Source organism: Lactobacillus sp. OTU4228 (assembly GCF_001006945.1).
Lineage (GTDB): Bacteria > Bacillota > Bacilli > Lactobacillales > Lactobacillaceae > Lactobacillus > Lactobacillus amylovorus.
This window is the reverse complement of the sequence record NZ_CDLD01000039.1, coordinates 1-57,671: the sequence shown is the minus strand read 5'-3', so window position 1 is coordinate 57,671 and position 57,671 is coordinate 1. Positions and strand designations below refer to the sequence as shown.

The following is a 57,671-nucleotide window of genomic DNA, read 5'->3' as shown; positions in this document are numbered from 1 at the left end:
GGCGATGGAGTCTTTAAACTATCATCCAAATTCTATCGCGCAGGCTTTAGTCAATAATCGTTCTAACGTGGTTAAGTTCGTTACACTAGAAGATATCGATACAACAGAACCTTATTACATGAACCTGCTATTCGGCTTTGCCCGTGGTTTGAACTCCAAGCAATATGCGATGCAACTGGTAACGGATCCTGATCAGATTGAAAAGGGCCGTGCCGATGGCTATTTGATTACTGGTGCGCGTAACAAAAACTATGACATGTTTGATAAGCTGGATAAGCCATTTGTTTTATTTGGTGAAAATCACCGCGGCTATGATTTCGTTGATAGCGATAATCAAATGGCAGAAAAAATGGCCACGCAGTATGCCTTAGATCGCCTGTATAAGCACATTATTTTTATCGGGATCGATATTAAGGAACCTTTTGAATACTCACGTGAAGCCGGCTATATTAACACGCTGCAGCAACACCAATTAATTCCGCAGATTTATCGTGTGGCCAACCACAGTCACGTGGCAGAAAAAGTTGTTCGTGAACACTTTAAGGAGTTCAAAAAGGATACCTGTTTTATCTGTGCTAGTGACCGTATTGCAATTGGTGTTGTGCGGACATTGCAGAGCCAAGGCGCACGAATTCCAGAAGATTTTGGTGTAATCGGCTTTGATGGCGTCTTCTTGGACCAAGTTTCAAATCCTAAATTGACCACGATTAAGCAGCCAATTTTTGAAATGGGCGAAATGCTGGCCAAGATGCTTTTGCAAAAGATCGCCCAATCAGGTTCACCCCAAGGCGAGATTATGTTTAAGCCTAAATTAGTTAGACGACAAACAACTAGATAGATGGAAATGCACATTTGACACAAGTCGTGTGCATTTTTTGATTTGAAAAATCTTTTCATATCGCAAATGAAAGCGCTATACTTAAAACTAAGAGATAAGTTATAGAGAATCAATTCGGAAACAGAGGTCAGGTTATGAAAAAAGTTTTAGCAATTAATTCAGGTAGTTCATCTTTTAAATACAAGTTATTTTCTTTTCCAGATGAAAGAGTAATCGCTTCAGGTATGGCTGATCGTGTAGGAATGGAAAATGCGGTATTTAAGATTAAACTTAGCAATGGTAAAGAGTACATCAAAAACACAGCAATTCCTAACCAAGCTGCAGCCGTTAAATTATTAATGGATGATTTGAAGAAATTCAATGTAGTTAAAGACTTAAAAGAATTTGCTGGTGTAGGCCACAGAGTCGTTAACGGTGGTGAAATCTTCAAGGATTCAGCCCTGATTGACCAAAAGAAACTCCAACAAATCTTTGACTTGGGTGACTTGGCACCATTGCACAATATCCCTGAAGCTACAGGTATCAAGGCTTTCATGGAAACTATTCCTAGCGTGCCACAAGTAGCTGTATTTGATACTTCATATCATACAAGTCTTGACCCAATTCATTACCTTTATTCAATTCCTTATAAGTATTACAAAGAAGACAGCATCCGTAAGTATGGTGCACACGGTATTTCAGTTGAATATGTAGCTCGCCGTGCTGCCAGAATGATGGGCAAGAACCCTAACATCGTTAAGTTAATTGTTTGTCACTTGGGTTCAGGTGCTTCAGTTACTGCAGTTAAAAACGGCAAGTCCTTCGATACTTCAATGGGCTTCAGTCCTTTGACTGGTGTAACAATGGGTACGCGTAGCGGTGACTTTGACCCATCTGCTTTGCAACAATTGATGCATAAAACAGGTATGTCAATTGATGATGCCGTTGATATGCTTAACCATGAATCTGGTTTGCTTGGTATCTCAGGCATTTCATCTGACATGCGTGACTTGATCGAAAGCAAGGAAAAGAGAGCTAAGCTTGCTCGTCGTATCTTTATTAACCGTGTTGTTCGTTATGTTGGTGCATATGCCGCAGAAATGGACGGCGTTGACGGTATTGTGTTTACTGCCGGTGTTGGTGAACACGATTCAGGCGTTCGTGCTGGTGTAATGTCATACTTGAAGTACTTAGGTTTAAAACCAGACTACAAGGCTAACAGAACTAACGGTGAGAAGTTTATTTCAATGCCGGATTCAAAGGTAAAGGCTTTGGTTGTGCCAACAAACGAAGAGTTGATGATTGCTCGCGAAGTCATCCGTTTGACACGTTAACAAAAAATATTGCTAGACAATGAGTGCATCCCCAAACAGGGATGCACTTTTTTGATACCGCTAACATATCACTATGTGTTGAAAACGGTTTCTTCAATCAACTAAAATATGTATGGAGGAAAAATTATGGCACATTGGTACGATCACGCAATTATTTATCAAATTTATCCTAAGTCTTTCCAAGATAGCAACGATGACGGTATCGGCGATCTTAACGGTATTCGCAAACGTATCCCATATTTAAAGAATTTGGGCATCAACGCAGTGTGGCTGAATCCTATTTTCGTTTCGCCTCAAGTAGACAACGGTTATGATGTCTCAAATTACTTTGCTATCGATCCTCACATGGGGACGATGGAAGACATGGAGAACTTAATTAAGGACTTACACAAAGCAGGCATCCATCTCATCATGGACTTCGTTTTGAACCACACTTCAGATCAACATCCTTGGTTCCAAGATGCAATTAAGAATCCAGATAGCCTGTATCGTGATTACTATATTTTCGCTGGGCACGACAATAAGCGTCCTAACAACTGGGGATCATTCTTTGGTGGCAGCGTATGGGAACCAGATCCAGCTGGAACCGGTCAATCATATTTCCACTTGTTTGACAAGCGCATGCCAGACCTTAACTGGAAGAACCCTGAAGTACGTCACGCAATGCTTGAAGTGGCTGAATTCTGGCTTAAGAAGGGGATTGATGGTTTACGTCTTGATGCCTTTATTCACATCGGCAAGGCTGATTTAAGACAAAACTATCCTACTGTTGATGGCAATACCGAGCCAGTTGTCGCAGAGCCGTTCTTTGCCAACTTACCACAAGTGCAAGAGTGGATGAGACCATTCTGTGAACAAATCAAGCAAGATTATCCTGATGCATTGCTGTTAGGTGAAGCTGCCAGTGCAAGTGTCAACTTGGCCGTTGATTATACTTCAAAACGTAATCATTTAATGGATAGCGTAATCACATTCCGCTACTTCACTGAAGATGATTCAAATGTCGACAAGCGTTTTTCAGCCCAATACCAACCTAAAGATCTTGATATGACAGCCTTTAAGCAAAACCAAGTTGTTTGGCAACAAACTTTAGCTGGTGTATCTCAACCAACTTTGTACTGGAATAACCATGATATGGCTAGAATTGCGACTAGAGTTGCTAAGACACAAACGCAGGCTAAGAGTTTGGCTATGTTGATGTATTTGCAACGCGGAATTCCAGTTATCTATTACGGTGAAGAGCTTGGCTTGAAGAACCTGCACTTTGATAACGTTGATCAATTTGAAGATCAAACTGTTGGCCCTTGGCTTAAGGATGCAGAAAAAGTCATCGGCAAAGACAAGGCTTTAGCCATGGTTAGCGACACGCATAAATTGCCAGCTCGTGGTCCAATGCCATGGAATGACACTAAGAATCACGGCTTTACCGAAGGAACACCATGGATAAACGGAACTAGTCAAAATGATGCTACGGTAGCTAGCGAAGTTAACGCCGATGGCAGCATGTTTACTTTCTATAAAGATATGTTGGAACTTAAGAGAGAAGCTTTGTTCCAAGACGGCACTTACTACATGATCTCAACTGATAAAAACAGTTACGTATATCAAAGAGACTTAAACGATGAAAGTGCCATCGTAGCTGTTTCATTAAGTGATAAAAAGACGAAGATCAAGCTTCCTGCTGGCTATACTACAGAAGTTTTGAAAGCCGGAGAATACAAATTAACTGACGGAGTATTAACCTTGATGCCTTATGCAGGCGTTGTGTTGAAAAAGGAGAATTAAAATATGCAATTAGCTGCTTTAAAGCACCGAAGTGAGAGTGAAGATAGTTTTGTAATTGATCCTAAGCACGTTCGCGTTCGTTTTCACAGTGCAAAGGGCGATGTTGAAAAGGTAATTGTTCACTACTGCGATAACTATTTGCCACTGAAATACGCAAAAACGATTGAAATGGATAAAATCGGCGAAGGACAAGTAGAAGATCACTGGGGTGCTACGCTTGAAGCACCATTTCACCGTTTAAAGTACACCTTCGAGGTTATTGGTAAAGATGGTACCAGCGTAGTTTACGGTGATCGTGCTATCAGCAGCGACATCGAAGCCGCAGTTAATAAAGACGGATCATACTTTAAGATTCCATATTGTCATGAAATCGATATGGTTAAAACACCTGAATGGGTTAAGCATACCGTTTGGTATCAAATCTTCCCTGAACGTTTTGCTAACGGCGACAAGTCTAACGACCCAAAGAATGTAAAGCCATGGAACCCATCCGATCATCCTGGCCGTGAAGACTACTACGGCGGTGACTTACAAGGTGTGCTTGACCACTTAGACTACCTTAAGAAGTTGGGCGTTAACGGCTTGTACTTCTGTCCTATTTTTAAGGCTGGTTCAAACCACAAGTACGACACAATCGACTACTTACAAGTTGACCCAGAATTCGGTGATAAAGATTTGTTTGCCAAGGTGGTTAATGAAGCTCACGCTCGCGGCATGAAGGTTATGCTTGACGCGGTATTCAACCACTTGGGTGACAAGTCAATGCAATGGCAAGATGTAGTCAAGAATGGCCCAAGTTCACGTTTTGCTAACTGGTTCCACATTAATAAGTATCCAGTTGAACCATATCATGATCCATTGAAGGGTGAAGGTGACCCACAATTTGATACCTTTGCTTTTGAAAAGCACATGCCAAAATTGAACACTGCTAATCCAGAAGTGCAAGATTTCTTGCTTGAAATCGCAACCTACTGGGTAAAATACTTTGATATTGATGCATGGCGCCTTGATGTGGCTAACGAAGTAGACCACCACTTCTGGAAGAAATTCCACAAGGCAGTTACCGACATTAAGCCAGACTTCTATGTTGTAGGTGAAATTTGGCACTCAGCACGTCCATGGCTTAACGGCGATGAATTCACTGGCGTTATGAACTACCCTTACACTTTGCAGATCGAAGATCACTTCTTTAAGAACAAGTTGACTGCTACGCAATTGACTAGAAGATTGACCGACCAATTGATGAAGTACAGGGATGAAACCAATGCCGGCATGATGAACATGCTTGATTCGCACGACACAGCCAGAATTTTAACTGTGGCTAATGGTGATCAAGACTTGGCATTACAAGCTCTTGCTTTTGAATTTATGCAAAAGGGTAGTCCATGTATTTACTACGGTACTGAAATGGGCATGTCCGGCGGCAACGATCCAGATTGTCGTAAGCCAATGGACTGGTCAAAAGAAGATGGCCCAGTATGGCAAAGAGTTCACAGCTTGATTGAATTCCGTTTAAAGCATGATGAAACCTTTGGTAAAGGCCAAATTAAGTTATACGTAACAGAAGATGGCTTAATTGAAGTCGATCGAGCAGGCAAAGAACAGATTCATGCCTACTTTAATACCACAAAAAAGAATGTAAAAATTTCTTGTGAAAATGCATTTAGTCAAAATTATGAAAATGGCGAATTAGCTCCAAAGGGCTTTGTAGTCGAGGTTCGTTAAAAGTTACTTTTAATAAGCAATCTAAAAGAAGGTAGATTAAGTTCTGCCTTCTTTTTTGATTAATTAATTCTGATACCGGTAACATGCGTTTTGATATTGTAAACCGCTTTCAATTCAAGGATAATGAAAGCGTAAACAAAAGAGCACATCAATAATTTGCGGGAGATATGTAATTTATGAAACGAATTTTTGAAATTGACCCTTGGAAGGTAATTACCCATAACTTCGATCCAAAAGATAAAAGATTGCAAGAAAGTATGACTGCAATCGGTAATGACTACATGGGTATGAGAGGAAACTTTGAAGAAGGTTACTCAGGTGACAGTCTTCAAGGTACATACTTAGCTGGTGTTTGGTTCCCAGACAAAACTGTAGTTGGTTGGTGGAAGAACGGTTATCCAAAATACTTTGGTAAGACCCCTAACGCACCAAGCTTTATCGGAATTGGAATTACAGTAAATGGTGAAAAGGTCGACTTAGCTAAAGTAAAATTTGACGATTTTGAATTAGCACTCGATATGCACCAAGGCCTTCTTACAAGAAGCTTTGTTTATGAAGGCAAGGACGTTAAAGTAAAATTTGAATTTGAACGTTTCCTTCACATCATTCAAAAAGAAGCTGCTTTGATCAAAGTTAAAGCGACTGTACTTGAAGGTCACGCAAAGATTGATTTTGATTCAACTTTAGACGGTACTGTTGTTAACGAAGACAGTAACTACGGTGATCGCTTCTGGATTCCACTTGGCGAAGACAAGGATGAAAAGAGCATCCAAGTTAAAACTAAGGCAAATCCTTATGACGTTCCACAATTCACTGTTTTGCTTAAAGAAAGCTTACGTCATAACGGTGAAACGGTTAACGGCGACGTTACTACTGAAGATGCAAAATTAAGCGAAAAGTTTTCAGTAGACTTAAACGAAAACGAAAGTTACGAACTTGAAAAAGATGTCATTGTTGTAACTAGCCGTGACGTTGAAGACAAGGATCAAGCTGCTGTAGCTGACAACTTAATGAAGAAACTTCAAGCAAAGAGCTTCGATGAAAACTTAGCAGATCATACCGAAGCTTGGAAGAAGCGCTGGGAAACCAGTGATGTTGAAATTGCCGGCGATGATGCAGCTCAACAAGGTATTCGTTTCAATATTTGTCAATTATTCATGACTTATTACGGCGAAGACAAGCGCTTGAACGTTGGTCCTAAAGGCTTTACCGGTGAAAAGTACGGTGGTGCTACTTACTGGGACACTGAAGCTTACATCGTTCCAATGTACTTAGCCGTAACCAAGCCAAGCGTTACAAGAGCACTTCTTCAATATCGTCACGATCAATTGCCAGGTGCTTACCATAACGCTAAGGAACAAGGTTTGCCAGGTGCATTATTCCCAATGGTTACCTTCAACGGTATTGAATGTCACAACGAATGGGAAATCACCTTTGAAGAAATCCACAGAAATGCGGACATTCCTCACGCAATTGCTATGTACACTGATTACACTGGCGACGACAGCTACGTTAAGAACGAAGGTATGGACGTCTTAGTTGGTACCGCAAGATTCTGGGCAGCTAGAGTTCACTGGTCAAAGTGGCGTAACAAGTACGTAATGCACGGTGTAACGGGTCCAAACGAATACGAAAACAACGTCAACAACAACTGGTTCACCAACACTATGGCAAGATGGCTCCTTAAATATACTTTGGAACGCTTGCCACTTGCCACTAAGGAAGCTCAAGAAAGAGTTCACGTAACTGATGAAGAAAAAGCTAAATGGCAAGACATTGTAGACAAGATGTACTTACCAGAAGATAAGGAACGCGGCATCTTCTTACAACAAGATGACTTCTTAGACAAGGACATTCGTCCAGTTAGCGAAATCGAAGATCAACGCCCAATTAACCAACACTGGTCATGGGACAAGATCTTAAGATCACCATTCATCAAGCAAGCCGATGTTTTACAAGGTATCTACTTCTTGAACGATGAATACACGATGGAACAAAAGGAAAAGAACTTCGACTTCTACGAACCATTAACAGTTCACGAAAGTTCACTTTCACCATGTATTCACTCAATCTTAGCTGCTGAACTTGGCAAGCAAAAGAAGGCTGTTGAGCTTTACCAAAGAACTGCTCGTCTTGACCTTGATAACTACAACAACGATACCGTTGATGGTTTGCACATCACTTCAATGAGTGGTTCATGGCTTGCAATTGTTCAAGGCTTCGCAGGTATGCGTTACGACCACGATCAATTGAAGTTCAACCCATTTGTTCCTGAAGGCTGGGATCACTACAGCTTTAAGATTAACTACCGCGGTCGTTTGATCGAAGTTTATGTTGATCATGAAGGAACTAAGCTTACTTTGCTTAAGGGCGAAGACATTGATGTCTTAGTCCATGATAAGAAAGTTACTCTTAAAGAAGGTGAAACTACAAATGCTTAAAGGATTGTTATTCGATTTAGATGGTGTTTTAACCAACTCAGCTAAGTTTCACCTTACAGCTTGGAACAATTTAGCTAAGGAATTAGGCATTACCTTAACGGATGCTCAACTTGATAGCTTACGTGGTATTTCAAGAATGGATTCACTTAACTTGATCTTGAAATACGGCGGTCAAGAAGACAAATACACTGAAGCAGAAAAAGAAAAATTCGCTGCAGAAAAGAACGCTAAGTTTGTTGAACAAGTTGAAACAATGACGCCAAAGGACATCTTGCCTGGTATTCCTGAATTATTAGCAGATGCCAAGAAGCAAAACTTAAAGATGGTAATTGCTTCTGCTTCAAAGAATGCACCTAAGATTTTAACTAGATTAGGCATCATGGATGAATTTGATGGAATCGTTGATCCAGCAACTCTTCACCATGGTAAGCCAGATCCAGAAATTTATATCAAGGCGCAAGAAATTGCTGGTTTAAAGGCAAACGAAGTGATCAGCTTCGAAGATGCTAAGGCCGGTGTTGAAGCAATTAAGGCTGCTCATCAATTTGCAGTCGGCATTGGCGATAAAGAGCTTTTAAAGGAAGCTGACTACATCGTTCCAACAACTGCTGATCTTAAGCTTAGTGAAATTGAAAAAGTTTTTGAAGAAAAAGAATAAAAGTTAGAGAGTAGGGGAAACAATGGTTGAGGTTGATTTAAACCATATTTACAAGAAATACGAAGGAAACGATAAGTATTCTGTAAATGACTTTGACTTACATATTAAAGATAAGGAGTTCATCGTTTTCGTTGGACCGTCTGGTTGTGGTAAGTCAACTACATTAAGAATGGTTGCTGGTTTGGAAGACATCAGTAAAGGTACTTTGGAAATTGATCACAAGGTAATGAACGATGTCGCTCCAAAGGATAGACACATTGCTATGGTTTTCCAGAACTACGCTTTGTATCCACATATGACCATTTACGACAACATGGCCTTCGGACTTAAGTTGCGTCACACACCTAAGGATGTCATTGACAAGAAGGTTAAAGATGCAGCTAAGATGCTTGGCCTAGAAGAATACTTGGACAAGAAACCAGGTGCTTTGTCAGGTGGTCAAAGACAGCGTGTTGCATTAGGACGTGCGATCGTTCGTGCCGCACCTATCTTCTTAATGGACGAACCTTTATCAAACCTTGATGCTAAACTTCGTGTAACAATGCGTACCGAAATTGCCAAGCTTCACCAAGAATTGGGTACTACAACTATTTACGTTACCCACGACCAGACTGAAGCTATGACCTTGGCTGACAGAGTTGTTGTTATGTCTGTTGGTCATGTTGAACAAATCGGTTCACCACTTGAGGTTTACAACAAGCCAGTTAACATGTTCGTTGCTGGATTCATTGGTTCCCCTCAAATGAACTTCTTCAATGTTCACTACAAGGACGGCCGTATTTCAGACGGTAAAGGTTTGAACATCGGTATCCCTGAAGGTAAAGCAAAGATGCTCAACGAAAAGGGCTACAACGATAAAGATTTGGTCTTCGGTATTCGTCCAGAAGACATCCACTCAGAAGAAGCGTTTATGGAAACTTGGCCAGACTCAGTAATTGAATCAAAGGTTGTTGTTTCAGAACTTTTGGGTGCAACCATCCAACTTCACCAAGAAGTCGATGGTACTGAATTTACTGCTATTGTAAATTCACGTGATTATCACAAGCCAGGTGACATGGTCAAGATGGGTTTCGATGTTAACAAGGCTCACTTCTTTGACAAGGACACCACAAAGGCTATCGTTAACTAATTTAATTTATTAAAGCTTACAACCATATGTAGCAAAGGCTACTGTTGTTAAGAAATTGTTTATTGTTTTGATTTTTTAGGAGGAAAAAGTCATGAAGTTTTGGAAGAAAATGGCTTTAGGTAGTACTGCTGTTTTAGCTGCTATGTCACTTGCAGCTTGTTCAAACGGCTCATCAAATTCATCAAGTAGTAGTAGCAGCTCAAACAAGAGTGCTAATTTGACCCTTTGGGTAGATACTGAACAAGTTCCTTACTACAAGCAAATTGCTAAGGACTTTACTAAGAAGAACAAGAACATTAAGGTTCGTGTTGTTCAAAGTCCTAACGGTTCAGCTAACGCTAAGACTGATGTTGGTAAGGACCCATCAAAGGCTGCCGATGTATTTGAAGTTCCTAACGACCAATTAGGTCAAATGGCTGAAGCTGGTTACATTAACCCACTTTCACCTTCAGCAACTAAAGACATTAAGGCTAACTACATTAGCGTTGCATCAAAGGGTGTAACTTGGAAGAACAAGATTTACGCATTCCCATACGCACAACAAGCTCAAACTATTTACTACAACAAGTCTAAGCTTTCTGCAGATGACGTTAAGGATTGGAAGACTTTAACCTCTAAGGGTGTTGTAGCTACTGACTTTACTAACGCATACGTAATGTGGCCAGTAATGTTCTCAGCAGGTACAAAACTTTACGGTGACAACGGTGAAGACCTTAAGGGTTCAACTATGAACTCACAAAACGGTGTAAACGCATTGAAGTGGTACGCAGCTCAAAAGAACAACAAGGGCGTAATGCAAACTTCAAACGCTTTGAACCAATTGAAGAAGGGTAACGCACAAGCTATTCTTGATGGTCCATGGAACGCAGCTAACATTAAGAAGATCTTAGGCAAGAACTTCGCAGTTGCTAAGTATCCTAAGATTGACGTTGGTGGTAAGAAAGTACAAATGGAAGCATTCCTTGGTATCGAAGGCTTCGCAGTTAACTCACACACCAAGAATGCTAAGGCTGCTTCAGATTTAGCTGCTTACATCACTAACAAGAAAGCTCAATTAATTGCCCACAAGGAAGCTGGTCAAATTCCTGTACTTAAGGCTGCTGTAAACTCAAGCGCTGTTAAGACTGACCCAGTTGCTGAAGCTGTAATTGAAATGGCTAAGCCAGGTAACTCAGTATTGCAACCAATGCTTCCACAAATGGCAACATTCTGGAACGAAGCAGCTCCACTTATCAGTGGTACTTACGACGGCAAGATCAAGCCAGCACAATACAAAGCAAAGCTTGCTAAATTGCAAAAAGATATTTCAAAGAAATAATTTAAATCAAATATTTCTTAAAGCATAAGCAAAGGTTGGCAAAAAATTCCAACCTTTTTGCCTAAGAAGGGGAGAAGTTATGTTTCTAAAGAAAAAGCATGTAGCTCCTAAAGCAACATATCGCGAAGTATGGTCTAAAGGCGATGCTGCTACCAAATTATCATTCTTTATAATGGGTAGTAACGCCTTATCCAACAAGCAATGGGCAAAAGGGCTCGTATTTCTGATTTCAGAAATCGTATTCATTGCTTGGTTCGTACTTAGCGGTGTTCCAACTTTAAACTCGTTAGCTACATTAGGTACTGATAAAACAAAAAAAGTTGTCTATGATGCCGCGCAAGGTGTTTATGTCACCAAGCAACCTTCAAACTCAGTTTTGATTTTGCTGTTCGGTGTTTTGGCTATCATGTTATGTATTGCAATGATTGCTCTTTACATCGCCAACTTAAAATCAACTAGACACAACTACGTTTTGAAGCGTGATGGTGAACATATCGCAACTAACGTTGAAGAACTTAAGAGTTTGCTCGACACTCGTTTGCACGCAACCTTAATGTTTATTCCATTACTTGGTATTCTGTTCTTCACGGTTTTGCCAACGGTTTTCATGATCTCGATGGCTTTTACCAACTATGATCGTCAACACCCAATTGCCTTCTCTTGGACCGGGTTCCAAGCGTTCGGTAATGTGCTTAGTGGTGACCTTGCTGGTACTTTCTTCCCAGTATTAGGCTGGACTTTAATTTGGGCTGTAGCTGCTACTGCTACTACCTTCTTCTTCGGAGTACTGCTTGCCTTATTGATCGAATCAAAGGGTATTAAGTACAAGGCATTCTGGAGAACTATCTTCGTAATTATTTGGGCTGTCCCACAATTCGTATCACTTTTGATGATGGCTCAATTCTTGGACTACCAAGGTGCTTTGAACAACATCTTGATGAACTTGCACTGGATTAGTTCGCCAATTCACTTTATTGACAACCAAGCTTCTCCATTAGTTGCAAGATTAACCGTTATTATCGTTAACATGTGGATTGGTATCCCAGTTTCAATGTTAGTTTCAACTGCGATTATCCAAAACTTACCACAGGATCAAATTGAAGCTGCCAAGATTGACGGTGCTAACGCAGTACAAATCTTCAGATCAATCACTTTCCCACAAATCTTATTTGTTATGGCACCTTCACTTATTCAACAATTCATTGGTAACATCAACAACTTCAACGTTATCTTCTTGCTGACTGGTGGTGCACCAATGAACAGTAAATATAACGGCGCCGGATCGACTGACTTGCTGGTAACGTGGCTATATAACTTGACCTTCGGGCAAGAGCAACGTTATAACGCATCAGCGGTACTAGGTATCTTAATCTTCATTATTAGTGCGGTCGTCTCGCTGATAGCCTACAGACACACTAATGCTTACAAGGAGGGCTAGACATGAAGTCATATACAAATCAAAGACGGCTCTCATTAATCTTTCGGTATATCCTCTTAGCACTTTTAGCAATTATCTGGATTTTACCAATTGTGTGGATCGTCTTAGCAAGTTTCTCATATAACGATACTGGATTTGTTTCGACCTTCTGGCCAGAACAATTCACGTTGCAGAACTATATTGGAATTTTTACGAACCCACAATATCCATTTGGTAACTGGATTATTAACACATTGATTGTTTCTCTTGCATCAATGATCGTTTCAACATTCTTGACTATTTCAGTTGCTTACGTTCTGTCACGTCTTCGTTTTAGATTTAGAAAACCTTTCTTGCAAATTGCTTTGGTTCTTGGGATGTTCCCAGGCTTCATGTCAATGATCGCTTTGTACTACATCTTAAAGGGTCTTAACATGTTAAACCTCTTTGGCTTATTCTTGGTTTACGTTGGTGGTGCCGGCCTTGGCTTCTACGTTGCTAAAGGATTCTTCGATACTATTCCTAGATCAATCGACGAAGCTGCCGAAATCGACGGTGCTACTAAATGGCAAGTATTCATCCACATTGGTTTACCACTTTCAAAGCCAATGATTGTTTACACTGCTTTGACTGCTTTCATTGCTCCATGGACAGACTTCATTTTCTCAGGTATTATTCTTTCAACCTCAGGAAATGCTAAAACTTACACGGTTGCTTATGGTTTGTACAACATGGTGCACACAGCCAAAGGTAATGCGACTGCATACTTCGCACAATTCGTTGCAGGGTGTGTAATCATCGCTATCCCTATCACTATCTTGTTCGTATTCATGCAGAAATTCTACGTTAACGGTATTACTGCAGGTGCTGATAAAGGTTAATCAAAAATTTGCTTATGCTAAAAAATGTCTTGCTTCGGCAAGGCATTTTTTGTTTGCTTTTAAAGGCGAAGTTATACAATCAACTTAAGATGATTAACATAACTAGAATTAGGAAGTGACGAAATGAAGATTGGGGAAGCGTTAAGACAAGAAAGACTGCGATTGAATCTTAGTCAAAGTCAGATGGCTGGGGATGTATTGACTAAGTCATTTTATGCAATAAGAAAAGAAAGCTAGGAGGAGAAACAAAGAATACCGCCTCATCTATTGATGAGGGGATGAATTTGTTTCTCCTCCTTTTTGCTTTTAATGATATAATATAAATAAGCTAAAAAGCTTATGCTATATGTGTTTAGGAGAGATTTAATGGTAAAAGAATATCATACTTCTTCTAGTGTCTCGATCTTGATTTATCATCTTGTTTGGGTAACCAAATACCGCAAAAAAGTGTTAGATCAAGAATGCCGTGAACTGCTAGATCAGAAAATAAGAGAAATCCTCGCTGATAATTCCTGTCAAGTTGAAGCGCTAACGGTGATGCCTAACCACGTTCATTTGGAAGTAGTCATGCCCCCGTGGATGTCGGTTACAGTTTTGATTAAGAAGCTAAAAGGCACGACCGCTAGATGGCTCTTTAAAGAAAAGCCGGAACTCAGAGAAAGCCTGTACCATCATCATTTATGGTCGCCATCATATTTTGCAAGAACTGTTGGCAACTGTTCAGAAGAAACCATCAAGCAATATGTAGAAACTCAATGGGAGCGCCCATTTAAGTAGATTAGAAAGGAGAAGATAATCCATGCGTCAAAAGTCAAACCCAGCCCTTGATGAAGTCAAGTACGGTGTAGCACAAATCAGAATGTATCCGACTACTGCACAAAAGACTTACTTTTGGCGCTTGTTTGGTGCTAACCGTTGGTTATGGAATCAAATTAAAGACATGACCGACAAGCGGTATCAAAATAATAAGAAATTATTATTCCCATCAACTGCTTCCTTAAAAAAGCTCTTGCCAAGACTAAAGCAGGAATATCCTTGGCTAAAAAAAGCAAACTCCACATCTCTGCAGGCAACAGTTGAATATTACTGCAATGCCCAAGAAGCCTTCTTCAAGCAGACACCGGTTGGCAGAAAGCCACCTAAATTTAAAGGACGGCATTTCTACCGCCAAAGTGCCACTTTAAAGAATGTCCCTTCTAAGCGCAAAGATGGCAGTCTGCTCTACCCGATTCAGACAGTGAATAAATACTGCCTCAGAATTGGAACGAGAAAGCCAATATTTGTAGAAACCAGTTCACTTAATCGACTAAAGCATAAGGTGATTAAGCGGATGATGGTCGTCTATCGCGCTGATCTTGACCGTTTCTATTTAAGCTTTGTCGTAGCTGATCAGAAGGAAGAATTACCACAATACCAAGCCAAGACGCAAAAGACCGGCAAGATGATCGGCATTGATGTCGGCTTAGGCAATGAATGGCTAGTAACCAGTGATAATCACCGTTGGAGCGTACCGCAAACTTTTGAAGCAGAAAAAGCTAAAAATTTGCGCCAAAGCCATTGTGATCGTAACCGGACTGCAGTTGAGAAGCGAGTGGCACGTTTCAATCAAAAACACAAAGAGACTAAGATTGATAAGTACGACTTTGCCAACTGGCAAAAGCTTAGAAAGACTAAAAGCAAGTATCAAGTAAAGATTAACAATATTCGCCTAGACTACATCCAGCAAGCAACTACTTGGCTTGTTAAGCACTATGATGTAATTGCCATTGAAGATTTGAAAACCAAGAATCTTCTAGGCAATCACAAATTAGCGCGTAATATTGCCAATGCAGGTTGGAGCATGTTTAGACGAATGCTGGCATATAAGTGCAAGTGGTACGGCAAGAAGCTGATTGTTGTCCCACCGCAATATACTAGCCGGATTTGTTCAGACTGCGGACAAAAAAATCCTGCTTTTGCGCATATGAAAACACGCGACTGGCTAAGCGTAAGAGAATGGACTTGTCCGTTTTGTCGTGCCGAGCATGATCGCGATGTTAACGCAGCTAAGAATATCCTAGCCAGAGCAGTTTGCTAGACTGCTGTAAATAATTAGTGGGTATGGAACTAGACCCTGCTAAAAAGCCCGACCGCTATCACGTTGTAGGTATTAAAAAACTACAGTCGGCTATGAAAGTAGCCCACATTTTCGAGTGAACGTGGCAAGTCTAGGTGTTCGCAAGATCTCTAAAAAGAGACCACCCATCTATCTGATGGGTGGTAGTTCATTTTGAGAATAGAGCAGTGTAGGTATAAAAAAGGCTAAGTTGTCTTTATGTCATTATTCCTTAATATGCAAAACTTTTCAAAAATAATAAAATATCTACAATTGCTTTTGGACTATTCCAATTATTGTGAGATCTAACGTGTTAGAATTAAAACGTAAAAATAGAAACAGTTTTATAAGGACACAAAAATGACTGACATTAAAATTATACAAGGTGATATTACTAAGATGAAGGCTGATGCAATAGTGAATGCAGCCAATAATTCACTTCTTGGTGGAGGTGGTGTTGATGGTGCGATTCATGCGGCTGCCGGCCCTCATTTGCTTGAAGAATGTATGACTTTGCATGGTTGTCATACAGGGGATGCAAAGATCACCTTAGGCTATGATCTGCCAGCTAAGCACGTAATTCATACAGTTGGTCCAGTGTATTCAGGTAAGTCTAGTGATTGTGATATGCTAAGGGCTTGCTATCGTAATTCTTTAGACTTAGCTAAAAAAGCAGATTTGCATAGCATTATTTTCCCAGCTATTTCAACTGGTGTATTTGGCTTTCCTGCTAAGATAGCAGCCGAGATTGCCTATGATACGATTGCTGAATGGCAGAAAGAAAACTCAAAATATAAAATGCAAGTTGCCCTTTGTGCGTATGATGATAGGATGTATCAGTTATACAAGCAAGTTGCGGCATAAGAAAAAGACTGTTTAGTCTGAAGAAGAACTAAACAGTCTTATTTTTTTATTATTTGTTTCTATAAGAAATTCCCCAGGCAAAGACTAACACTAAAATGAAGTTAATTAATAGCGTAAATCCAGTTACCCAGAAAACAGTCGCATAATTAGAGAAGCCAGAAATGGTGGAACCCATCATTGATCCAAGGACAGCCCCAACAGCTTGGAAGGACTGGTTATAGCTGAAAATCCGGCCAAAGCTCTCAGATGGAGTATTAAGGGTTAATACTGTTTGAGCAGCGGGCAACATCCCTGCACTGGCAATCCCTAAGATAAAACGTAGAAATGCTAATACCCATGGAGAATTTGTCAATGCCATTGGTACGAACAATACAGCTCCAATGATTAAACCTAAACGTAACACACGTAACGGCCCGATTTCGTCCATCTTGTGGCCAATCTTAGAAGCGGCGATCAATGTACCTAACCCTGGAGTAGCTGCAACTACACCCGCTACAAAAGCTACGTCACCACTACCATGCATCATTGATTTAACATAGAGTGAAACAATCGGATCGATAGACATAGTGGAAGATTGAACGATCATTGTAGTGATAAACATGATAATAATCAGTTTCAAATGAGGCAAACTCTTCATGATTTCGCCCATTGGCTTCATCTTTTCACGAGAGATTGGCGTAAAGTCTTCGTGAACCAAGAATGTTGTACCCAAAAATACAATGAACATCAGGACACCAGTAATGAAGAAAGGAATCCGATAGCCCCAGGCACCGCCTAATAAATTGCCGAAAAAGCTAGATAAGGCACCACCCAGAAGTGGCCCAACCAAGTTGCCAGCAGTACCAGCCGTCATCATCTGGCTCATTACCCAGCCACTTTTTTGATGTGGCGTTTCACTAGCCATTAATGCTGTTGCGTTATTGATATAACCTGAAAAAGAGCCCTGAATAAAACGCATAACGACGATATAAAGGGCGTTAGGAGCAAAACCAGTCAAGGTAATAGTAATTGCCATCACGCCAGAGGCACGCATGCACATTAACTTTCTGCCTTTACGGTCAGCTAAACTGCCCCAATAAGGAGAAACAATTGCCTGGGCAATAAAGGTCATGGCAAAAGCTAGACCTGAGTAAAGGTTGATTTGTAATTTAGAATAATTGCCCAAATCTGAAATAAATAGAGAAACAAAAGGCATGGTCATTGAGTAACCCATACCGGTAATAAAACAGCCTAGCCATAGGGTATAAAAGGCCTTATGCCAGCCGGCAGGAAAGGCACTAGATTTTGCAGTAGTCAAAAAGTCATCTCTTTCAAGCTAAAAATAAATGTTAATCAATAATATTAATTTTAGCACATGCAAAAAGCTAAAATTTCCCTCAAATTCTTATATAAAGCGTAACTATTGCAATTATAATGTGCTACGATAGTGATTCGAGGAAGGAGTTGTCAAAAGATGGCACATATGTCACGGCGAGAATACCGGATGAAAAAAGAGCATAGCCAAGCAGGTGCTGATCAATCCCGGATTAATTATTCAAGAAGCAAAGTAAATAGCCGAGAAAAATTTAGAAGTAGGAAAATTAGCAATCCGCAACCAATTGATCATGCTAATGTTGCTCGTGCATCTAGAGAAAATATCTCTAGAGAGAATTATCATCACGTTAAGCTAAACTTTTGGACGATTTTCTCGGACCGTCCTTATGTTTCCGTAGCGATCATCGTTTTAGCCCTATTCTTCATTATGATTAAAATGTGGTGGGGTCTAGCTGCTTTATTCGTACTTGTCATCATTGGAATTTTTATTATCGGACGCAGTCATCACCCAAATCGTGTACTGAGTCTAGAATTCCATATGAAGGCTTCTAGAAAATTGAGCATGCTACGTGCCTTTGAACTTGGTGGTTCAATGGTTATGTTTTTGGCAACTTATATGAAGCAGGTTGTAACGGTCGACTTCTCATCGGCAGGATCAACCGATAGCTTCCAAATCGTCCAAGGCGTGCTTTCAAATAACGGTGGCTACTACGGTCAACAAGGTTCATATTTCTTAAGCTTGCTTAACACTATCACGGGCGGTCAGCTTTGGAGCTCATATCGTTACGCAACTAACAGTGCACAAATGATGAGTAGTAGTTCTGGGCGCTGGATCATTATTTGGATCATGCTTTTAATGATTGCGCCAGCTATCTGTGTTTTGGCTCAATTCTTTAAAGAGCCATATTCAAGAAATGCCACTTTGATTACGTCATTAATTACAACGATCAGTTTTGTTCTAACGCCAGTTTTGATGCGTAGATGGGTTGTCGGTTATGCCATGGAAAATCAAATGACCAGAGCAGCCGCTAATAATGCGGTACACATCGGAACAATGGCTTATGTCGGTATGGCTTGCTCAATCATGGTGTTGGTCATTGCAATTTATCGGTTTGTAAAACAAGATAATTTTGAATAAGGAAAAAACTTTAATTTAGTGTTAGATGAGGATTTGATGGAATCCTCATCTAGCACTTTTATTTTGTCTAAAATAATCAGCTTACGAATTCATAGATTTATGATCCACCATTTAGTCTAGGAAAATAAAAATACTACTAAAACTTGAATTAATAAAATCGAATTTTAGTAGTATTTTAAATATGAGAACATTTCATAATTTTTTAGTTGGCACAGATAAATGTGTTACGACAGGTAGAACTATCTTCAAATTCTTCCTTTTTTTTCATAGTTTCTGGATCAATTTCTGTGGTCAAGACTTGCAAATCTAATAAAGCTTCCATAGTAATACTTCCTTATAAAATAGCTATTTTAAAAAATGCTAAAGCAGGATACAGAGATCCTGAAAATACGGAAATTCAGAAAATGGTCAAAATAATATTGCTAATTTTGCGAAACTATCAATAGTTAAACTCCAAGAGCATTTTAGTAATGGTGAGGTTGTTTCATATCCTGATATTACAATTAAATCAGGCGAAAAAATTCTTTTATCAGGTGACAGTGGTACAGGAAAAAGCACATTATTTAAGTTAATATTAGGGGAATTAAAACCTACCGAAGGAAAAATCATTTTTAAAGATAAAAATGGTCAGCAAATTCATCCTGATTTAGCTAAAATTGGATATATTCCTCAAGATCCTACGCTTTTTCCAGGAACAATTAAGGAAAATATTACAATGTTTAATAATAAGTTAGATGGTGAAACTGAAGGAGTTGCTAAAAAATGCAATTAGGTACAGACCTAAAAAAATGCCTAATGGCATAAATACATACATTAATTTGGATCAATTGAATCTATCGGGTGGTCAAAGACAAAAAATTGTTTTAGCAAGGACTAAGGTCTATGGTAGTAAGTTACTATTAATTGATGAAGGAACATCAGCTATTGATGAAAAAGCTACTTTGAAAATTTTAAAGAATATTTTACAAGGCCCTGAAGCAATTGTCTTTATTGCACATAATTGGTCGAAGGAATTACATGATCTTTTTGATAGAGAGATTTATTTACAAGATAATAAATAATGTTATACCTATTGTGGGATGGAGGTGAATCTTCATCCCACAAATTTTTGCCCCAAATAAGATTTAAACGCAACAAAAAAACAGCTTAGTCAATTGGACTAAACTGTTTTTTCTTTTATTTTTCTGGGAATTAAGTAGTGAATAATGAACCTTTATTTTTAATACCAGTTGTGAGCTAACCAAAACTTCTTGGCATTTACCCATGAACCGTAACGGCCGTAAACGTAGTTGTCAGCAGTACGTTCTTGGTTCTTTGGTGATAAGTCGCCACGTAAGTAACTGATATTTAATTGGTACTTACCGTAACAAACACCGTTTCTAGCAGTGTAGCTACCACCTGATTCGCGCATTGCGATCCAGTTCTTAGCAGCCTTTTCTTTCTTTGAAAGCTTTCTGGTTGCGGCTTGTACAGTTTGATTGCCTGAGTTGGTAGAAAAAGTTTCGGCAACTGCGACACATGCAAAGGCAAGTGCTAATGCAGCTAAGATTTTTACTAAAGTAGATTTAACGTGTTTATTCAATTTATTCATTCCTTATTTAAAACTTAAAAAAATTATTTATTTCTTAATGACTATGATTATATAGTACAAGGTCAATGTGACAGCAGTGTTACAAAATGACAACGTCACTCTTACAATCAAGAATAATTAGCCTTTTTTAAACGTTTACGTCCTTAGTTTGGTAAAATTTAAGGGAAATATGTATTATTTAGGAGGTCAAAATGGCTGTAAAACGTTTTTATGAAATTTTTCACCCAGAACATTACGATTTGCGCATCAATGTAAACCGTAAGAATAAAGAGATTAACGGTACTTCTACTATTACTGGTGACGTAATTGAAAACCCAGTATTCATTAATCAAAAGTTTATGACCATCGACAGCGTTAAGGTTGATGGCAAGGACGTTGATTTTGAAGTAGTTGAAAAAGACGAAGCAATCAAGATTGAAACTGGCGTAACTGGCAGAGCCGTAATCGAAATTGCTTATAGCGCACCACTTACCGACACTATGATGGGTATTTACCCTTCATACTACGAATTAGAAGGCAAGAAGAAGCAAATTATCGGTACGCAATTTGAAACTACTTTTGCTCGTCAAGCATTTCCATGTGTTGATGAACCAGAAGCTAAGGCTACCTTCACCCTTGCCCTTAAGTGGGATGAAGAAGACGGCGAAGTTGCACTTGCCAACATGCCAGAAGTTGAAGTTGACCAAGATGGCTACCACCACTTTGAAGAAACTGTTCGTATGTCAAGCTACCTTGTCGCATTTGCCTTTGGTGACTTACAATCAAAGACTACTCACACTAAGGATGGCGTTTTGATTGGTGTTTACGCAACTAAGGCTCACAAACCTAAGGAATTGGACTTTGGCCTAGATATTGCTAAACGCGCAATTGAATTTTACGAAGACTTTTACCAAACTAAGTACCCACTTCCACAATCATTACAACTTGCTTTGCCAGACTTCAGTGCTGGTGCCATGGAAAACTGGGGTCTTGTAACTTACCGTGAAGCTTACTTATTGCTTGACCCAGACAACACTAGTCTTGAAATGAAGAAGCTTGTTGCCACTGTTATTACTCACGAATTGGCTCACCAATGGTTCGGTGACTTGGTAACCATGAAGTGGTGGGACAACTTATGGCTTAACGAAAGTTTCGCTAACATGATGGAATACTTGTCAGTTGACGCTTTGGAACCTGACTGGCACATCTGGGAAATGTTCCAAACTAGTGAAGCTGCTGCCGCATTATCACGTGATGCTACAGACGGTGTTCAACCAATTCAAATGGAAATTAACGACCCAGCTGATATTGACTCTGTCTTTGACGGTGCCATCGTTTACGCTAAGGGTTCAAGAATGTTAGTCATGGTTCGTTCACTTCTTGGCGACGATGCTTTGAGAAAGGGCCTTAAGTACTACTTCGATCACCACAAGTTTGGCAATGCCACTGGTGATGATCTTTGGGATGCACTTTCAACTGCTACTGATCTTGATATCGGTAAGATTATGCACTCATGGCTTAAGCAACCAGGTTACCCTGTAGTTAACGCATTTATCGATGAAGATGGTCACTTGAAGCTTACTCAAAAGCAATTCTTCGTTGGCGAAGGTGAAGACAAGGGTAGACAATGGCAAATTCCATTGAACGCAAACTTCGACGCTCCTAAGATTATGTCTGAAAAAGAATTAGACTTAGGTAACTACAAGGTTATCCGTGAAGAAGCAGGTCACCCACTTAGACTTAACATTGGCAACAACTCACACTTCATCGTTAAGTACGACAAGACTTTGCTTGATGATATATTGTCAGAGGTTGACGAACTTGAACCAATTGATAAGTTGCAATTATTGCAAGACCTTAGACTTTTGGCAGAAGGTAAGCAAATTTCATACGCTTCAATCGTGCCACTTCTTACTAAGTTTGCAGATTCTAAGTCAAGCTTGGTAATCAACGCATTGTACACTACTGCTGCTAAATTGCGTCAATTCGTTGAACCAGATTCTGCCGCAGAAAAGAACTTGAAGAAGCTTTACGATCTCTTATCTAAGGATCAAGTTGCTCGCTTAGGCTGGAAGGTTAAGGCTGGCGAAAGCGATGAAGATATTCAAATTCGTCCATATGAATTAGCTGCTAGTCTTTACGCAGAAAATGCTGACTCAATTAAGGCAGCTCATAAGATCTTCACTGAAAATGAAGACAATTTGGAAGCAATGAATGCTGATGTTCGTCCATATGTTTTGATCAATGAAGTTAAGAACTATGGCAGTCACGACTTAGTTGCTAAGTTGATCAAGGAATACCAAAGAACTGCAGATGCTTCATACAAGGCTGACTTACGTGCAGCTGTAACCAGCACCATTGACAAGGCTGAAGTTAACTCAATCGTTGACAAGTTTGAAGATGCTGACGTCATTAAGCCACAAGACCTTCGTGGTTGGTACCGTGGACTTCTTGCAAACCACCATGGTCAACAAGCTGCTTGGGACTGGATCAGAGAAGATTGGGACTGGCTTGATAAGACTGTTGGTGGCGACATGGAATTCGCTACATTTATCACAGTTACTACCGGTGTCTTCCATACTCCTGAAAGACTTAAGGAATTCAAGGAATTCTTTGAACCTAAGGTAAATATTCCACTTCTTAGTCGTGAAATTAAGATGGACATTAAGGTCATCGAAGGCAAGGTTAACTTGATCGAAGACGAAAAAGATGCTGTAAACAGTGCAGTTGCTAAGGCAATTGACTAAAAAATAAATAGCTAAAGAAATAAGGATCCACTATGTAAGAAGTGAATCCTTATTTTTCGTGGTATAATATCTTTTATTGCTTACCTTAGATAAGAGGGGAGTTTTTCTTTGGGTAAACGAGATTCAGATACAGCATTTTTCGGACAACCAAAGGGTTTGTCCACTTTATTCTTCACTGAAATGTGGGAGCGTTTCAGTTACTACGGCATGCGTGCCATCTTACTTTTCTACATGTATTACGCAGTTACCAAGGGTGGTCTTGGTATGGACCAAACTACCGCTGCTTCAATCATGTCAATTTATGGTTCGCTTGTTTATTTATCTACCTTAGTTGGTGGTTGGCTCTCAGATAGAGTATGGGGTTCAAGAAAGACCGTCTTTTATGGTGGTGTCTTGATTATGCTCGGTCACATTGTTTTGGCTTTGCCAGCTGGTGTTAGTGCATTGTATGCCTCAATCGCTTTGATCGTGGTTGGTACGGGTTTGCTTAAACCTAACGTATCTTCAATGGTTGGTGGTCTTTACTCTGTAGAAGATCGTCGTCGAGACGCTGGTTTTAGTATTTTTGTTTTTGGTATTAATATTGGTTCATTCCTTGCACCACTCCTTGTACCATGGGCAGCACAAGGCTTCGGCTTTAACGTGTTTGGCACCGAATGGAACTTCCATGCCGGCTTTTCACTTGCCGCTATTGGTATGTTCTTGGGTTTAGTGCAATACACTCTTGGTGGTAGAAAATATCTTTCAACTGATAGTTTGACGCCAAATGACCCAATTGATAATGGCGATTTGCTCAACATTATTAAATGGGTAGTTATTGGTATTGTCGCAATCGCTATTGTATTAGCTGCAATGGCTGGTGTAGGTCAATTAAACGTTAATAACGTTATTACTTTGCTTACTATTTTGGCTATTGCGTTGCCAATCTACTACTTCGTCATGATGCTCCGGAGCCCTAAGGTTACTAAGATTGAACGTTCACGTGTTAAAGCTTATATTCCATTATTCTTCGCCGCAGCTATTTTCTGGGGAATAGAAGAATCCGGTTCAGTTGTTTTAGCACTTTTTGCGGAACAAAGAACTGTGCTTCATGTTGGCAGCTGGCACTTTGCGGCAGCTAACTTTCAGTCACTTAACCCATTGTTTATTATGATCTTGACGCCAGTATTCGTTTGGCTTTGGGAACACTGGAAAAAGCAACCAAGTGCACCAGGTAAATTCGCTGCAGGTCTTGTATTTGCAGGCCTTTCATACATGTGGATGGCTTTGCCAGGGATGCTCTTTGGTACCAGTGGCAGAGTTAGTCCATTATGGCTTGTCGGTTCATGGTTCTTGGTTGAAATTGCGGAAATGCTGATTTCACCAATTGGCTTGTCAATTACGACTAAGCTTGCGCCAAATGCTTTCCGTTCACAAATGATGAGTATGTGGTTCATGGCTGATGCAACCGGTCAGGCAGTTAACGCCCAAATTGTTAAATTCTATTCTTCTGGTACTGAAGTTCAATACTTCTTGGCTGTTGGTATAGTGAGTGCAATCTTCGGCATTATTATGTTTGCTTTAGTTAAAAAAATTAACGTCTTAATGGAAGGCGTACACTAGTTGAAAAATAATCCTACTGAAAAAGTAGAAAATTAATTGAGCGAATATCGCCTATAAAACGTTGATATCATTCATTGGTGTGGCTATTTTATCAATGGGAACCACGTTTTTGCGTGGTGGTCTAGATTCATTTACTGCCGTGAACACCGGTATTTCTAACAAATTAGGAATCGGACTTGGTGTTTACCAATTAGCAGTAAACTTGGTGATTTTCATTTTTATTTTGTGGCTGGACCGTAAGCAAATCGGAATCGGTACTATCTTAAACATGGTTCTGGTCGGATTTGAAATTCAATGGTTTACTACGATTTACCACCAATTATTTGGCTACCGAACTACGTTCTTGATTGTGGCAGCTGACACCTTGATCGGTTTGATTTTGTTCACACTGGGGTGCATCGCTTTACATGGCACCGGACCTTGGTGCGGCACCATATGATGCTATTGCACCAATTATCACGCAAAGAACGAAGTTATCTTACCGAACTGCTAGAATCACACAAGAAGTTTTATTCATGGTTGCTGCCGTTATGCTTTTGTCGCACATTGGTAAGCGTACTTATCACACTATCTATAACGCGTTGCAAACGACTGAAACGATGCGTAACAACATGTCTGAATACTCAACTTCTGATTTAAGAAGTCAGTTGAAGATTGTTCGCCACAACATGGCCAACTCTAAGGAAATGTATGATTCATTCGTTGAACAAGAAAGGCTCTTGCAAGATGAGTTGAATAAGAGAATAGCTAAGGCTAAAAACAAGTAAATAAACCTAATAAATAAGGCTCTACGAAAGTAGGACCTTTTTTATTTGCAAGAGTAAACTTTTAAATTTCTTAACGTTCTTATGCTTTAAGGAAGATTTTCTTAAACTGATCATTAATTTATCCGCATAATTTATTCAAATCCTCCGAGTATTCTATAGACAATTAAAATTTAAGAAAAAAGGAGAGATGTAAATGAGAAAAATGATATTTATTGCTAACGGTAATCAAAGAAGAAAAAGGCAATTAAACTAGTAAATTCTAATTTAGCATGATAACAAATTCTTAAATTACACACCCAATCCCCTTGAAACGAAAAGATTCCTGAAACTCGGTTACGAATTTCGGGGATCTTTTTATTGCTTTAAAATCTGTGCAAAGCGACTACGTAGACAACCAAAATCACACCCAAGATTAAGAAAATAATTGCAAGAGTGCGTTGCCATTTGGCTTCGTTTGTACTGTTTTTATTATTTTTCTTAGCATTGTTTTGCTTTTCGTTTAAGTATCTAAAGTATGAAATTGCCGCTACAAACAGGCAAAGAATTCCAATTATTAACATAAGAGTCCTCTCAAAAATCTGTATCTTTTTTATCTAATTTTACGCAAAAAAATAAAACTCTTCAAATTCGAAAAGCCTTATTTTTAATAAACAATTACTGGTTCATTAGTTATGACGTTGTCCCAAACGCTTCTGATTTCTGCAGGACGAATGTTAACACAACCGTGTGAACCACCTTGTAAGTAAGCTGTCTTGCTCCAGTCGGTTCTCCAACTAGCATCATGCAAGCCACAACCACTTAAGGTAAATGGCATCCAGTATTGAACCTTTGATGCGTATTTAGAACCGTCATCGTTAAATCCGCGGAGCACACTTGGTGATTGCTTGTACATGATGTACCAAACACCCTTGGGAGTTTGGCTGCCTTTACCACCTTTAAGAGTACCAGTAACGACATCATTCAAGTGAACTGCCACGCGGCCCTTGCGGACAATCCATAATTCTTGGTTCTTGATAGAAACTACAACGTAGTTATTGCCGATACCGTTGTTGCTCTTGCCATAGCCGTGAGCATAAGTACTGAAGCCTTCGCCGTAGATGTATTTACTACCATCAACAGTAGCATCGCCGTTCATAAAGGCTTTTTCTACAGCTGTAGTGGCTTTCTTTACATAAACGCCCCAGCCGTAGCTTTCGTTAGTAGTGGTAATGGTTTTACCATCAACTTTATTGCCAACGGGAACTGCAATCTTGTAAGTTTTTTTAAGCGTCTTAACTTGGTTATTGATTTCTTTTAACTTCTTAGTTAAGCCCTTAACGTCAGTAAATTGATATTTGCCATCCTTATAAGTAATTTCACGAATCAAATCAGCGGCATTTAGCTTGAAGCTCTTACCAGCAATGTTGTAAGTAACAGAAGCTTTTTGCATCTTTTGCAAGTTCTTCTTTGCTTCGCTTAAGTCCTTTGAGTTGTAAGTGTACTTTTTATTGTTAGGCAAGTCTGTATGTTGTTTATCGAAGTAATTTTGTACAGTTTGACTATCAATTGTTTGGATGTTGGTGTCTCGTTCAGAAACCAACTTCTTGTTTCTCAAGAAGAATACGTTGTCGGCCTTTTCGTTAATCTTGTTGGTAGCCTTGTTAACAGTTAAATTGCCAACCTTGACCCCGTAGATAGTAACGTTAGGGTTGAAGTGAGTAGTCGCAAAAGTGCGTTGCTTTTGTTCGGCTTGAACTCGCTTGTTGTGAATAAACACACCACAAATAATTGCAATTATGATAATTACGCCGATAATTATTAAATAGAGATTATTGCGGTTATTATGTTTTCTAAGTTCTCTTCTAGATTGCATATTGTTATTATCCATCTCTTGAATTTTCGAATAAGCGCTTGTTTTGACACAGTATAGCAAGTGTTACTAATATAGTAAAGTTACGTGCTTATTTTACTTTATTAACAATGTAGATAACATCATTTATTTTAGGAGGGGGAAAATATGAATAATGATCCATTAGTTTTCCAGCTAAGCGTGGCAAAGGATAAACCCCAGTCTTATCGTAAGGATAAGAAGAAAAATGTTTGTCCCTTTTGTGATGTCGCAAGCCTAACTGACATTTACAAAAAAGAGGACGACATTATTTGGCTGCACAATAAGTACCCAACTTTACGTGATACTGTTCAGACTGTTTTAATCGAGTCGAGCGACCATAACGGCGATATAAGCACCTATACTAAGGAACACAACCGTAAATTGATGCGTTTTAGTTTGGATTGCTTTGACCAAATGAACCAAGATACCAACTACGAGTCAGTGGTGTGGTACAAAAATTATGGGCCTCATTCTGGTGGCTCATTGATTCATCCCCATATGCAGATTGTTGGCTTCAAGCATGAAGATGGCTATAAGTACATTCACCCTAACAACTTTGAAGGCAAGACCCTGTTTGATGAAGATGGAGTAGAGGTCAACATCGCGGAACATCCCGTCCGAGGCTACACTGAATTAAATATTAACTTGATTGATCGTATCGGTGTTGATCTTTGGGCCGACTGGTTGCAAAGTGGTGCGAAATACCTGCTTAACGTTATGTATAATGGCAGATGCGATTCGTATAACTTATTCTTTTATCCACGTAACGATGGTGGCATTTGTGCTAAGTTTATAACGCGTTTTGAAGCGCCACCTTACTTTGTGGGTTATAAACTGTCCCAGGTAAACGATGAAATCACGCTGGATAAAGAAGCACATCGCTTTAGAAAATTTTATGATGAAGGTTCTAAGGTAGAATAAAAAAAGCATTCTCGATTGAGAATGCTTTTTCGCTAGAATTCAGTATGAATAATGTTGTCTTCAGGACGGTGAGCTTGGATCCGGAGTACGTTCCAGTCAAAGACGTCGTCTGGCTTAATCAAATTAATGGTCAATTTGCCATCTTTCATGGCAAAATCAAGTTCAGTTCTGTGCTCGATCCATTCAACGCGGTTAGGCTCTTTATCTAGGCCTTCAACTACGATCTTAGCTGGAATATCCTTCAAGAAGACATATTTCTGATAATCAGCATGGCGGTTTTCTAAAATGAAACCATCACTGACAGTTAAAGGGCTAGGCTTGCCTTCGTTAAAGGCATGACCAAATTGGTGCATCCATGAATTAATGGTATCAAGCAACTTTTGGGTAGCTTCATCGAATTTACCGTCATTAACAGGGATGTTAATAATGGTAGCTTCACCATTTTTACGATTATTAACCATCGTATCAATTACGTTAACGCTGGCTAAATCGAGGCCAGCTTGCTCGTCAGCTAAAAAGATCGTGTACTTTTCGCAGGCTTCTTTAAAAGCGGCAGGATCGCTACTCATAACGGCACGGGCACCAATGTTATGTGCAGTTTTAACTAAAAAATCGGCGTCAAAGTCACCAGTTGTTTTAAAATTTAAGACAATTGCAAAATCAGGATTCATCTTTTTGTCCTCCTTGTTAATTACTAACTTAGTTTACCGTAAAGGAATAAAAATGAAAATTATTATTGCCCCAGCAAAAATTATGAAAATCGACCGTGATTCATTTCCCGTGCAATCAAAGCCGGAGTTTTTGACTAAGACCAGAATACTAGAGCATTTTTTGAAGTCACGCACGAAAGAGCAACTAGATACTTTGTGGCATGCTAGTCAAAAGGTGACGGAACAGGGCATTCTTCAATTAAAAAATATGGACTTGGATGATCGCTTAACACCAGCAATTTTAGCCTTTTCGGGCATTCAATATCAGTACATGGCACCAGACATTTTTACCCAGCCAGCGCTTGATTATATCCAAAAGAATTTGCGCATTCTTTCCGGTTTTTACGGGATGCTCAGGCCATTTGACGGTGTTTGTCCATATCGCTTGGAATTAAACACCAAGATGATCGGCTTTCGTGACTACAGTCTCTACCACTTTTGGGGTGATGACATTGCCAATAGTTTGTTTAAAGAAGACGATATAGTAATCAATTTAGCCTCAAAGCAGTATATGCGCTTGATCAAGCCATATTTAAATGAAAAGCGTAGAATGATAACCATTGATTTTCAAGAATTAAAAAATGGTGAATGGAAAACCGTTGGTGTCCACGCTAAGATGGCGCGCGGTGAAATGGTGCGTTTTATGGCAGAAAACCAAATAAAAAATCCCGCAGATTTGCGAGATTTTCATGATTTTGAATTTCAATTTGAGCCAGAAGTTAGTTCAGATGATCATTATATTTTTAGAACTGCCTTCGATTTTAGTCAGCGCTAGAATAATGGTTTTAAAAATTGTGCGGTTAGGTCAGCTGCTTCATCTTTGTATTGACCAGTAAAGCTATGATCTGCATTTTCGATAGTATGCATTTCACTATTTGCGTAAACTTCGTCATACTTTTTAGCATACTTAGGATCAACGACTTGATCGTTAGTGCCAACAATGACTGATACCGGACCAGTGAAGCGCTCAGATACTTCGTAAATTGGCAAAACTTGTGCGGTTCTTAAGTAGAAGCCGCCTAATTTTTTATCGCCAAGAGGCACAGTTGCAGGAATGCGATCAGGATTGTAAGTTGCACCTTGTGTATCGCCCTTTAATGCATCGTCCTTAAGTTGAGCTGCAGGGGCCAAAAGCACAACCTTTTTGATAATGTCGGGATAAAGTCCAGCGAGCATTGAGGCAATTACGCCGCCTTGAGAATGACCTACTAAAAAGATATTGCGCACGTGTGGATCGGTACGGACATATTCCAAAATAGCTTGACCATCGGCAATTTCGTTGCACACAGTCATATTTTCAAATTTACCGTTGCTTTCACCATGACCATTGAAGTCAAAACGCACGCTGGCTACATTTTTGTCACGTAAGTCGTCAGCAATCTGTCTTAATAGATCAGTATTTCTATTTGCAGTGAAGCCGTGCATAAGTATAGCCATGTCATAAATTTCGCCAAAAGGCTCTTCACGATCTCCTACTAAGGTGAGACCATCTCTTTCAATTGTAATGCGGGACATAGATTTTCCCCTTTCTTCATGCTTTACATTTATTGTAAGCTTTTTAAGTTTAAAAACGGCAAAAAAAAGAGTTTAAGAAATTGTAAAGATTGGTGCAATGAGCGTAATATTTAGTTATTGAATATGGGAGGAAACAATAATGGAAATTGTATTTATCCGTCATGGTCAAACAGACGTAAATAAAGATAACCGACTTCAAGGTGCAAAAGTTGATGCGGAATTAAATGATTACGGCCACGAATATGCCAGAAAAGCAGCCAAGAATTTTGATGAAAGTGAATTTGATGTTGTTTACTCAAGCCCAATGAAGAGAGCGGTAGAAACAGCCAAGATTTTTACTAAGGGTAAAAAAGAGATCAACTTGGATGACCGCTTGCTTGAATTCGACTTCGGCGATTGGGACGGCATGAAGATGGATGAAATTGGTGAAAAATATCCGGATGTTGTCGATCCTTGGGGCAAGGTAAATCGTGACTATGTTAAATATTCTAAGAATGGCGAAAGCTATGAAGATTTTGACAAACGTTGTGGTGAATTCTTAGATGAAATGTACCGCAAATATCCTGATAAAAAGGTTTTGGTTGTAGCTCATGGCCGTTTAATCAGAATGATGGCTGCTCACTATTTGACTAACGGTGACATGGATAAAATCGATACGCCAGACAACAGCGCCTTAACTAAATTCAGCGTAAAAGGTGGCATTGCACGTTTGGTATACTACAACCGTGTGCTTGCTTAAGAGAAATAAAAAATTTCTCTTTTTTTATATGCATGTATTGACAATGTGTCACAAAGAGTTATTATATTGCATAAGTGACAATTCGTCATTAATAGGGGAAAGAGGGATAACGATGGTTAAGTCTACATTTACAAATTTACCAACTGCTAAACGTCAAAAAATTGAAGCAGTATTGCTGGAAGAATTCAGCACCTATCCTTTAGCACAAGCTAAAGTGTCACACATTGTCAAAAAAGCAGACATTGCTCGAGGAGCATTTTATAAATATTTTGATGATCTAACAGATGCATATCTTTACATGTATCACATTGCAATCGAAACGATTCATACAAATATGAGTCCTGATGAAAAATTTGATCCGGATCATTTTTATGATCGTGTAGTGAAATTCATCGATGAAACGCAATACAGCAAGTTTGAACCGATGATGAAACTGCACATGGCTCAAAATAAATATTTGATTCCGGATAACTTTAAGATTTACTCCAGACAATTGCTTAATATGAGCCCAGAGATCTGGAGTGCCATGGTCTTAAGCCATGAAGTAATTAATCTCTGCTTATCTGATCCTAAAAACAAAGAAAAGAATTTGGCTCGCTATAAAAAGAGCTTGGGAATCATTGCAAAGGGGATGGACTAGTTGTTTTTAGCGATTAAGGAAATTAAGCATGAAAAGCTTCGTTACGGATTAATTATTTTAATGATTTTCTTGATCAGTTATTTGATCTTTATGTTGTCATCTTTATCAGTGGGACTGGCAAGTGAGAATACGCAAGCCATTGGAAGTTGGGATGCACAAAAAGTAATTCTGAATAAGAATTCCAATGTCAGCATGTTCCAATCTATTCTTACCAAAAAAGATGTTAAGAATGCTAATGTAGGCAAGGATGAAGCATATGTTGGTCAATTAGGAATAGTTGTCAAAGAAAAGAATCGTGAGACTGTTTCTGCACAATTTTTAGGGGTTAAGAAAAATCAATTTATCTATCAAGACCAAAAATTAGTTTCTGGTAAGAAGGCTACTAAAAACAATCAAGTTACAGTAGATTCTAGTTTTCGAGATAAGGGTTATAAGCTGGGCGATAAAATTAGCCTAAATGGTTCAAGCAAGAAATATAAGATCGTTGGTTTCGTTCAAAATGCCAAGATCAATATTGCCCCAATTGTTTATGGCTCATTAACTACATGGAAGAAAATGCGGATGGCCGCACCAAATGTAGTTGCCTCAGCTATTATTTCACGAGATAGCAGTTATAAATATAACCATAAGAATGCTAAAACTTATCCAATTGCTAAATTCATCAATAAATTGCCAGGCTACACCGCTCAAAACACAACCTTTGAGTTGATGATTGGCTTCTTATTTGTCATTTCACTTATTATCGTTGCAGTCTTCTTGTACATTTTAACCATGCAAAAGATGCACAATTTTGCCGTTATGCGTGCGCAAGGTATTCCAAGCAAGACCTTGGTTGGGGCAACGATTAGCCAATCAATTATCTTAGTAGCTATCGGTGTCATTATCGGTTTGATTTTGATGTGGATCACTAACGCAGCTTTGCCTGCAGCAGTTCCAATAAGTTTCACGCCAATGATTATGGTTGGTGGAACAGTTGGCATGCTTGTAATGGGAATTATTGGTAGTTTGATTCCAATCAGATCTATCTTGAAAGTTGATCCAGCAAAGGCGATTGGTGAATAAAATGGCAGTAATTGAATTAAAAGACGTAAAGAAAGTTTATGGTAAAGGCGACGCGCAAGTTGTTGCTTTAAAAGATATTAACTTTAAGGCAGATAAAGGCGAAGTTGTTTTAATTATGGGACCTTCCGGTGCTGGTAAGAGTACTTTTTTGACGATTGCAGGTTCATTGCAAAAGCCAACTTCAGGCGAAGTCTTGATTAACGATGAAGATATCAGCGATTTTTCCGCCAAAAAGCGTAATGAATTGCGTTTGAACAAAATCGGTTTTGTTTTGCAAGCTTACAACCTAGTACCATTTTTGACAGTGAATGAGCAATTTACTTTAGTTGATAAGGTAAAAAAGCAAAATAATATCTCACGAGAAGAATTGCAAGATCTGCTTAAGCAATTAGGTATTACAGATTTGGTCAAGAAATACCCCAGTGAATTATCAGGTGGTCAGCAGCAACGTGCCGCTATTGCGCGTGCGCTTTACGCTAATCCAGAAATCCTGCTAGCAGATGAACCTACTGCTTCGCTTGATACGAAGAATGTCGAAGAGGTAGGACAATTGTTCAAGGATCTCGCAAAAAAGCGTGACAAGGTCGTTATGCTCGTTACACACGATCCTCGACTTGAGAAGTATGCCGATCACATCTATGAAATGATGGATGGGCAAATGACCCAGAAAAAATAGCAAAAATAAAAAGCCACATTTGTGGCTTTTTTAGTTTGGATTATAAGTTTGGATCCATCTTGAATCTAAGAGGTGAATCACCGGTTTGTTGCGTGATCAATTTGGCAATGAGCTTCTTGTAAATATCAAGTGCAGCCTTAGCCATCTTGTCGTTAGCTTCATTAACCAAGTCAGTTTGCTTAGATGAGTCAGTTTCATTAGCTAGTTTCGCATCATATTCATGACGCAAGCGCATTGTCTTTTCGCGGGCTTCAGTTTGAGCCGAGCTTAATTCGCTGCCGTATTTGCCCCAATTGCGGTCGACCAAGACGCTAGCCAGTTTGAATACCCAGTAAGCCGAGTTGGAAGAATAAGTTTCCTTGCCGTATTTATACATGGTAGGAACCTTGGTGCCTTGTGGGTAAAATGGCACATAAACACTTTGCGCACCGACACCCATTGCTAACCAATGAACCATCTTTTCACCGTTCAACTCAAGCAAGTGCGATTCTTGCGTGGTAGCAACGGAAATAGGACGGAAGGTAGCGTTGTCCTTATTCTTAGGGTTGGTTAAATCGTAAGGCGTATTTTGGTAGTGATTACACAATACGTCTTGGGCGTTGCGGATTGAGATTGGCTTGTCTGCTTTTTGAACAAATGGCAAGTCAAAACTTTCAGGCTCTTGCTTAACTGATGGAGTTAATAATTTTTGCCCAATCCAAACACGTGGTGTGTTGTAGTGGAGGTCGCTATCGTCGTGCGTACCAAAGATTTCTCTAAAGTTAAAACTTTGATTTGCTGGCCATAACTTGTTTTCTTTAACGAATTCTTGAATTTCTTTTGAGAACATGAAGTTTTTCGCATCGTTAAAGTCGATTTCTTGGATGGCTAATTGGTTAGCGACAACGGCGTATGAGTCGTCAGGGATGCGCATAGCTACCCAGTGGTGACCAGAACCGATTTCCATGTACCAAGCTTCGTCGCGATCGCCGAATAAAATACCATCGGCTTCAGCAGCACCATGTTTTTCCACAATTTTGCCTAAACGTTCAACACCTTCACGGGCAGTTTTTACGTAAGGCAAAACTACAGTAACCATAGCTTCTTCCAAAATGCCTTTTTCAGTCTCAAAAGGATCAGCAGCCAATACTCTTTCATTAGCATAAGCACTTTCGGTGGCACTCATTGCCACGTGATATTCGTTGATGCCGTCTTCTTCAAAGACACCGTACTTGTCAGTCCACTCTGGAGTTGAAGAGTAAGAAAAACGTTCTTTCGGCAAATCCATCTCAAATTTGTTATCCTTAGATTTGAAATGGTTATTTTGAATTATTTTATGTGCGTTAAAAGCAAGGTGTTTTGGCCAAGCAGTTTTGGCATCTTCGTTACGTCCAATAACAACGCTACCGGTCAAAGAAGCCTTTTTACCAATTAAAATTGAAGTACAAGATGAACGACCGATTTTAGTATTCATTTTTTACACTCTTTCTAAATTAATTTGTAATATAATTATAATGTAAAAATGAGGTTTTATATTATTTTTTGGGAAAATGAGGTTTTGATATGAACGATAAACCAGAGGATAAATCGATCGAATTAACGACAGATTACGACGCTCATACGATCAATATGAAGTTCTCAGATAATTTGAAGGACGATCGTGAGCGTGGTTACATTTTATCTGCTGCTTTCTTTTCCTTCTGCGCAGCACAAGGCTTAGATAAGCAAGCAGTTATTGAAATGGTGTCTTCACATTATGACCAATTTACCGGAGACAATGATTCATCATTATTCAGGCGACTATAAAAAATAATAAATAAAACTTGCATTTGTTATTTTTGGGATATATGATGATCATAAAAATAACAAGTGTATTGAAAAGCGCGTTGGGATAAAAATGATTGAGGTGCATTAAAATGGCAAGAAAGAAAGAAATCAGTAAAGGCAAAATTTTAGACACAGCTTATAAGATGGCAATTAAGGATGGTATTGAAGGCTTGACTGCTCGTAGCATTGCTAAGGCAGGTCACTTCTCAACCCAACCTTTGTATCTTGAATTTGACAACATGGAAGATCTTCGTAGTCAGGTACTGAAGAGAATTTCCGATGATTTAAGAGCTCACACTTTGCAACAAAAATACACTGGTGAACCTTTGATTGACCTTGACTTGTCATATATTGATTTTGCCAAGAAACATGTAAACTTGTTCCGTGCAATGTTTGTTGATGGTAAATTCGGTAGCAAAATCATTGCTGACACTTTAATGGACTTAGGCGTTGAAAAATTCAACGAACAATATCCTGATACTGATTATGATCAAGACAAGATTCACGACATTGTTGTAGCCAACTGGATCTCAACTACTGGTATGGCTGCACTTGTAGTTAACGAAATTGCAAGCTTCAACCAAAACCAAATTATCAACGTGTTAAACGCACAGATTCACGATGCTATGCTTAATGATCGTCTTAGTGAAACTCAAGAGAATACTATGTTCGCCGCAGATGACGAAGCTTCTCTTAAGGACAACTTGGCATAACAATTCGCCAATCATTAGCGCTTTTCACCCGCAAGAAGACATTTTCGATTTGAAAATGTCTTTTTCTTTTGTTAAAAAACCTATTTTGGCTTTCTTTTGAATGCATTAAGTTATAATTATTATGAAGTTATTTTCGAAAGGTGGTTTTTATGAAGGTACTAGCTTTATCTGGCTCTAATGCCGATAACTCATTTAACGAAAAATTACTTAGAGTTATCATGAAGAACCTAGATTATAAATATGATTTTGACTTTGCAACAGTTAAAGGCTTGCCAATGTTTAAAGAAGGCGTTGAAGCACCTCAAAACGTACTCGACTTGGGTAAGAAAATTGAAGATGCTGATATGATTTTGATTGGTTCCCCAGAACAACAACACTCAGTGACTAGCGCATTAAAGAGTGCTCTTGAATGGCTTTCAAGTTCTGTCCACCCCTTCCACAATAAGCCAGTAGTAATTGTTTCAACCTCACCAATGCCACAAGGTGCTGCTCGTTCACAAACTCGTTTGAAGAGCATCTTGGCTGCTCCTGGTTTTAGCGCACACGTATTCAACGGCGATGAATTTATGATGGGCTTTGCACCAAAGCAATTTGATGAAGAAGGCCATTTGACAGAAGAAGGTACGCTTAAGTTTTTGAAACACTTCTTTGACGAAGTTGATGACTGGTACGCACAACTTGTTAAGTAGGGGGCTTAGATAAATGAAATTATTAGCAATCGTTGGTACAAATGCTCCATTTTCATATAATCGTTTTTTAGCAAAATTTATTGCTAAACGTTATGCTGAAAAAGCCGATATCGAAGTAAGAGAAATTGATGACATCAAACCATTCTGTAGAACTGAAGAACCAGACGAAGCTACTAAGAAGTGGATTAAAGATATTAAAAACGCTGACGGTATCATTTTGACTACGCCAGAATACGACCACTCAATTCCTGCTGCTTTGAAGAGTGCACTTGAATGGTTAGGTTCACACGCTGGTCCTAACGTAATGAAGATGAAGCCAGCAGCAGTAGTTGGTACTTCATATGGTGTTCAAGGTTCAAGCCGTGCTCAAGAAGACGCACGTGAAATCTTGCTTTCACCAGACATGAGTGCAAATGTTTTGCCAGGTAACGAAATCTTAATCGGTGGTGCTGCTAGAAACTTTGATAAGGAAAGCGGCGACTTAACTGATGAAGCTTCTATCAAGCAATTAGATGCAATGATGGATAACTTCGTAAATTTTGTTGCACAAGCAAATAAATAATTTTGTCAGTTTGCTAACTCAATAGTAAAATTACCGAATAGGAATACTATTCGGTTTTTTTCATTAAAAAAATAAATTGTAAAGAGGTGAGAATTGATGGTAAAACCTGTTGTTTTACCGTTAGAAAAGGTACGCAATCCGCGTGATTTAGGCGGTTATGTTGGCTATCAGGGACGCAAAGTAAAAATGCATCGTTTAATTAGATCAGGAAAGATTAGCAATATCACCTCAAAAGATGAAAAGTTTTTGCTTGATTATGGTCTAACTAAGATTATCGATCTGCGTTCACCACATGAATGTGACAAGATGCCAGACAGTGAGATTCCTGGGGTAGAGCATCTCGATATCTCTATTGCTAAAGATGACAACACCAACGGCGGCAAGAAGGACTTAGATAAAGTTTTTGCAACTTACCGTAAGGATCAATATGCTGGCTTTAGAATGATGTGTGACCGTTATCGTTCACACGTTATTAAAGAGCACGCACAAAATAGTTTGCATCAAATCCTTGAAGTGCTTGCCAATACTGAAGACGGTGCCGTTTTATACCATTGTTCCGAAGGAAAAGATAGAACGGGTATTGTAACGGTGATGATCTTGTATATTTTAGGCGTCGATATGGAGACGATTAGACAAGATTATCTGTACTCGAATTACATGCTCAACGATTATCGTGCTAAGCGAGACCGTGCTATCAAAGAAAAGGGCGGTAACCTCTGCCTTCGCGCCAACATGCGTATTTTGGGCTCAGTGAGCGATGCATTTTTGGATACATCATTAATTGCAATTGAAAAAGAATTTGGTGGGATCGATAATTATCTACGAGAGAAGATTGGTTTAACGCCACAATTGCAAGATGCATTGCGTGAATTATATTTGGAAGACTAGAGAAAATGATTAAAGATTTAGCATTAGAGCAAGTAGTCGGACATCATCATGCATTAGGTACTTCAATTACATTGCAGATTTTTGGTACGCAAAAACGAGACCTATTGCAAAAATCATTTGAATTGATTGATCATTATGAGGATTTATTAACGGTTAATAGGGATGAATCTGAAGTAATGGACATCAATCATGCGGCTGGTGAACACCCAGTTCAAGTTTCAAGTCCGGTTTACGGCTTGGTCAAATTAGCGGTTGAAAAAAGCCGCGAGAACTTTGGTTTTAATGCTTTGATTGGACCTGTTGTTAAGTTATGGCACATCGGCTTCAAGGGAGCACATGTACCAAAAGACAGCGAAATCAAAGAGAGAATGCTGTTAACCGACCCATTTAAAGTTGTTTTAGATGATCAAAATCAAACCGTTTTTCTTAAGATGAAAGGTATGGAGCTTGATTTGGGCGGTATTGCCAAAGGTTGGATTGCTGATAGAATTCGTGATCTTTGGCTGGCCTATGGCGTAGAAGCCGGTATCATCAACTTAGGCGGCAATATCTTGCTTGTAGGTGATTCACCTAAGAGAGCTAATGGTCAATGGGTAATTGGGATTCAAGACCCTAAGGAGCCACGTGGCGACAATATTACCTCGGTAATGGTAGCGCAATGTTCTGCCGTTACAAGCGGTACATATGAGCGTTATTTGGTGGTTGATGGTCATAAGTACCACCACTTGATCGATCCTAGAACGGGTTATCCTGTTGAAACAGATTTGGCCGGGGTAACCACTTTTACCAAGACATCGGTTGAAGCCGAAATCGAATGTAAACGACTATTTTTCGCAGGTCATCCAATGAAAAATTGGCGTGATGATCCAGATCGAATCGGTGCGATCTTTGTTTATAACGACGAACACGTTGAATACGATAATTTTGATAAATAAAGCAAAAAAAGAGAACTAAGCTAAACTTAGTTCTCTTTTTTTGGTTATTATCCAACTGTCTTACTAATATTAAAGATATTGTTGAAGACACCGTTGGAAAGACCTGGTGTGTTGTAAATGATAAACCGCAAAAACGATGAATCAATCGTTTGCTGCATGAACCATGGGTTTTGCAAAGCGTTGAACATTGATAAGACAACGTAAACGATGAAGTAGCTGGCAACTAACGAAGCCAAAGCACCTAAAACATTGTCTAAAATGCTGCCTACGTTTGTAGCGTGCGGATTCTTGGCTGGAATCCAGTTTTTGAAGATCTTCATGATCATTTTTCCAACAAAGAAAACAAGGAAGAATGCGACGAAACGCGCGATCATTAATTCAACGTTATTCGTTGCGTTGCTTCTAATCATTTCCCCGGTAAATTGTGTGTAAAGCCAATTGCCGAGTGGATTCTGTGCGAAAATCGCTATCATGAAGACAATTGCGGAACAAATTAATCCGATAATGTATCTCGTAAAGCCGGTTTTATAACCTGTATAAGTTTTATAAGCTAAGTAAGCTAAAACTATCAAAGTAACAATCATTTTTTTAATCTCCTTGCGCCTAATTATACCCTATTTTTCAGGCTGCAAAACTTTGACGATTGCAATAAAATACTTCATAATTATAAAGACGATCTGTCTTTACTTATGGACGCATTTGGCGTTAAATTTAGAATGTGAAACAAGGTTCCACGGGTGAAAAATGAATCCTGAAAAATTTGTCTTAGAACTATCAAAACATAATTTTGAATTAACTGATAAACAAAAGCAGCAATTTAAACTTTATTTTAAAATGTTGATCGAAGTTAACGAACACGTTAACTTGACTAGAATCACTGAAGAAGACGAAGTATATCTTAAGCACTTTTATGATAGTATTACGCCTCTTTTTACTTTTGGCGCAGTTTTTAAAGATGGTGCAACGCTCTGTGATGTTGGTGCTGGTGCTGGCTTTCCTTCAATTCCGCTCAAGATTTTAAAACCAGGTCTTAAAGTAACGATTGTTGACTCTCTTCAAAAGAGACTGAATTTCTTAAAAGATTTAATTAGCGAATTAGGTTTAACCGATGTAGAGCTAGTTCATGGTCGTGCCGAAGATGTCGGCCAAAACAAGCTTTATCGTGAAAGGTTCGATATTGTGACTGCTCGTGCCGTAGCCAGAATGTCAGTTTTGAGCGAATACTGCCTGCCTTTGGTTAAGAAGGGCGGTTATTTTGTTGCCTTAAAGGGCCCTAAAGCTGAGGATGAATTAGACGATGGCAAAAAGGCGCTTGAAGTCTTAGGCGGCAAGCTCATCAAGGACGAAGAGCTTACTTTGCCAGCAAGTGAAGAAGAGAGAACTTTAGTCTTAGTTCAAAAAGTAAAGTCCACGCCGAAAAAGTATCCACGTCAAGCTGGTACGCCGCGGCGTAAACCAATACATTAATTTAGGAGGGAATATTATGTCATTATTTTCTTTTATGCGTCATGATGAAGAAGTTCCTAAAAACAAACAAATTCAAGATATTGAATTAGATAAGATTGTTCCTAACCGTTATCAACCGCGTCGTGAATTTTCAGACGATTCAATCAAGGAATTGGCTGAAACGCTTGATAAGGACGGTTTACTTCAACCAATCGTTGTTCGTGAAGACGGCGAGGATCACTATGAAATTATTGCTGGTGAACGTCGTTATCGTGCAGCTAAAAGCTTAAACTGGGAAACTATTCCAGCAATCGTCAATAACATGAATGATGATCAAGCTGCTTCACTTGCTTTAATCGAAAACTTGCAACGTGAAGACTTGAACCCAATCGATGAAGCTAAGGCCTACACTAATTTGATGAAGTTGAACGACTTGACTCAAACTGCTTTAGCTAAGGACATGGGTAAGTCACAATCATACGTTGCTAACAAGTTGCGTTTGTTAAAGCTTGACGATGATGTGCAAAAGGCTTTGATTGAAGGCAAAATTACCGCTCGTCATGGCCGTGCTTTGCTTAACTTAAGTAACGATGATCAAGAACGTGTTTTAAAGGAAATCGAAGATAAGGGCTTAAACGTAAAGCAAACTGAAGAAATTGCTAAAGACGTGGATGCCTACTTTAACCCTAAGCCTAAGGAAAAGGAAACTAAGCGTGAACGTGTTGTAAAACGTATTCCTAAGGATCTTAAGGTGCAAATCAACACCATCAAGAAGGCTGTTAAATTGGCTAAGGATTCAGGCATTAAGGTCAAGGTCAAGGAAAACAACGATCCTGATGATTACAAGATCATTATTGAATTGAAGAGAAAGTAGGAAGGATGGAAAATATGGTAAATGTAATTTCGGTTGCTAACCAAAAAGGCGGCGTAGGTAAGACTACTACTACCATTAATTTAGCAGCCTCAATTGCCGACCGTGGTTATCGCGTGTTAATTGTGGACATTGACCCACAAGGCAACGCTACCTCTGGTTTAGGAATTGAAAAATCAGAGATTGACCAGGACATTTACAATGTTTTAATTGATGAAGTTCCTATTCAAGATACAATTCATCATACTTCAACTCCTAAGTTGGACATGGTTCCAGCAACCATCAACTTATCAGGTGCTGAAACTGAACTTATCAGCATGATGGCACGTGAAACTCGCCTTAAGTCAGCACTTGATGCAGTTAGCGATAAGTATGATTTTGTCTTTATTGACTGTCCACCATCACTAGGTCAGCTTTCAATCAACGCTTTTACTGCATCAGACTCAATTTTGATTCCAGTACAAAGTGAATACTACGCTATGGAAGGTTTGAGCCAGCTTTTGAATACCATTCGTTTGGTTCAAAAGCACTTCAATAAAGACCTTGGCGTTGAAGGCGTGCTTTTAACTATGCTGGATGCCAGAACTAACTTGGGTGCCGAAGTTGTTAAGGAAGTTCAATCATACTTTAGCAAGAAGGTTTACAAGACAATTATTCCTAGAATTACCAAGTTGGCAGAAGCTCCAAGTTATGGCCAACCAATTACGGAATATGCTCCAAAGTCACGTGGTGCGAAGGTATATGATGATTTAGCAAAAGAGGTGTTGAAAGCTCATGGCAAGAGACTCAAGAAGTAAGGAGCCAAGAAAAAAGGGCGGCTTAGGTCGCGGGATTGAGGCTCTTTTTGAAGATGAACCTCAAATTGAGGAAATTGAAGAAGTCAAAGAACTCGATTTAAGCGATATTCGTCCTAATCCATATCAGCCAAGAAAGCGATTTGACGATAAGAGCTTAAGAGAATTATCCGATTCCATTAAAGAAAACGGCGTTTTTCAACCAATTATCGTGCGTAAGTCTGTTAACGGCTATGAGATTATCGCTGGTGAACGCCGCTATCGTGCTTCAAAGTTAGCTAAGAAAAAGACGATTCCAGCAATTGTCCGTAAATTCGATGAAAGTCAAATGATGGAAGTTGCAGTCTTGGAAAACTTGCAACGTGAAGACTTAACTCCACTTGAAGAAGCACAAGCTTACGAGATGCTCCAAAAGAACCTCGGCTTGACGCAAGAAGAAGTTTCTAAGCGAATGGGCAAATCTCGTCCATATATCGCCAACTACTTGCGTTTGCTTACTTTACCAAGCAAGACTAAGCGCTTGCTCCAACACGGCGATTTATCAATGGGTCAAGCTAGAACCCTTTTAGGCTTGAAGGATAAAGACAAGATTGATGCCTTGGCTAAGCGAGTAGCTAAGGAAGGGATGCCGGTTCGCAAGGTTGAAGCTTTAGTTAGCGAAATGAATGCGAAGAAGCCACAAAAGAAGACGGTTAAAAAATCCGCATTTATTCGCGCAAGCGAAAATCAACTTTCAAACAAATTTGGCTCAAGCGTTAATATTTCTGAAACGAAAAAGGGTAAGGGACATCTTTCAATCGACTTTGCTTCTGCCGATGAATTGAATAGGATTCTTGATTTGTTAGGTGTTGATTTAGATGGCTAAAGAAATTTCCTACAATTTGGCTGATACGGTTCAAATGAAGAAGCCCCATGCTTGTCAAACTAACGACTGGGAAATTTTACGCATGGGTGCGGATATTAAATTGAAGTGCATGGGATGCGGACACATGGTAATGATGCCCCGTAGCGAGTTCAACCGTAAGTTGAAGAAAGTATTAACTAAGGCTAATGACCCGGTTAATGCAAAAAAAGAACAATATGTGCCAAAAGATCGTATCGCTCGCCCAAATTTTAGATAAAATAGACAAGTAAGAAAAATATAAAATAATAGATTTTTAGAAAAAGAGGACAACAAATGTCATTAACTGCTGGTATTGTTGGTTTGCCAAACGTTGGTAAGTCAACTTTGTTTAACGCGATTACTAAGGCTGGTGCTGAAATGGCCAACTACCCATTTGCCACCATCGAACCAAACGTCGGAATGGTTGAAGTTCCTGATGAACGTTTAGCTAGAATCCAAGAATTGATTCCTGCTAAGAAGATTGTTCACACTACTTTTGAATTTACTGATATTGCCGGTTTGGTAAAGGGTGCTTCAAAGGGTGAAGGTCTTGGTAACAAGTTCCTTGAAAACATTCGTCAAACTGATGCGATTGTTCACGTAGTACGTGCTTTCGATGACGACAACATTACTTCAGTTACTGGTAAAGTTGATCCAGAAGAAGATATCAACACTATCAACTTGGAACTTGCCATCGCTGACCTTGATGCTGTTAACAAACGTATCGGCAAGGTAAAGAAGGTTGCTCAACAAGGCGATAAGGAAGCTAAGGCTGAAATGGCTGTACTTGAAAAGCTTAAGCCAGTTCTTGAAGAGGGTAACGCTGCTCGTTCAATCGATTTTAACAAGGATGAACAAAAGATTGTTAAGGGCTTGTTCCTTTTGACTGCTAAGCCAGTTATTTACGTTGCTAACATTGCTGAAAGCTCAATGGCTGATCCAGAAAGCGACAAGTACTTCCAAATCGTTAAGAAGCACGCTGAAAAGGAACATGCTGAAGCTTTGGGTATTTCTGCATCTGCCGAAGAACAAATTGCTGGTCTTGACGGCGATGAAAAGAAGGAAATGCTTGAAATGGAAGGCGTTAAGGAACCAGGTTTGGACCGTTTGATTCGTGCCGCTTACCACATTTTAGGCCTTAGAACTTTCTTCACTGCTGGTGGTCCTGAAACTCGTGCTTGGACTTTCCACGAAGGTATGAAGGCTCCTCAAGTTGCTGGTATTATTCACTCAGACTTTGAACGTGGTTTCATTCGTGCCGAAGTTGTTTCATTCGATGACTTAGACAAGCTTGAAACTATGCAAAAGGTTAAGGAAGCAGGTAAGCTTCGTCTTGAAGGTAAGGACTACGTGGTTCAAGATGGTGACATTATCGAATTCAGATTTAACGTCTAGGAGTAAGAATGACTGAAAAAGAGCAAGAAAAGAATAATTCAAATATTAACGCTGAAAAACAAGAAAAATTAAAGAAGCAGTCTGAAGTTGATGCTAAAGACGAAGAGTTGAAAAATGAAGACCCTAAGACTTTGCGTCAAAAGTTAAGTAACAAGAACCAAGACTACGTTTTCCGTTTGGAAAAGGAACTACAACGTCAAGGTTCACTTTCACATGAAGAAGCAGTCGCCATGACTGATGGTTTGCTTAGTGAAATCGTGATTGCACAACGTCATGGTCAACCTGCTAATGGTCTTTACTTAGCTTCACCAAAGATCAAGGCTGAAGAAATGCTTCACCCAGAACAAAAAACAGTAGAAACTCCATTCTGGCAACGTGCCGTTGATTGTGCACTTCTCTACTTAGCAATCTTCGTTGGTTTATTTGGTGTCATTGCCTTGTTTGAAACAAAGCAACCTCAAAACTCACAAATGGGTATTTTGACTTTAGCCAGTGTAGGTATCTTGATGGGTGTCTTCATGGTTAAGTACAACGATTGGGTAATGCCAAAGAACGGTCAACGAATCGGTTTGCCAAAATTGCTGTTAAGTGGTTTAGGAATTGCTGTCGCATTGTTCATTTGGATTTGGATCTTATCATTGCCAGCAATTCGTGTAATCAACCCAGTATTGCCAGGTGCTGTCGACATCGTAATCGCCGCAATTGCCTACGGTGCCCGTTACTTATTTAGACAACACTACCACATCACTGGTTCTTCATTTGCGTCTCGTCCACAACGCAAATAACTTGCTTCTTTAAAAAAAGAAGTACATACTAAATTAGATAACTGTAAAAAAAGATAAATGGGGAATGCCCATTTATTTTTTTATTTACAAGGATGCATAGAAATAGAAGGGTGGTTTTATATGGTCAAAACATTGAGCCAATCGATTCGACAATATAAAAAATTGTCATTGCTCTCGCCAGTCTTTGTTATTGGTGAAGTTATTATCGAAATGCTGATTCCATATTTAGTTGGTATTTTGATCGATAACGGAATTATGAAGGGCAACATGGCCTACATTAGTAAGCTAGGCTTGATTTTGTTTGTATTGACAATCATTTCATTAGCATTAGGTGCAAGTGCCAGTTATGTTTCTGCCCATGCAGCTGCTGGTTTCGCGGCTAACTTGCGTAAGGACATGTTCTATCACATGCAGGATTATTCATTCGAAAACATCGATCACTTTTCAAGTGCCAGTTTGGTTACGCGTTTGACAACTGACGTTAACAACGTGCAATTGGCTTACCAAATGTTGATCAGAATCGCTGTTAGAGCGCCAATGATGTTCATCGTTTCAATTATCATGTCTGTGATTATCAGTCCACACTTGTCACTTATTTTCTTAGTATTAGGACCAATTTTTGCAATTGCCTTAGGCTTAATTATTAGATTGGCTTACCCATATTTCCCTAAGATTTTTAGAGGATATGACCGCATGAACCAAGTGGTTCGTGAAAATGTACGTGGTATTCGTGAAGTTAAGACTTACGTTCAAGAAAAGCCACAAATCGAAAAATTTGAGAAGTCATCAGGCCTTATTTACAAATTATTCGCAACTGCTCAAAAGATTATGTCTTTAAACGCTTTAGTAGTTGCAGCCGTTTTGAATATTTCAACTTTGGCAATTTGCTGGTTTGGTGCTAGAGAAATTGTTGGCGGTAGCTTACAAACTGGTCAACTTATTTCAATGTTTACGTACTCAAACTCAGTTTTATTCAGTTTGAACATTTTGGCTATGATTACCACCCAGTTGGTTATTTCAGGTGCTAGTGGTCGTCGTATCGCTTCTGTAATCACTGAAGAACCAACTATTGAAAATCCTAAGAAGCCACTTAAGCGTTTGACTAACGGTGAAGTTATTTTCGACCACGTTAGCTTTAAGTATGAACCAGCTGATAAAACTGATGCTCTTGATGATATCAACTTGCGGATCCATCCAGGTGAAACGATTGGGATCATCGGTGAAACGGGTTCATCTAAATCAACCTTAGTTTCAATGATTCCACGTCTTTATGATGTAACGTCTGGTGCCGTTCGCGTTGCGGGACATAACGTTAAGTCATACGACTTAAAGACCTTGCGTGACAACGTTGCGATGGTCTTACAAAAGAACGTTTTGTTCACCGGTACGGTTAAGGACAACTTGAAGTGGGGTAACGAAAACGCCACTGACGAACAAGTTGTTGCGGCAGCTAAGATTGCGCATGCCGATGACTTTATTCGTGAAATGCCAGATGGCTACGATACAATGATCGAACAAGGTGGTAACAACGTTTCAGGTGGGCAAAAGCAAAGAATTACTATTGCCAGAGCCTTGTTGAAGAACCCTAAGATCTTGATCTTGGATGACTCTACTTCAGCCGTTGATACTAGCACGGAACGTGAAATTAGAACTTCTTTGGCTAAGGATATGCCAGACACAACGAAGATTATCATTTCACAGAGAATTGTTTCGATTAAGGACGCTGACCGGATCATCGTTATGAATCGCGGCAAGATTCAAGATATTGGAACGCATGAAGAATTGATGAAGACTAACGAGCTTTACAGTTCAATCGCTAAGTTCCAAGAAGAACAAGGAAAGTAGGTGAGCAATTTGGATAAAGCTTTAGAAAATAAAGATCAAGCTAATGGTCACAGAATGAAAACTTTGGGCCGCTTACTTAGGCTGATTGTGAAGACTAGTCCGTGGATGCTCACCGTTTCCATGATTATGATTGTCTTGGCAGCAGCTAGCAACGTTATCGGTTCACTGTTTATTGAGCGTTTGATCAATAACTATATCATGCCCTTAACTAAGGAAAAGGTACCTAATTATGGCCCATTGGAAATTGCCATTGCGGTAATGTTTGGTATTTATGCCATCGGTTTCCTTTCCAACTACCTCTTTAACATGTTAATGGGTGTCTTGGCACAAAAAGTACAATATCGTGTTCGTAACGAAATGTTTACGCACATGGAAAGTTTGCCAATTTCATACTTTGACCAAAATGAATTTGGTGATATCATGTCGCGTTACACCAACGATATTGATACCTTGATGCAGATGATTTCACAATCAATCCCACAATTTACTAACTCAGTCTTGAGTTTGCTATTCGTTGTATGTGCGATGTTTAGTTTGAGTTGGCAATTAACGCTCTTCTCATTCATCATCTTTGCATTATCAATTGGAATTGTACGTTTTCTTACTGTTAAGTCAGGCAACTACTTCCAAATCCAACAGAAGAAGCTTGGTCAAATTAACGGTTATAACGAAGAAATGCTTAATGGTTTGAAGGTTATTAAGGTCTTCAGCCATGAACCAGAATCAAAAGCTGGTTTTGATAAGTACAACGAAGAATTGCGTCAGGCTTCAGGTAGAGCCAACACTTATGCCACTATTCTTTTCCCAATCATGGGTAACATTGGTAACTTGCTCTACGTATTAATTGCCTTTATTGGTGGTGCCGTTGCGATTAACCAATGGGCTCCACTTTCACTTGGTGCAATTGGTTCATTCTTGCAATTATCAAGACAGTTCAGTATGCCTATTGCCCAGATTTCACAACAATTGAACTCAATCGTAATGGCCTTGGCTGGTGCCGAAAGAATCTTCAATTTGGAAGATCAAGCTTCAGAACCAGATGATGGTACAGTTACGATTTCTAAAGGTGACGAAGTCGGCAGTAACTGGAATTGGAATGTTCCACAAAAAGATGGCTCAATTAAGAAGGTTCCAGTTCGCGGTCATATTGTCTTTGATCACGTTAACTTCAGTTATGTGCCAGAACACCAAATTTTACACGACATTTCAATTGATGCTAAGCCAGGCATGAAGGTAGCCATGGTTGGTGAAACTGGTGCCGGCAAGACCACCATTTCTAACATGCTTAACCGCTTCTACGAAATTGATTCAGGCACGATTACTTATGATGGTATTCCAATCAAGAATATTAAGAAGGACGACTTGCGTCAGTCATTATCAATCGTCTTGCAGGAAACGCACTTGTTTACTGGTACGATTATGGATAATATCCGCTTCGGTAATCCAGATGCTAGTGACGATGACGTCTACCAAGCAGCTAAGTTGTCTCATGCCGATGAATTTATCCATGACCTTGATCACGGCTACCAAACTGTGATTGATGGTGATGGCGGTGATTTGTCACAAGGACAAATGCAGCTGCTCAGTATTGCCCGGGCAATGATTGCCGATGAGCCGGTAATGATCTTGGATGAAGCTACATCAAGCATCGATACTAGAACTGAAAAGATGGTTCAAGCTGGTATGGATAACTTGCTTGCTGGACGTACAAGTTTTGTTATTGCCCACCGTTTATCAACTATTGTTAACTCAGATTTGATCTTGGTTCTTGATCATGGTCATATCATTGAACGTGGTAATCACGAGGAACTTTTGAAGCAGAAGGGCTACTACTACGAGCTCTACACTGGTAAGAAAGAGATCCAATAATAAGCTAAATAAATTAGAACTTGGAATTTCCAGGCTCTTTTTTTATGAAAAAATAAAGAAAGCCTTGTTCTTAGGCGTTTTGATTTAAAATTGAGTAAAATAGTCGTAAGGTTTGATAAACTGTATATAGAATAAACAAGAGAGATAAAATAATTAAGAACGAGAAGGGGGAAGTTTCCTCGTGAAAATTTTAGTTGTTGATGATGATAAAGAAATCGTTGAACTTTTAAGCATATATTTGAAAAACGAAGGCTATGAACCTATTGCGGCATACAGCGGCAAGGAAGCCATTACTAAATTAACTACTACACCAGACATCGCATTAATGATCTTAGACGTGATGATGCCTAACATGTCCGGAATCGAAGTAATTAAGGAAGTTAGAAAAGATTCAGATATTCCAATTATCATTGTTTCTGCTAAGACTGGCGATATGGATAAGATTCAAGGCTTAATTACCGGTGCCGATGACTACGTATCTAAGCCATTTAACCCACTTGAAGTTATGGCCAGAGTACGTTCACTTTTACGTCGTAGTCAAAAGCAAGTTAAGGATGAAAAGCCAGATATCTTGGAAGTTGGTCCACTTGTCATTAATCGTGATTCTCACGAAGTAAAGACAATCGATGGCAAGGCTATTCAATTGACGGCTTTGGAATTTGGTATTCTTTATCTTTTAGCTAGTCACCCTAACCGCGTATTCTCTGCTGATGAAATCTTCGAACGTGTTTGGCAACAAGAATCCATCGTTTCTGCCAAGACCGTTATGGTGCACGTATCACACCTTCGTGACAAGATTCAAAAGGCAACTGGCGGCGAAGATGTTATTCAAACTGTTTGGGGTGTAGGATACAAGGTCGAGGCGTAGTTAATGAAAAAGGAGCGCGTCAAGCTAACTGGCGCTGAAAAGAGCGAATTGTTTGCAGAAGGGGTCGTAACGGTCATCCTTCTGCTTTTGTTAAATCTATCAATAATTATTTTGCTCCACCTGGCTATTTTGCAGGATGAGAGTCTGGTTAATGGCATCTACTTTTTGAAAAAGACGATGACCTTTGCAGGTGGCTATCACTTATGGTCCTGGCAAAATATCTTTATTATTTTGATGGGGATCGGCGATTTGGTGGTTTTATATTGGCGTTTGATCAGAAGATATCACCAAATGCAGCTGCGTCACGTCATTCTGGAGCTGCATTATATTGCTAATGGTCACTTTGATCACCGTATCAACTTTAGGGTGCGGCCTGAATTGCAGCGTGTAGTTGATTCAATTAACTCACTGGTTGATAGTACTGTGAACTCCATCAATGAGGAACGGGCAATCGAACAATCTAAGGATGAATTGATTACTAACGTTTCACACGATATTAGAACGCCGCTGACTTCAATTATTGGCTATTTGGGATTACTAAAAAGTGGCGTAACGTCTCCTGAAGACCAGCAAAAATATATTAATATTGCGTACACCAAGGCTGAGCAAATGAAGTCACTGGCCAATGATTTGTTCGAATATTCAACGCTGAAATCTACTAATACGAAGCTGAATTTAGCCAGATTACACATTTATTCAATGCTCGAACAAGTAGCAGCCGGGTTTGAACTTGAAGCTGAGAAAAAAGGTATTGAGATTGAAATTGAGGCACGGCCTAAAGATTTAACCATTCAGGCTGATGCCGAAAAATTAGTGCGAGTATATAACAACTTAATTTCTAACGCATTCAAATATGGTACGGGAGCTACCAAGATTAAATTAGTGGCTAACTTAGTTAATAAGCGCGAAGTCGAATTGCGTGTTGAAAACAATGGGGAGCCAATTCCAAAAGATTCACAGAAAAAGATCTTTGAACGTTTCTACCGAGTGGAAACTTCCCGTAATACCAAAACTGGCGGTACCGGATTGGGCCTTTCAATTACCAAAGGCGTGGTCGATTTGCACCATGGTACGATTCGCTGCCAATCAGATAAAAACTGGACTAGTTTCATAATTCGCTTGCCACTTGATCCTAAGAAAGCGCCAAGTAAGCACTAGCTGTGTTATAATTTTGACTGAATGTATTAATACAACGAGGAGAAAATGATGAGTATTTCTTTAAATACCTGTATATTAATTTTAAAAGAGCACCACTTGCTCAAGTCAAGCGCAGTTCAAGACACTGTAGCTACTAAGATGGATTACGTTTCTTACGACTCACGTGATATCCAAACTAACACATTATTTTTCTGCAAGGGTGCAGGCTTTAGACCAACTTATTTATCAATGGCTAAAGACAATGGTGCTATTTGTTACGTTGCTGAACAACCTTATCCTGAAGGCAAAGGTATGCACGCGTTAATCGTTCGTGATGTTTCAAAAGCAATGGCATTGCTCTCAGCCGCATTCTTCCGTTTCCCACAAGATGATTTATACGTTGTAGCCTTCACTGGTACTAAGGGTAAGACTACTTCCGCATACTTCTTGAAGGGGATGCTTGATCAAGCTAACGGCGGCAAGACTGCTTTAATTTCTTCAGTTAATGACGTTGTTGGTCCTAAGCCAGAAGACAGCTTCAAGTCAAGTTTGACCACGCCAGAAAGTTTGGACTTGTTCCGTGACATGCGTACTGCCGTAGATAACGGTATGACTCACTTGGTAATGGAAGTATCTAGCCAAGCTTACAAGAAGAACCGCGTCTTTGGTTTAACTTATGACTTAGGCTTCTTCTTGAACATCAGTCCAGACCACATTGGACCAAACGAACACCCTAACTTTGCAGACTACTTACACTGCAAGCTTCAATTAATGGTTAACTCACGTAAATGTATTATCAATGCGGAAACCGCCCACTTTGATGAAATTTACGCAGCAGCTACAACCACTACTAACCCAGACAGTATTTACTTGTTTGCTAGAGAAAACTTCGAAAATCCAGATTTAAAGGTGCCAATCGACTTTAGATTTGCTTCACAAGAATTGGATATGAAGGAAACTCGCTTCAAACTTTACTGCGCAAGTGATAAGGCTAAGAAGTTACCTATCAATGGTGACTACACTTTGAAGATGTTGGGTGACTTCAACGAATCAAACGGTACTGCTGCAATTATCGGTGCTGGTCTTGCTGGCCTTAACCATGATCAATGTGCTAAGGGTATCCGCGACGTGACTATCCCAGGTCGTATGCAAACTGAAAGAACTAAGAGTCACGGTATGGTTGTTGTTGACTACGCTCACAACAAGGCTTCAATGATGGCTTTGATGAGCTTTATGCAAAATGAATTCGACAACCCTAAGATCATCGTAGTTGTAGGTGCTCCTGGCGATAAGGGCGTTTCTCGTCGTCCAGGCTTCAGTGAAAGTTTGACCGCATACGCTGATAAGGCATTCTTGACAACTGATGACCCAGGCTTTGAAGATCCTAAGTCAATCGCCGAAGAAATTGATTCAGGTATTGACCACTCTAAGTGTGACGTTACTATTGAATTGGACCGTAAGAAGGCTATCCACGATGCCATCGCAATGGCTGGCCCAGATGATGTTGTTTTAATCTGTGGTAAGGGTGCTGACGCCTTCCAAAAGATTCGTGGCGTAAACACTCCATACCCATCTGATATCGTTGTTGCTCAAAATGTCATTAATGAATTAGAAGGCCAAAAAGAACACTTTAGAAAATAAGAGTTGATACTATGAAGCACTTTTTTAGTATTATTGGTGGCATGGGAACCATTGCCACTGAGAGTTATGTGCGGTTAATTAACCACCGCGTTAAGATCGCACGCGACCAAGATTATTTAAATTATATTTTGGTCAATGATGCACAAGTTCCTGATAGAACTGCCTACATCAAGGATCACAGTAAGCCTAACTTCTTTTATGATTTAAAAGATGACGTAGAAGGTCAAGACAAATTAGGTACGGACTTCATGGTTATGCCATGTAATACAGCGCATTATTTCTATGATGATTTGGCTGCATTGACTGACAAGCCATTTTTACACATGATGCGCATTGCCGTACATAATTTTACTGACAATTATCCAGATGAAAAGAAGATTGGTTTAATTGCTACTGAAGGTTCTATATATGATCACTTGTATGCCGATGAAATTAAGCGAGTTGGCCGCAAGGTGGAATTGGGTGGACCAGAAATTCAACCAATGGTTAATGAATTGATCTATTCTGATATCAAAGAAAAGGGTACTGTAGATCACGATCTGTATCACAAAATCTTGAAGACAATGCATGATAAATATGGTTGTAACGTGATTTTGCTGGGATGTACCGAGTTGTCACTGGCTCAAGAAAAAGCACCTGACCATCCATATCACGTAATTGATCCACAATCAATTCTTGCAGATGTTTCAATCGAATTAGCTCTTAAGATCCGTAACGGTATGGATCCTAAAGAAGCTTGCGCAAAATACATGTATAAATGAGTTAGAGAGTCATGAACTAAGTTCATGGCTTTTCTCTTGTGCTAAAATCGAAATTAGATCGGGGGCTAAATTATGAAATATCCAAAACTGGAAGGCGTGGGTACTCACCTTAATATCAATCCAAAAGATAATGATTTTATGATTAAAGTGAGAGAGCTAGTTAATAATGATCCTGAATTGTTGGGCAATAACGATATTATGAAGTTTGTTAAGTTGGCTTTGTTTAGAGCTAGTGAAGACGAGCCGGTTCAGGAAATTGCTAAGGAACTTGATGATGAATTGTCAGGTTATTTGGTTAAGACTGATTTTAAGGTGCCTGCTGGTGTGACGAAATTGCAGGAGACTTTGAAGTCATATTATTAGATTTGTAAAACATAGGCTTTCAGAAGCGAGCACTTCTGAAGGCTTTTTTGATTTGTCTGGTAAATATTTCAACATAGGGTCTGCTTCGCAGTCGGTTACGCTTATGTTTCTTTATACTTCTTAACACTTGTCTTTTTACCAATAAAAAAGGGTGTACCTGTAATGTCACTTCTATTACTTGTTGAAGTGGCACAGATCCTACTGGGCTTTTACATCTACTATTGGTATTGTTGCTGGTTACTACCAAGGTGCCATCATCGTCGTTGTTGGCGTGGGGATGCTTTTAGCAGGTATTTTCATTAGTGGATGAGGTGAGCAATTATGTTAAAGATTGTTGTTCCATTAATTATTGGATTATTAATGATTATCGGTGGTTGCTATACCATTGTTGCAGCTAAGAGATATTTCAAAAACGTAAAAACTGAAGGAACAGATAATGTTTTTAGTTCACTGGCTATCTATTATGGCTTTGCATTGGTTTCATGATGATCCTTGTTGGAATATCTGTACTTTGCGTAATGTTCAGTTAAAGTTGAGTTGTAGAAAAATAAAGATATTAAAATAACTGTTTGACCCATTAGGTAGAACAGTTATTTTTGCTTTTCGGATAAAAATGCAGAAAACGCCAAGAAAATAACAAGTTAAAAATAACAATATATACAAAGATAAATATAACTTTGTGAAATGATAATTGCTTACTATCCTGGTTATTAAAACATTTTTTAGTCTTTTTTCACTAACTTTTGTATTTGCTTTCAACTATAATGAAAGTAATAAAAGATGCAGAAATAAACTGAAAGAAGGAAGAACTATGACTTATTATTACAAAGGTTTTCCTCAAAGTGATCGGGATGAAAAGATCTCGATGATCAATGTCGATGAACTAGAAGAGCGGGCCAAGAAAGTTATGCCTGAAGGTGCATATTACTACATCGCTTCAGGTGCTGAAAATGAATGGACTTGGCGTGCCAATACTTCAGCCTTTAACCATTATCAAATTGTGCCACGTGCTTTGACCGATATGGATGATCCACAAACTGATACCGAATTTATGGGGATGAAATTGAAGACACCAATTATGATTTCTCCAATTGCTTGTCACGGTATTGCTCACAAGGATGCTGAAGTGGCTACGCAAAAAGGTGCTGCCGCAGCTGGTGCACTTTTCTCATCAAGTACTTATGCTAACAAGAGCGTAGAAGACATTGCGGCAGCCGCTCCAGAAGCTCCCAGATTTTTCCAATTATATTTAAGCAAGGACTGGGACTTCAACAAGATGGTCTTTGATGCAATCAAGAAAGCAGGCTACAAAGGCATTTTCTTGACCGTCGATGCCCTTGTGTCAGGTTATCGTGAAGCTAACCTTAGAACGCACTTTACTTATCCAGTGCCACTAGACTTCTTCACCCGTTATCTTGGCGGTAAAGGTGAAGGTCAAAGCGTTGCGCAAATGTACGCTTCTAGTGCCCAAAAGATTGGCCCAGAAGACGTTGCACGCATTAAGAAGGAATCAGGCTTACCTGTCTTTGTAAAAGGCGTTATGTGTGCTGAAGATGCTTATAAGGCAATTGGCGCAGGTGCCGACGGTATCTACGTTACTAACCATGGCGGTCGTGAAGTCGATGGTGCTCCTGCAACGATCGACGTTTTGCCAGAGATTGCTAAAGCTGTTAACCACCGTGTGCCAATTGTCTTTGATTCAGGCGTTCGTCGCGGTTCACATGTCTTTAAGGCTTTGGCACTTGGTGCTGATATTGTTGGTATCGGTCGTCCATATCTTTATGGCTTAGCATTAGGCGGCCCTAAGGGTGTTGAGAGCGTCATTAATCAATTAAATACCGAATTAAAGATCGATATGCAACTGACCGGCTGCAAAACCATTGATGATGTAAAGCGCGCTAAGATCGATCGTATTCATTACGGTTTAGACACCATGCCTTCAAACACTGATCCTAGCCGCATTAAGCCATATCCTGTAACGGCTGATAACCAAATTAAGAGCGAAGAACCAGACGCTACTTCAGGCGCATCAAAGCACTAATTTTTCTTCAAAAAACTATTGAATTCCTCACAACAAGAACTATAATTGACTCAAAAGTTGAGGAAAAGAGATACATACAATGTATAACGAAGAAAAAGATGACCTGAAAATTTGGCTTTTAAACAACATTACTGATTTGTTAGTTGATGAAAATACTAAGTCGGAGGAGCGTAAAGTTTTGCTTAATGCTAAGCACCAACTTGAAAATGGCGAATCCGCAAATTACGTTTGCAACTTGGTTCGCGTTGGTCTTGATCCATTAAGTTGGCAAAGTAAATTGTCTAACGGCGTGATGAAATTCCACCAAGCAATTGTTTCTGATGCTCGTCCTGTCTCACACCAAGCAGGCGCATTAGGTGGTGCTGCTCTTGGCCTGGCTTTTAGTAGCATCGGCAGAAGATAATTAATTGATAATAATTCAGAGAGCTATTAAACTTAAATGAGTTTAGTAGCTTTTTTATTTTTTGAGGAAAATTAGATGAGTAACAAAAATTCACAAAATCAATTTTCAGCTTGGCGCTTAATTCTCTCGATGGTCATTGCCTGGGTAATAACATTCTTTGCAATGTGGGCTGCCCGCGGTTTCGGTCAAGACTTTTTTATCATGCCCCGTTTTGCCTTTGTTTTGGTTTTATCTGTAGCCGGTGCAATCATTATTGGCCCAGCGATCTATGGCCTTTTATACATTGGCAGGAAAAAGTAAGCAATAAAAAATGATTGACAAATCCTCTAATAGATATTAGTGTATTAGTTAAGTGGTACAGAAGAAATAACTAATATGACGGAGGTGCAATCATGCTTTATCTTTTATATATTTTTGTTGGTTTGTTAATTATTTTTGGTGTGAACTTGATGATCACAGGATTGTTGGCAGTGCATGATATGTACACTCGTCGCGATGATGAAGAGCCAACCTTTGATACATTTAATGAAAAACGCCCGAAAATCCCCGTATTTTAATGCGGGGATGGATAGGGCCAAGCTGACCTAGCAGTCAGCTTTTTTTATTCTAAAAATAGAGACATATGTTCGCTTATCCTGTAAAATATAAATATCTAATCTATGAGGAGGTGAAATACATGAAAAGAATGAGCAGTTTAGCCTATCATTTTGGCGTTAAGCTTCGCTTTTATCCTAGTTCTAAGCAAAAGAAAATCATTAAACTAAACTATGATGCGCAGCGCTTTGTCTACAACTCTTATGTAGGACGCAATCGAAGCAATTATCATGCTAAGCACTACTTAGCTGTTAGACAATATCAAGCAATGCCTTTTGCCTTTTCTATTCTTAATAATTATGAGACTAGGTTGGCAGAAGAAGTAGTCACTAATAGCGAACTATTGGATAAGCCAAGGAATATTCGTGATACTTATAGCTTTTTGCGTGTTAAAGAAATTGATAGCCTCGCTATTGCCAACGCCATTCAAAATTATCAGAAAGCTTGGAACAACTATCGCAAGATTGGTTATGGAATTCCGACTTTTCACAAAAAACGCAGCGACTGGTCATATCAGACTAACTGTCAATATCCTAAGCAGTCAGAAGCCTATCTTGATAACGGGACAGCTAGATTTATTGATGCTAAACATATTAAATTGCCTAAGCTGGGAATTGTCCGCATTGCTGGTTTTAGAAAACTGATTA

Annotated in this window: 60 protein-coding genes and 1 pseudogene (1 of these 61 running past the window's edge); 53 read left to right on the top strand and 8 right to left on the bottom strand. The window is 39.4% G+C overall.

All coding sequences use genetic code 11. The features are described from left to right. From BN1206_RS08635 to BN1206_RS08575, 14 genes are all read left to right on the top strand, one after another. Nucleotides 1–838: the 3' portion of a LacI family DNA-binding transcriptional regulator gene (locus tag BN1206_RS08635; RefSeq protein WP_013438722.1), read on the top strand. It extends 113 nt beyond the left edge of the window; only the last 838 of its 951 coding nucleotides appear in the window; its start codon lies beyond the left edge, outside the window; the stop codon is at nucleotides 836–838. A gap of 134 nt (nucleotides 839–972) precedes the next feature. Further along, complete coding sequence (locus BN1206_RS08630; protein ID WP_014566220.1) at nucleotides 973–2,151, top strand: acetate/propionate family kinase; 1,179 nt, start codon at nucleotides 973–975, stop codon at nucleotides 2,149–2,151. A 126-nt stretch (nucleotides 2,152–2,277) separates the two neighbouring features. Next, complete coding sequence (locus tag BN1206_RS08625) at nucleotides 2,278–3,936, top strand: alpha-glucosidase (RefSeq protein ID WP_014566219.1); 1,659 nt, start codon at nucleotides 2,278–2,280, stop codon at nucleotides 3,934–3,936. 3 nt (nucleotides 3,937–3,939) lie between these two features. Beyond that, nucleotides 3,940–5,661 carry a glycoside hydrolase family 13 protein gene (locus BN1206_RS08620; RefSeq protein ID WP_013438719.1) on the top strand — a complete coding sequence of 574 codons (1,722 nt, stop codon included), beginning with the start codon at nucleotides 3,940–3,942 and terminating at the stop codon, nucleotides 5,659–5,661. 176 nt (nucleotides 5,662–5,837) lie between these two features. After that, complete coding sequence (locus BN1206_RS08615; RefSeq protein ID WP_013438718.1) at nucleotides 5,838–8,102, top strand: glycoside hydrolase family 65 protein; 2,265 nt, start codon at nucleotides 5,838–5,840, stop codon at nucleotides 8,100–8,102. Beyond that, nucleotides 8,095–8,760, top strand: coding sequence for a beta-phosphoglucomutase (gene pgmB / locus BN1206_RS08610; protein WP_013438717.1), 666 nt, complete (start codon nucleotides 8,095–8,097; stop codon nucleotides 8,758–8,760). The genes BN1206_RS08615 and pgmB overlap by 8 nt, the downstream gene beginning before the upstream one ends. A gap of 22 nt (nucleotides 8,761–8,782) precedes the next feature. Continuing rightward, on the top strand, nucleotides 8,783–9,889 hold the full coding sequence (locus BN1206_RS08605; RefSeq protein ID WP_013438716.1) for an ABC transporter ATP-binding protein: 1,107 nt from the start codon (nucleotides 8,783–8,785) through the stop codon (nucleotides 9,887–9,889). A 91-nt stretch (nucleotides 9,890–9,980) separates the two neighbouring features. Then, nucleotides 9,981–11,207, top strand: a complete 1,227-nt coding sequence (locus tag BN1206_RS08600) for an extracellular solute-binding protein (protein WP_014566218.1) — start codon at nucleotides 9,981–9,983, stop codon at nucleotides 11,205–11,207. Nucleotides 11,208–11,286: 79 nt separating this feature from the next. Next, nucleotides 11,287–12,645 carry a carbohydrate ABC transporter permease gene (locus BN1206_RS08595; RefSeq protein ID WP_013642538.1) on the top strand — a complete coding sequence of 453 codons (1,359 nt, stop codon included), beginning with the start codon at nucleotides 11,287–11,289 and terminating at the stop codon, nucleotides 12,643–12,645. Between the two features lie 2 nt (nucleotides 12,646–12,647). Next, nucleotides 12,648–13,505: a sugar ABC transporter permease gene (locus BN1206_RS08590; protein WP_013438713.1), complete on the top strand. Its 858-nt coding sequence runs from the start codon at nucleotides 12,648–12,650 to the stop codon at nucleotides 13,503–13,505. A gap of 123 nt (nucleotides 13,506–13,628) precedes the next feature. Continuing rightward, on the top strand, nucleotides 13,629–13,742 hold the full coding sequence (locus tag BN1206_RS10210) for a transcriptional regulator (RefSeq protein WP_082104778.1): 114 nt from the start codon (nucleotides 13,629–13,631) through the stop codon (nucleotides 13,740–13,742). Nucleotides 13,743–13,871: 129 nt separating this feature from the next. Next, nucleotides 13,872–14,282, top strand: a complete 411-nt coding sequence (gene tnpA / locus BN1206_RS08585; protein ID WP_014566129.1) for an IS200/IS605 family transposase — start codon at nucleotides 13,872–13,874, stop codon at nucleotides 14,280–14,282. Between the two features lie 22 nt (nucleotides 14,283–14,304). Then, nucleotides 14,305–15,582: an RNA-guided endonuclease InsQ/TnpB family protein gene (locus tag BN1206_RS08580; RefSeq protein WP_052543260.1), complete on the top strand. Its 1,278-nt coding sequence runs from the start codon at nucleotides 14,305–14,307 to the stop codon at nucleotides 15,580–15,582. Between the two features lie 378 nt (nucleotides 15,583–15,960). Further along, on the top strand, nucleotides 15,961–16,464 hold the full coding sequence (locus BN1206_RS08575; protein WP_052543259.1) for an O-acetyl-ADP-ribose deacetylase: 504 nt from the start codon (nucleotides 15,961–15,963) through the stop codon (nucleotides 16,462–16,464). Between the two features lie 49 nt (nucleotides 16,465–16,513). Here BN1206_RS08575 and BN1206_RS08570 read toward each other — a convergent pair whose 3' ends face one another. Then, nucleotides 16,514–17,761 carry an MFS transporter gene (locus BN1206_RS08570; RefSeq protein ID WP_013438710.1) on the bottom strand — a complete coding sequence of 416 codons (1,248 nt, stop codon included), beginning with the start codon at nucleotides 17,759–17,761 and terminating at the stop codon, nucleotides 16,514–16,516. A gap of 156 nt (nucleotides 17,762–17,917) precedes the next feature. Here BN1206_RS08570 and BN1206_RS08565 point away from each other — a divergent pair, with 156 nt between their 5' ends. Continuing rightward, entirely contained in the window at nucleotides 17,918–18,916 is a 999-nt protein-coding gene (locus BN1206_RS08565) for a cytochrome C5 (RefSeq protein ID WP_156172747.1), read from the top strand. A 463-nt stretch (nucleotides 18,917–19,379) separates the two neighbouring features. Then, nucleotides 19,380–19,977: pseudogene (locus tag BN1206_RS09665) on the top strand (ATP-binding cassette domain-containing protein); the annotation flags it as partial. Nucleotides 19,978–20,135: 158 nt separating this feature from the next. Here the strand turns inward: BN1206_RS09665 and BN1206_RS08555 are convergent. After that, nucleotides 20,136–20,498 carry an aggregation-promoting factor C-terminal-like domain-containing protein gene (locus BN1206_RS08555; protein WP_013438708.1) on the bottom strand — a complete coding sequence of 121 codons (363 nt, stop codon included), beginning with the start codon at nucleotides 20,496–20,498 and terminating at the stop codon, nucleotides 20,136–20,138. Nucleotides 20,499–20,698: 200 nt separating this feature from the next. Between BN1206_RS08555 and BN1206_RS08550 the strand changes: the two genes are divergently transcribed. The 4 genes from BN1206_RS08550 (at nucleotide 20,699) to BN1206_RS10200 (ending at nucleotide 25,602) form a co-directional block, all read left to right on the top strand. Continuing rightward, nucleotides 20,699–23,233: a M1 family metallopeptidase gene (locus BN1206_RS08550; protein WP_013438707.1), complete on the top strand. Its 2,535-nt coding sequence runs from the start codon at nucleotides 20,699–20,701 to the stop codon at nucleotides 23,231–23,233. Nucleotides 23,234–23,341: 108 nt separating this feature from the next. Continuing rightward, nucleotides 23,342–24,835 carry a peptide MFS transporter gene (locus tag BN1206_RS08545; protein WP_014566213.1) on the top strand — a complete coding sequence of 498 codons (1,494 nt, stop codon included), beginning with the start codon at nucleotides 23,342–23,344 and terminating at the stop codon, nucleotides 24,833–24,835. 94 nt (nucleotides 24,836–24,929) lie between these two features. Then, nucleotides 24,930–25,274 (top strand): DUF6198 family protein, encoded by a 345-nt coding sequence (locus tag BN1206_RS10205; protein ID WP_231576003.1) that lies wholly within the window; start codon nucleotides 24,930–24,932, stop codon nucleotides 25,272–25,274. Next, nucleotides 25,243–25,602 carry a hypothetical protein gene (locus BN1206_RS10200; protein ID WP_231576002.1) on the top strand — a complete coding sequence of 120 codons (360 nt, stop codon included), beginning with the start codon at nucleotides 25,243–25,245 and terminating at the stop codon, nucleotides 25,600–25,602. Before BN1206_RS10205 ends, BN1206_RS10200 begins: the two co-directional genes overlap by 32 nt. A gap of 362 nt (nucleotides 25,603–25,964) precedes the next feature. On the opposite strand, the gene BN1206_RS08535 is transcribed toward BN1206_RS10200, so the two are convergent. Next, the gene (locus tag BN1206_RS08535) at nucleotides 25,965–26,162 is read right to left on the bottom strand and encodes a hypothetical protein (protein ID WP_013438702.1); all 198 of its coding nucleotides are present in this window, start codon (nucleotides 26,160–26,162) and stop codon (nucleotides 25,965–25,967) included. A gap of 83 nt (nucleotides 26,163–26,245) precedes the next feature. Continuing rightward, nucleotides 26,246–27,454 (bottom strand): L,D-transpeptidase family protein, encoded by a 1,209-nt coding sequence (locus BN1206_RS08530; protein ID WP_052543256.1) that lies wholly within the window; start codon nucleotides 27,452–27,454, stop codon nucleotides 26,246–26,248. Between the two features lie 144 nt (nucleotides 27,455–27,598). Between BN1206_RS08530 and BN1206_RS08525 the strand changes: the two genes are divergently transcribed. Further along, entirely contained in the window at nucleotides 27,599–28,393 is a 795-nt protein-coding gene (locus tag BN1206_RS08525) for a DUF4931 domain-containing protein (protein WP_014566211.1), read from the top strand. Nucleotides 28,394–28,425: 32 nt separating this feature from the next. On the opposite strand, the gene BN1206_RS08520 is transcribed toward BN1206_RS08525, so the two are convergent. Then, entirely contained in the window at nucleotides 28,426–29,064 is a 639-nt protein-coding gene (locus BN1206_RS08520; RefSeq protein WP_052543255.1) for a hypothetical protein, read from the bottom strand. 52 nt (nucleotides 29,065–29,116) lie between these two features. Between BN1206_RS08520 and yaaA the strand changes: the two genes are divergently transcribed. Further along, nucleotides 29,117–29,878 (top strand): peroxide stress protein YaaA, encoded by a 762-nt coding sequence (gene yaaA, locus BN1206_RS08515; protein ID WP_013438698.1) that lies wholly within the window; start codon nucleotides 29,117–29,119, stop codon nucleotides 29,876–29,878. Here the strand turns inward: yaaA and BN1206_RS08510 are convergent. Next, nucleotides 29,875–30,618 carry an alpha/beta hydrolase gene (locus tag BN1206_RS08510; RefSeq protein ID WP_013438697.1) on the bottom strand — a complete coding sequence of 248 codons (744 nt, stop codon included), beginning with the start codon at nucleotides 30,616–30,618 and terminating at the stop codon, nucleotides 29,875–29,877. The genes yaaA and BN1206_RS08510 overlap by 4 nt on opposite strands. 139 nt (nucleotides 30,619–30,757) lie before the next feature. On the opposite strand from BN1206_RS08510, the gene BN1206_RS08505 reads away from it, so the two are divergent. The 4 genes from BN1206_RS08505 (at nucleotide 30,758) to BN1206_RS08490 (ending at nucleotide 33,735) form a co-directional block, all read left to right on the top strand. Beyond that, a complete protein-coding gene (locus BN1206_RS08505; protein WP_013438696.1) occupies nucleotides 30,758–31,357 on the top strand; it encodes a histidine phosphatase family protein in 600 nt (199 codons plus the stop codon). Nucleotides 31,358–31,469: 112 nt separating this feature from the next. Next, a complete protein-coding gene (locus BN1206_RS08500; protein WP_013438695.1) occupies nucleotides 31,470–31,997 on the top strand; it encodes a TetR/AcrR family transcriptional regulator in 528 nt (175 codons plus the stop codon). After that, on the top strand, nucleotides 31,998–33,059 hold the full coding sequence (locus tag BN1206_RS08495) for an ABC transporter permease (RefSeq protein WP_013438694.1): 1,062 nt from the start codon (nucleotides 31,998–32,000) through the stop codon (nucleotides 33,057–33,059). 1 nt (nucleotide 33,060) lies between these two features. Further along, entirely contained in the window at nucleotides 33,061–33,735 is a 675-nt protein-coding gene (locus BN1206_RS08490; protein ID WP_013642527.1) for an ABC transporter ATP-binding protein, read from the top strand. Nucleotides 33,736–33,775: 40 nt separating this feature from the next. Here BN1206_RS08490 and BN1206_RS08485 read toward each other — a convergent pair whose 3' ends face one another. Beyond that, nucleotides 33,776–35,188: a C69 family dipeptidase gene (locus tag BN1206_RS08485; RefSeq protein WP_014566207.1), complete on the bottom strand. Its 1,413-nt coding sequence runs from the start codon at nucleotides 35,186–35,188 to the stop codon at nucleotides 33,776–33,778. Between the two features lie 89 nt (nucleotides 35,189–35,277). On the opposite strand from BN1206_RS08485, the gene BN1206_RS08480 reads away from it, so the two are divergent. The 6 genes from BN1206_RS08480 (at nucleotide 35,278) to BN1206_RS08455 (ending at nucleotide 39,328) form a co-directional block, all read left to right on the top strand. Continuing rightward, on the top strand, nucleotides 35,278–35,520 hold the full coding sequence (locus tag BN1206_RS08480) for a hypothetical protein (RefSeq protein ID WP_013438691.1): 243 nt from the start codon (nucleotides 35,278–35,280) through the stop codon (nucleotides 35,518–35,520). Between the two features lie 110 nt (nucleotides 35,521–35,630). Next, nucleotides 35,631–36,254, top strand: coding sequence for a TetR/AcrR family transcriptional regulator (locus tag BN1206_RS08475; RefSeq protein WP_013438690.1), 624 nt, complete (start codon nucleotides 35,631–35,633; stop codon nucleotides 36,252–36,254). A gap of 149 nt (nucleotides 36,255–36,403) precedes the next feature. Beyond that, nucleotides 36,404–36,943: an NADPH-dependent FMN reductase gene (locus BN1206_RS08470; RefSeq protein WP_013438689.1), complete on the top strand. Its 540-nt coding sequence runs from the start codon at nucleotides 36,404–36,406 to the stop codon at nucleotides 36,941–36,943. 13 nt (nucleotides 36,944–36,956) lie between these two features. Next, nucleotides 36,957–37,505 carry an NADPH-dependent FMN reductase gene (locus BN1206_RS08465; RefSeq protein WP_013438688.1) on the top strand — a complete coding sequence of 183 codons (549 nt, stop codon included), beginning with the start codon at nucleotides 36,957–36,959 and terminating at the stop codon, nucleotides 37,503–37,505. Nucleotides 37,506–37,601: 96 nt separating this feature from the next. Then, nucleotides 37,602–38,393: a tyrosine-protein phosphatase gene (locus BN1206_RS08460; protein ID WP_013642525.1), complete on the top strand. Its 792-nt coding sequence runs from the start codon at nucleotides 37,602–37,604 to the stop codon at nucleotides 38,391–38,393. 5 nt (nucleotides 38,394–38,398) lie between these two features. After that, nucleotides 38,399–39,328, top strand: a complete 930-nt coding sequence (locus tag BN1206_RS08455; protein WP_013642524.1) for an FAD:protein FMN transferase — start codon at nucleotides 38,399–38,401, stop codon at nucleotides 39,326–39,328. A gap of 47 nt (nucleotides 39,329–39,375) precedes the next feature. Here the strand turns inward: BN1206_RS08455 and BN1206_RS08450 are convergent, their stop codons facing one another. Then, entirely contained in the window at nucleotides 39,376–39,912 is a 537-nt protein-coding gene (locus BN1206_RS08450; RefSeq protein WP_013438685.1) for a CvpA family protein, read from the bottom strand. Between the two features lie 160 nt (nucleotides 39,913–40,072). Here BN1206_RS08450 and rsmG point away from each other — a divergent pair, with 160 nt between their 5' ends. The 21 genes from rsmG to BN1206_RS08360 form a co-directional block, all read left to right on the top strand. Further along, the gene (gene rsmG / locus BN1206_RS08445) at nucleotides 40,073–40,795 is read left to right on the top strand and encodes a 16S rRNA (guanine(527)-N(7))-methyltransferase RsmG (protein WP_013438684.1); all 723 of its coding nucleotides are present in this window, start codon (nucleotides 40,073–40,075) and stop codon (nucleotides 40,793–40,795) included. A 16-nt stretch (nucleotides 40,796–40,811) separates the two neighbouring features. Continuing rightward, the gene (gene noc / locus BN1206_RS08440; protein ID WP_014566206.1) at nucleotides 40,812–41,648 is read left to right on the top strand and encodes a nucleoid occlusion protein; all 837 of its coding nucleotides are present in this window, start codon (nucleotides 40,812–40,814) and stop codon (nucleotides 41,646–41,648) included. A gap of 14 nt (nucleotides 41,649–41,662) precedes the next feature. Continuing rightward, on the top strand, nucleotides 41,663–42,442 hold the full coding sequence (locus tag BN1206_RS08435) for a ParA family protein (RefSeq protein ID WP_013438682.1): 780 nt from the start codon (nucleotides 41,663–41,665) through the stop codon (nucleotides 42,440–42,442). Then, nucleotides 42,420–43,304, top strand: a complete 885-nt coding sequence (locus tag BN1206_RS08430) for a ParB/RepB/Spo0J family partition protein (protein WP_013438681.1) — start codon at nucleotides 42,420–42,422, stop codon at nucleotides 43,302–43,304. The genes BN1206_RS08435 and BN1206_RS08430 overlap by 23 nt, the downstream gene beginning before the upstream one ends. Further along, on the top strand, nucleotides 43,297–43,560 hold the full coding sequence (locus BN1206_RS08425) for a DUF951 domain-containing protein (RefSeq protein ID WP_013438680.1): 264 nt from the start codon (nucleotides 43,297–43,299) through the stop codon (nucleotides 43,558–43,560). Before BN1206_RS08430 ends, BN1206_RS08425 begins: the two co-directional genes overlap by 8 nt. Nucleotides 43,561–43,616: 56 nt before the next feature. Beyond that, the gene (gene ychF / locus BN1206_RS08420; protein ID WP_013438679.1) at nucleotides 43,617–44,717 is read left to right on the top strand and encodes a redox-regulated ATPase YchF; all 1,101 of its coding nucleotides are present in this window, start codon (nucleotides 43,617–43,619) and stop codon (nucleotides 44,715–44,717) included. An 8-nt stretch (nucleotides 44,718–44,725) separates the two neighbouring features. Then, nucleotides 44,726–45,502, top strand: coding sequence for a DUF1129 domain-containing protein (locus tag BN1206_RS08415; protein WP_013642522.1), 777 nt, complete (start codon nucleotides 44,726–44,728; stop codon nucleotides 45,500–45,502). Between the two features lie 120 nt (nucleotides 45,503–45,622). Continuing rightward, nucleotides 45,623–47,347: an ABC transporter ATP-binding protein gene (locus BN1206_RS08410; RefSeq protein WP_052543254.1), complete on the top strand. Its 1,725-nt coding sequence runs from the start codon at nucleotides 45,623–45,625 to the stop codon at nucleotides 47,345–47,347. A gap of 54 nt (nucleotides 47,348–47,401) precedes the next feature. After that, nucleotides 47,402–49,216, top strand: coding sequence for an ABC transporter ATP-binding protein (locus BN1206_RS08405; RefSeq protein WP_118027387.1), 1,815 nt, complete (start codon nucleotides 47,402–47,404; stop codon nucleotides 49,214–49,216). Nucleotides 49,217–49,397: 181 nt separating this feature from the next. Continuing rightward, nucleotides 49,398–50,084, top strand: a complete 687-nt coding sequence (locus tag BN1206_RS08400; RefSeq protein ID WP_013438675.1) for a response regulator transcription factor CroR — start codon at nucleotides 49,398–49,400, stop codon at nucleotides 50,082–50,084. 3 nt (nucleotides 50,085–50,087) lie between these two features. Then, nucleotides 50,088–51,242, top strand: coding sequence for a sensor histidine kinase (locus tag BN1206_RS08395; protein WP_013642519.1), 1,155 nt, complete (start codon nucleotides 50,088–50,090; stop codon nucleotides 51,240–51,242). Nucleotides 51,243–51,290: 48 nt separating this feature from the next. Continuing rightward, nucleotides 51,291–52,862, top strand: a complete 1,572-nt coding sequence (locus tag BN1206_RS08390) for a UDP-N-acetylmuramoyl-L-alanyl-D-glutamate--2,6-diaminopimelate ligase (RefSeq protein ID WP_013438673.1) — start codon at nucleotides 51,291–51,293, stop codon at nucleotides 52,860–52,862. 11 nt (nucleotides 52,863–52,873) lie between these two features. Next, nucleotides 52,874–53,623: an aspartate/glutamate racemase family protein gene (locus BN1206_RS08385; protein WP_013438672.1), complete on the top strand. Its 750-nt coding sequence runs from the start codon at nucleotides 52,874–52,876 to the stop codon at nucleotides 53,621–53,623. A gap of 72 nt (nucleotides 53,624–53,695) precedes the next feature. After that, nucleotides 53,696–53,986 (top strand): bacteriocin immunity family protein, encoded by a 291-nt coding sequence (locus tag BN1206_RS08380; RefSeq protein WP_013438671.1) that lies wholly within the window; start codon nucleotides 53,696–53,698, stop codon nucleotides 53,984–53,986. A gap of 178 nt (nucleotides 53,987–54,164) precedes the next feature. Continuing rightward, nucleotides 54,165–54,296 carry a hypothetical protein gene (locus tag BN1206_RS10260; protein ID WP_255349911.1) on the top strand — a complete coding sequence of 44 codons (132 nt, stop codon included), beginning with the start codon at nucleotides 54,165–54,167 and terminating at the stop codon, nucleotides 54,294–54,296. 11 nt (nucleotides 54,297–54,307) lie between these two features. After that, nucleotides 54,308–54,472: a hypothetical protein gene (locus BN1206_RS09945; protein ID WP_013438670.1), complete on the top strand. Its 165-nt coding sequence runs from the start codon at nucleotides 54,308–54,310 to the stop codon at nucleotides 54,470–54,472. Between the two features lie 325 nt (nucleotides 54,473–54,797). Beyond that, nucleotides 54,798–56,027, top strand: a complete 1,230-nt coding sequence (locus tag BN1206_RS08375; protein ID WP_014566201.1) for a lactate oxidase — start codon at nucleotides 54,798–54,800, stop codon at nucleotides 56,025–56,027. A 79-nt stretch (nucleotides 56,028–56,106) separates the two neighbouring features. Continuing rightward, nucleotides 56,107–56,430 (top strand): bacteriocin immunity family protein, encoded by a 324-nt coding sequence (locus BN1206_RS08370; RefSeq protein ID WP_013438668.1) that lies wholly within the window; start codon nucleotides 56,107–56,109, stop codon nucleotides 56,428–56,430. A gap of 75 nt (nucleotides 56,431–56,505) precedes the next feature. Further along, nucleotides 56,506–56,730 carry a hypothetical protein gene (locus tag BN1206_RS08365; protein WP_022087570.1) on the top strand — a complete coding sequence of 75 codons (225 nt, stop codon included), beginning with the start codon at nucleotides 56,506–56,508 and terminating at the stop codon, nucleotides 56,728–56,730. Nucleotides 56,731–56,822: 92 nt separating this feature from the next. Continuing rightward, nucleotides 56,823–56,987, top strand: coding sequence for a hypothetical protein (locus BN1206_RS09940; RefSeq protein ID WP_013438666.1), 165 nt, complete (start codon nucleotides 56,823–56,825; stop codon nucleotides 56,985–56,987). A gap of 119 nt (nucleotides 56,988–57,106) precedes the next feature. Continuing rightward, the coding region (locus BN1206_RS08360) for a helix-turn-helix domain-containing protein (RefSeq protein WP_156172723.1) at nucleotides 57,107–57,671 on the top strand (565 nt) is incomplete at its 3' end.

Excerpts from the sequence above, each read along its gene's own strand:
- BN1206_RS08630 (WP_014566220.1), top strand. The coding sequence starts at position 973 with ATGAAAAAAGTTTTAGCAATTAATTCAGGTAGTTCATCTTTTAAATAC.
- BN1206_RS08625 (WP_014566219.1), top strand. The coding sequence starts at position 2,278 with ATGGCACATTGGTACGATCACGCAATTATTTATCAAATTTATCCTAAG.
- BN1206_RS08620 (WP_013438719.1), top strand. The coding sequence starts at position 3,940 with ATGCAATTAGCTGCTTTAAAGCACCGAAGTGAGAGTGAAGATAGTTTT.
- BN1206_RS08615 (WP_013438718.1), top strand. The coding sequence starts at position 5,838 with ATGAAACGAATTTTTGAAATTGACCCTTGGAAGGTAATTACCCATAAC.
- pgmB (WP_013438717.1), top strand. The coding sequence starts at position 8,095 with ATGCTTAAAGGATTGTTATTCGATTTAGATGGTGTTTTAACCAACTCA.
- BN1206_RS08605 (WP_013438716.1), top strand. The coding sequence starts at position 8,783 with ATGGTTGAGGTTGATTTAAACCATATTTACAAGAAATACGAAGGAAAC.
- BN1206_RS08600 (WP_014566218.1), top strand. The coding sequence starts at position 9,981 with ATGAAGTTTTGGAAGAAAATGGCTTTAGGTAGTACTGCTGTTTTAGCT.
- BN1206_RS08595 (WP_013642538.1), top strand. The coding sequence starts at position 11,287 with ATGTTTCTAAAGAAAAAGCATGTAGCTCCTAAAGCAACATATCGCGAA.
- BN1206_RS08590 (WP_013438713.1), top strand. The coding sequence starts at position 12,648 with ATGAAGTCATATACAAATCAAAGACGGCTCTCATTAATCTTTCGGTAT.
- BN1206_RS10210 (WP_082104778.1), top strand. The coding sequence starts at position 13,629 with ATGAAGATTGGGGAAGCGTTAAGACAAGAAAGACTGCGATTGAATCTT.
- tnpA (WP_014566129.1), top strand. The coding sequence starts at position 13,872 with ATGGTAAAAGAATATCATACTTCTTCTAGTGTCTCGATCTTGATTTAT.
- BN1206_RS08580 (WP_052543260.1), top strand. The coding sequence starts at position 14,305 with ATGCGTCAAAAGTCAAACCCAGCCCTTGATGAAGTCAAGTACGGTGTA.
- BN1206_RS08575 (WP_052543259.1), top strand. The coding sequence starts at position 15,961 with ATGACTGACATTAAAATTATACAAGGTGATATTACTAAGATGAAGGCT.
- BN1206_RS08565 (WP_156172747.1), top strand. The coding sequence starts at position 17,918 with ATGGCACATATGTCACGGCGAGAATACCGGATGAAAAAAGAGCATAGC.
- BN1206_RS08550 (WP_013438707.1), top strand. The coding sequence starts at position 20,699 with ATGGCTGTAAAACGTTTTTATGAAATTTTTCACCCAGAACATTACGAT.
- BN1206_RS10205 (WP_231576003.1), top strand. The coding sequence starts at position 24,930 with ATGGGAACCACGTTTTTGCGTGGTGGTCTAGATTCATTTACTGCCGTG.
- BN1206_RS10200 (WP_231576002.1), top strand. The coding sequence starts at position 25,243 with ATGGCACCGGACCTTGGTGCGGCACCATATGATGCTATTGCACCAATT.
- BN1206_RS08535 (WP_013438702.1), bottom strand. The coding sequence starts at position 26,162 with ATGTTAATAATTGGAATTCTTTGCCTGTTTGTAGCGGCAATTTCATAC.
- BN1206_RS08530 (WP_052543256.1), bottom strand. The coding sequence starts at position 27,454 with ATGCAATCTAGAAGAGAACTTAGAAAACATAATAACCGCAATAATCTC.
- BN1206_RS08525 (WP_014566211.1), top strand. The coding sequence starts at position 27,599 with ATGAATAATGATCCATTAGTTTTCCAGCTAAGCGTGGCAAAGGATAAA.
- BN1206_RS08520 (WP_052543255.1), bottom strand. The coding sequence starts at position 29,064 with ATGAATCCTGATTTTGCAATTGTCTTAAATTTTAAAACAACTGGTGAC.
- yaaA (WP_013438698.1), top strand. The coding sequence starts at position 29,117 with ATGAAAATTATTATTGCCCCAGCAAAAATTATGAAAATCGACCGTGAT.
- BN1206_RS08510 (WP_013438697.1), bottom strand. The coding sequence starts at position 30,618 with ATGTCCCGCATTACAATTGAAAGAGATGGTCTCACCTTAGTAGGAGAT.
- BN1206_RS08505 (WP_013438696.1), top strand. The coding sequence starts at position 30,758 with ATGGAAATTGTATTTATCCGTCATGGTCAAACAGACGTAAATAAAGAT.
- BN1206_RS08500 (WP_013438695.1), top strand. The coding sequence starts at position 31,470 with ATGGTTAAGTCTACATTTACAAATTTACCAACTGCTAAACGTCAAAAA.
- BN1206_RS08490 (WP_013642527.1), top strand. The coding sequence starts at position 33,061 with ATGGCAGTAATTGAATTAAAAGACGTAAAGAAAGTTTATGGTAAAGGC.
- BN1206_RS08485 (WP_014566207.1), bottom strand. The coding sequence starts at position 35,188 with ATGAATACTAAAATCGGTCGTTCATCTTGTACTTCAATTTTAATTGGT.
- BN1206_RS08480 (WP_013438691.1), top strand. The coding sequence starts at position 35,278 with ATGAACGATAAACCAGAGGATAAATCGATCGAATTAACGACAGATTAC.
- BN1206_RS08475 (WP_013438690.1), top strand. The coding sequence starts at position 35,631 with ATGGCAAGAAAGAAAGAAATCAGTAAAGGCAAAATTTTAGACACAGCT.
- BN1206_RS08470 (WP_013438689.1), top strand. The coding sequence starts at position 36,404 with ATGAAGGTACTAGCTTTATCTGGCTCTAATGCCGATAACTCATTTAAC.
- BN1206_RS08465 (WP_013438688.1), top strand. The coding sequence starts at position 36,957 with ATGAAATTATTAGCAATCGTTGGTACAAATGCTCCATTTTCATATAAT.
- BN1206_RS08460 (WP_013642525.1), top strand. The coding sequence starts at position 37,602 with ATGGTAAAACCTGTTGTTTTACCGTTAGAAAAGGTACGCAATCCGCGT.
- BN1206_RS08455 (WP_013642524.1), top strand. The coding sequence starts at position 38,399 with ATGATTAAAGATTTAGCATTAGAGCAAGTAGTCGGACATCATCATGCA.
- BN1206_RS08450 (WP_013438685.1), bottom strand. The coding sequence starts at position 39,912 with ATGATTGTTACTTTGATAGTTTTAGCTTACTTAGCTTATAAAACTTAT.
- rsmG (WP_013438684.1), top strand. The coding sequence starts at position 40,073 with ATGAATCCTGAAAAATTTGTCTTAGAACTATCAAAACATAATTTTGAA.
- noc (WP_014566206.1), top strand. The coding sequence starts at position 40,812 with ATGTCATTATTTTCTTTTATGCGTCATGATGAAGAAGTTCCTAAAAAC.
- BN1206_RS08435 (WP_013438682.1), top strand. The coding sequence starts at position 41,663 with ATGGTAAATGTAATTTCGGTTGCTAACCAAAAAGGCGGCGTAGGTAAG.
- BN1206_RS08430 (WP_013438681.1), top strand. The coding sequence starts at position 42,420 with ATGGCAAGAGACTCAAGAAGTAAGGAGCCAAGAAAAAAGGGCGGCTTA.
- BN1206_RS08425 (WP_013438680.1), top strand. The coding sequence starts at position 43,297 with ATGGCTAAAGAAATTTCCTACAATTTGGCTGATACGGTTCAAATGAAG.
- ychF (WP_013438679.1), top strand. The coding sequence starts at position 43,617 with ATGTCATTAACTGCTGGTATTGTTGGTTTGCCAAACGTTGGTAAGTCA.
- BN1206_RS08415 (WP_013642522.1), top strand. The coding sequence starts at position 44,726 with ATGACTGAAAAAGAGCAAGAAAAGAATAATTCAAATATTAACGCTGAA.
- BN1206_RS08410 (WP_052543254.1), top strand. The coding sequence starts at position 45,623 with ATGGTCAAAACATTGAGCCAATCGATTCGACAATATAAAAAATTGTCA.
- BN1206_RS08405 (WP_118027387.1), top strand. The coding sequence starts at position 47,402 with ATGAAAACTTTGGGCCGCTTACTTAGGCTGATTGTGAAGACTAGTCCG.
- BN1206_RS08395 (WP_013642519.1), top strand. The coding sequence starts at position 50,088 with ATGAAAAAGGAGCGCGTCAAGCTAACTGGCGCTGAAAAGAGCGAATTG.
- BN1206_RS08390 (WP_013438673.1), top strand. The coding sequence starts at position 51,291 with ATGAGTATTTCTTTAAATACCTGTATATTAATTTTAAAAGAGCACCAC.
- BN1206_RS08385 (WP_013438672.1), top strand. The coding sequence starts at position 52,874 with ATGAAGCACTTTTTTAGTATTATTGGTGGCATGGGAACCATTGCCACT.
- BN1206_RS08380 (WP_013438671.1), top strand. The coding sequence starts at position 53,696 with ATGAAATATCCAAAACTGGAAGGCGTGGGTACTCACCTTAATATCAAT.
- BN1206_RS09945 (WP_013438670.1), top strand. The coding sequence starts at position 54,308 with ATGTTAAAGATTGTTGTTCCATTAATTATTGGATTATTAATGATTATC.
- BN1206_RS08375 (WP_014566201.1), top strand. The coding sequence starts at position 54,798 with ATGACTTATTATTACAAAGGTTTTCCTCAAAGTGATCGGGATGAAAAG.
- BN1206_RS08370 (WP_013438668.1), top strand. The coding sequence starts at position 56,107 with ATGTATAACGAAGAAAAAGATGACCTGAAAATTTGGCTTTTAAACAAC.
- BN1206_RS08365 (WP_022087570.1), top strand. The coding sequence starts at position 56,506 with ATGAGTAACAAAAATTCACAAAATCAATTTTCAGCTTGGCGCTTAATT.
- BN1206_RS09940 (WP_013438666.1), top strand. The coding sequence starts at position 56,823 with ATGCTTTATCTTTTATATATTTTTGTTGGTTTGTTAATTATTTTTGGT.